Here is a 57,083-nt window from a genome sequence, read left to right as displayed (position 1 = left end):
ACACCGGCCTACGAATTCGGCTACGGACTCGGCTACACCACCTGGAAACTCAACACGGCCAACGCACCAGCGCACCCCGTCACGCCAGGCGAAGCCATCCCCGTAACCTTCACTCTGACCAACACGGGCGAACGTTTCGGCAAGCAGGTAGTGCAGGTCTACGCCGAAAAGAAGGACTCCGCCGTCGAACGCCCCGTCCGTTGGTTGGTGGCCTTCGCACCCGTCTGGGCCCGACCCGGTGAGACCGTCACCGCGACAGTGAAAGTACCCACCCGACTGCTGGCTTACTGGGACAACGGATGGACCTACGAAACAGGCGAGCACACCCTGCGCTTCGGGACATCAGTGAGCGACCTTCCCCTACAGCACAAGGTTTACCTGTCCGGAGACGGTGTACCGGCATGAGAGGGGCAATGAAAGCCAGACACCATCTGAACCAGAGCGAACCACGCGCTGACGCCGCCGGTACACACAGCGAAGGAGAGCGGCACCCCGGAATGCTCGAAGTCCATGCAGCCACGGCTGAAGAACTGGACCAGAAGCTGAAGGAAGCGATCGACATCGTTGCCCGGGCGGCGGCGCATCATCACATCGGCGTCCTCGTCACACCGACAGGTCCCGCCAGGTACATCGTTCGCGCCCACCCTGCCGTCCCGTACGGCATGGTCCGACAGCAGCCAGCGTAATCCGGCCCGTGCACGCGCCCCAAGAACTTAGGAAGGAAGAAGATGTCAAAGACGAACATCATCTTCATCATGTCCGATGACCACGCCGCACACGCGATTTCGGCCTACGGCAGCCGCGTCAACTCAACCCCCCACCTGGACCGGATCGCCGAAGGCGGCATGCGCCTGGACGCCGTCTACTGCACAAACTCCATCTGCAGCCCTTCACGGGCGTCCATACTCACCGGCACCTACAGCCACATCAACGGTGTCTCTTCGATCTGGACAGAAATGGACTATCGCGTACCCACCTTCGTGGACGTGCTCCACGGGCAGGGATACAAAACCGCGCTCTTCGGAAAGTGGCACCTCGGTGAGCACGGCAATGCTTTGCCCCGAGGATTCGACGACTGGAAGATCTTCCCGGGGCAGGGAGACTATATCGACCCGGAAATGATTGATCAGAGCGGCAGCATTACCGTGCCTGGCTACGCGACGGACATTGTCACGGACCTCTCCCTTGATTGGCTGGACGGGCTGACGGGGGAGGAGCCCTTCTGCATGCTCGTCCATCACAAAGCCCCGCACCGCCCGTGGATTCCGGACGAGAAACACAAGCACCTGTACGCAGACGGGCAAATCCCTGAGCCGGAAACCTTCTTCGACGACTACGCCACCCGCAGCCAAGCGGTCCGGAACGTCCACATGACCATCGCCGATGACATGGGCGCCGATGACCTCAAGACCGAAGTCCCCGAAGAGCTGCGCGGACCCGAAAACCGGGAAGCAAGGATGCGGTGGAAGTACCAGATTTATATGCGTGACTACCTGCAGTGCATTCAGTCCATCGACGACAATGTCGGCAGGCTTCTGGACTACCTTGACGAGCGAGGACTGGCGGAGAACACCCTTGTCGTTTACACCTCAGATCAAGGGTTCTTCCTGGGCGACCACGGCTGGTTCGACAAGCGCCTCATGTTCGACCAGTCGCTGCAAATGCCGATGCTCATGAAATGGCCGGCCGAGATCTCCGCCGGAAGCCGCTGCGAGGCCATCATCACCAACGTTGACTTTGCGGCGACATTCCTCGACATCGCAGGAATCGATGCAGGAAATGCACTTCCGACCTCCCAGGGCCGCAGTTTCCGGCCCCTCCTTCGCGGCGAACAAATTGAGGACTGGCCGGACGCCGCCTACTACCGCTATTGGGAGCACGATGACCCCATCCATGCAGCCCCAGGTCATTACGGCATACGCACGGCCGACCACAAGCTCATCCACTACTACGGTGCCGGGCTTGACGTCCCAGGCGCTTCGAACCGGGAATTCGATGCCGAATGGGAACTGTACGACCTCCGCAAGGACCCGACAGAGGTCCTAAACGTAGCCGACGACCCCGCCTACGCCACCATCCGGGACGAACTGGAACAAAAACTCGCTGAATACCAGCAGCACTACCGCGACGAACCTTACACCGGACCCGACACACCACACCCCGCATGGGGCCCCCACGACGCCGGCACGCTTGAACGCGTCGAAACCTACGTTCAAGCACTCAGAGCGTCCAGCTAGTACCCAGCTTTCGGGAGGTCGGTCCGGCCGGAACCGGCCTCCCAAATGTCGACACCCAATCAGGTAGGAGTCCCCTGCGACTCAGGCTGTTTCCATTCAACGATTGACGCGGACCCCCGGAACACTAATCACCGCGTCGTGTTTCGCCGGGGAAAACATCCGGAGGGCCGGGATGACGGGCTGTTCGTTGTAGCCGGGGGTCCCGCTGCGCATCTCTTCATCTTGTGTACGAGATTGTGCCGTTCTGGATAACGCACTCAGGCTTGTTGAGCGCATGGATGTCAGCCGTTGGATCTCCTTTAACCATTATCAGATCGGCGATCAGCCCTTCAGTTATGGATCCGATTTGGCTGTCCATTCCCACTGCTTGTGCCGACCCCTTGGTAGCTGAGGAGAGTGCCTCTGCGGGGGTCAGCCCGAGCGATACAAGTAGTGCCATTTCTTGTGCGATCGATCCGTGAGGGTTGTAAGGGGTGCCTCCGTCAGTTCCCGCCGCCAGCCGGACCCCGGCCTCATGGGCTGTGCGGAAGCTTCGTTCATGATTACCCCAGGCCCGAAGAGCCTTTTCCTTCATCCACTCCGGCAATAGGTCGGCTTTGGCTAGGAGCTGGTTGGTGGCGCTGAGCGTTGGAACCAGCATGGTGCCAGACTGCACCATTCGCTGGCACAGGGATTCGTCCAGTTCAACCCCGTGTTCGAGTGAGTCAACTCCGGCTTCAACAGCGTTTCTCGCCCCTTCGAGGCCTGTCGCGTGCGCTGTTACTTTCTTGCCGGCATGGTGTGCGGTCCGTACGATGGCGCCCAATTCTTCTGGCATGAGGGCTGTTTGCCCGGGTTGAACTCCCTTTGTCACGATCCCTCCGGTGGCCATCAGTTTAATGAAGTCCGCGCCCTTGGATAGTGCTTGACGGGTCTGGAGAATGGCGGAGTCTACGCCGTCCACGAGACGCCCGATCTGGCTTCCGTGTCCGCCGGTCATTGTCAACATTCGGCCGGCGGGAAGCACTCGAGGACCTGGGATCAATCCTTCCCTCTGCGCCTGGGACAGGCCGACAGCGAGATCATGTGGTGAACCGCAGTCCCTCACAGTAGTCACACCAGCTTCAAGATGCATTCGCAGCGAAGTCACGGCGATGGCTGTAAGGAATGAAGATGATTCCGGAGTGTTTTCGAAGCGCTCGGGAAGGCTGTCGTAAAAAAGGTGCGTGTGGCAGTCGATCAGGCCTGGCAGAACTGTAGAGCCTTTGCCATCAATGACCACGCCGTCTCGTTCGTCGGCCTTGGAGGTCATTGAGGCCTTGGTGACCTCAACTATGAGGTTGCCTCGGATGATCACCTTAGACTCAGGGCGCATTTGAAGTGTTTCCGTGTCGAAGATGTCGACGTTATTGAGCACTAGTTGTTTCAACGAGGCCTTCCTTGGGCTGTAAGTCGTAGTTGGGGTTTGTCCCTGCGGGACCAAACATCATTTCCATCTGCAGTTGGTGCCGTTCGCGTACGACTTCTGCAATCCGTTCCTCGTTACGCGCAGTCACCGCGCTGAGCAGCCGGTCGTAATGATCAAGTGTCTGGGCCCGCCGCCGGGGAGTGAACTCTTCCAAATAGCCATCGTGGGCGAAGACAAACGAGAGAAGGTTGAGAAGGTGCGAGAACTGGCGCTTTAAGAATCGGTTTTTTGTTATGGTTGCCGCGAGGATGTGCACGTGCACTGTCCGCTCTGCAAATTCCATGGTTGATTCCTCCGGATGGGCATGGAGCCTGTCCACCTTTAGCGCCAACCGGTGCAAGTCTTCCCCGCTGGCTCGCCTGCTGGCGAGGACCAGGATTTCGCGTTCCAAGGTTGTCCAAGCTTCGACAAGGTACGGCAGATCGGATTTGGGGATAGGGTCGTAGAGCGATTCGAGCGCTTCGGGCACTCGACCCAAGCTCAAAACGGTAATTCCCCCGTTGCGTCCCCTGTTAACTTGGACGACTCCAGCGGCTTCGAGGCGGTCGATGGCGGCGCGTACGTTTGTATGACCGACTCCCAGTTCTGTTGCGAGGTCCCGCAGGGCTGGAAGTTTGCTGCCCACGTCGTAAACGCCAGCTCTGAGGTCATCCACGATGAGGATGAGGGCTTCATCCGCCATCGTGGCGATGCGGCCAATTCGGTCCATCGTGGGTGCCTTAGCCGTCTCGTTGCCGTTCATCTTGTCCTTCTATGGGTTTCCGGTCATTGCTGCGCCAGTGATCCACATGACGAGGTCTTCTACGGATGAGCGCCTGGTATGAAGGTTTGCGATTAGCCTTCCTTGAAACATGACCAGGGCCCTGTCAGCTATCTCGTGGACTTGTGGAATGTTATGGCTTACAAGAAGGACGCCAATGCCCTGGCGGGCAATTTCTCTGATCAGTTCGCCAACCTGATGCTGCTCCTCCACTCCGAGCGCAGCTGTCGGTTCATCCATGATCACGACCTTACTTCCCCAGGTTGCCGCCCGTGCTACGGCGACGGCTTGGCGTTGGCCACCCGAAAGATCCTGGCACTTTGTGCGTACCGAGGGCACCCGAATGCTTAGCCCGGCCAGTTCAGCGGCGGAACGTTTGTCCATTGCTTTGTAGTCCAACATGCCCAGTATTCCGCCCAGCACTGTTTTTCGGATTTCCCTTCCGAGGAATATGTTGGCGGCAATGCTTAGATTGGGGGCCAAGGCCAGATCCTGGTATACCGTTTCGATGCCTGACTCCCGGGCATCATGGGAGGATCTCATGGAAGTCGGAGTGCCTTGGACGTAAACGGAGCCGGTTGTGGGTGCGATTGCACCGGACAACAGCTTCACCGTAGTGGATTTCCCGGCGCCGTTGTCGCCCACCAAGGCTACAATTTCGCCCGGTGCAATGTCGAAGCTGACGCCGGCTAGGGCGGTTACCGCTCCATAGCGCTTACCGAGGTTGCGGGCCGAGAGTGCGCTGCCCGCCATTGGCGGTTCGTCCCCCGATGGAATCGGTAGAAGGGCGTTCATGTCTCCTCCTTGAATAGGTTCATGAATCGTTGTGGGAGCTTTCATCAGGAACCTGCCAATCCGAGCTTCTGCAGTACACCTGTGTCGAGCAGGTATTTGCTGCTTTCGTCGGGTGCAGGGGCCTTGATGGCGATTCCATCCTTGAAGAACTCGTCAACGTTCTCTTTCGTGAGGGTGTTTTGGGGGGCAACAGTCAGTTCGGGCGGCGTGTGTCCGTCCATCATCGCTTTTGCCATGGCAAGTGAGTAGCCAGCCCAGTAGTTCAAGTAGACGGCACCTTCGGAGATCCAGATGGGGTTTTCGCGCAGATTTTTGAGGCCGTCGGGCGAAGATCCCGTTGATGCCAGCAAGGCATCATTTGTTCGGCCCGTACTTTCAAGAGCGGCAAGGACTCCGAGGGCTTCGTCGTCGTTCACGGTGGTGATAGCGAGATGCCGTCCCGGTGGGATCAGCTGCAGGGCATCCCGAAGGGCGGTGGAGGAGTCGGCCAAAGTCGCTTTTCCGTCGATCTGGACGAAGTTCTCACCTATCGTCGTGGTACTTGACGTGATGTCCTCTTTGGGCGTCCTGGTCAGGCCTGGGAACTTGGAGCTGAATGCCTCGTATGAGCTGCTTGCCAGGCCTTGGGGATTCGATCCGCCGGCAGCGTAGTTCACCGCGATGAAGGTGGTGTCGTTGGCAGTCCAGCCACGTTTGACTGCTTCGGCCGCGAGGTTGGAGCCAGCGTCAGCGCCGTACTTTTCGTTTGAGATGTTGAAAAGACTGCATCCCTCGATTGCGGTGTTCATGGCGATGCATTTCTTTCCTGCGGCAGCGAAGGTTTGCGAGATCGCGGGCTGTACTCCGTCCACAGATGTGAAGTCGATGAGCACGTCGGCCTCGCTGTCTGCCATCAGCTTCGCGTTATTCAAAGATGCACTGGCGTCAAAGGCATTGTCGTAAGTCTCGATGCCCCACTGAAGCTTCTGGGCGTACGTTTTGAAGCTGTCCGATATTGGTCGGAACTGAGATGCCTGGTCTGAAATGTTAGCGAAGGCCACGTGGACGCTGTCGTCCTCTGCGGACTGACTGCTCGATCCTGCAGAGCAAGCGGGCACCGCCACCAGCAGCAGCGCCGTGAAGAGGCCTGCGGAAGTGGTCGTTGTCATGCGCGCTGGGCTGAAAGCTGGCTTTTTTCCCATTGTTTTCTGGTCCATTTCGATTTGTCGTCAGGATTCGTTGTTCCGGGAGAATGAATCCCTGATTTTAGTAAGGCCGACGGCCAGAAGTAGAACCGCTCCGGTGATGATGGTTTGGTAAAAGGTGTTGATCTGGAGCAAGTTGAGGCCGTTCGCGATGACGCCTAGCAGGAGTGACCCCAGAACTGTTCCCAGGATCGTTCCGCGTCCTCCGTAGAGAGCTGCTCCTCCGAGGATGACCGCGGTGATTGTGGAGAGCGGGGCGTTGGAATATGAAGTGGGAGATGCTGCTTGCAGTTGGCTGGCGGCAATCACTCCGGCGAATGCGGCGAAGCAGCCAGAGGCGATGTAGATGGAGGTAGTGGCCCGGTCGGCCCTAATTCCCGCCCTGCGAACAGCTTCCCTGCTCCCTCCCAGGGCATACATGATTCGGCCCCAGATGGTGTAGTGCAGTATGAGCGTGGTCAGCAGTGCAAGACCAATGAACATAACTACGTCCCAGGTGAGACGGCCGAAGACTGGCCCGGTGAGTCCCTTAGCGGCCGGGCTGCTGACGATTGTCGTTACTCCATTGTTGAACAGAAAGGCTGCGCCACCTGCTACCGAAAGGGTTCCCAGTGTCGTGATCAGGGGATTCACCTTCAGTTTGGTGATGAAGAACCCGTTGACGAGCCCTACGGCGGCTCCGATCGCTAGGGCAGCGAAAATGGCAACAACAACGCCGACGGGCCCCGGTACTGTGTTTACAGTGGTGGCGAAGACGATCCCGGCCAGGGGAAGAACTCCCCCGATTGAGAGATCAAAGCCTCCTGTAATGATGGCTAGAGTTTGTCCAATTGAAGCTATGCACAGCACGGCCATGGCCTGGAAGATGGCTACGACGTTTCCAGTGCTTAAGAATCGATTGCTTGTCAACGCCAGGACTGCGCAGAGCAATACCAGTACTGCGACGAGAATCGTCATGTGAAGAGCGTCTTCTCCAGCCAGCTGCCGCAGGCGGTGCATGACCTTCTCACGCGTGCTCGTGTTTTCCGGGAGGCCAGGGCGGTGCAACCGTGGTTCGGCCGCTCCGGCAGAGGTTTGCGCCATGGAAATGCTACCTATCTGTTAGAGACTGTTAATCCTTGTTTGTCGCCCGGAGAAGGGTTCATATTCAAAATCGAAGTTGAACCTTGAGGGCCCGCCGAGAGCAAGTCCCTCCGGGCTGAGCCAACGTTCGTCGCAGGGGAGTGCAACAACCCGCACTTTGTATCCGTAGCGAACGTTTTCGGTTGTGAGTGCAAGACCGCTGGTGTCATCAATGATGGAAATTATGTCCGGTGCTGAGGCCAGGACCCTCTCCGGCGTCCGCGCGGACAGGTTTTCGTTGATGACGACGATCTGGAGTCTGTCGCCTTTGTATGAACCCGTTCCTTCGATGGATACCAATCCTTTTCCGAAGGCTCCCTCGATGTCCTGGCGCAGTGCTGTTATCCGTCCTTCAAATATCTGTGTCCCGCCAGTGAAGTCCAAAACCTCTGCCCAGGACGCTTCGACGTCAAGGGATGCATTTCGGAGGATCTTGCCAATTTCCTCCGCCTTGGTGAGGGTTCCCGGTACAAGTGCGTTTCTCAACTCGCCGGCGGTGTTGCACATCGCCGCTGCTCCGACTGCCGCACCAAACTGGAGTGAAACGATCCGGCCGATGTTTTCACTGATTCGTCCGTCATCGGTTGCAACGGATACCTCAGTACCGTGATCGTCAGCCACTACTAAGGGGGCCATTGGGTATCCGGCGAGGTTGGTAAGGGTCATATCCGTTTCTGGGTACGCCCTTCCCATCGTGTCGGCGTCGACGACTGACAATCCCATCTTTGCCGCCAGGCCGATCGGCAGAAGCGAGTTCACACCGCCAATTTCGCCGGCGAACAACGCGCTGATCCTCTTTCCTGTCAGCCGTTGTAAACCGGCAAGAGCGCGTTCGAGTTCCACGCCGAACGGAAACTTCTCAAGAAGGGCAAGGGGTGCACCAATAAGGAAGGGTGTACTGAGCACCGCTTCTTCAGGTAGTTCGTTGAGTTCCAGCAGGGGAACGGGACCAAATTCTGACAGATAGGCCGAGGCAGCTAAGGCGCCTCGGTAGGGGTCACCCCCACCCCCTGAGGCCAATACGGCCGACCCTCTTGCGATGTTCTCAACTGAGAAGTGGTCGAGCATCCTCATTGTCTTGCCGTTCCTTTCCTTGAGGCTGGATGTTCATTACGGAGCGACACGCAGGTCAGCGTACGCGTCCATTGGCACAGCTCCGACGGCCCTGATTCGGATGCGCGCTGCGCTTTCGGTGAGGTAGTTCAACGTGATGACGTCTTCTTCCACAATCTGGATACTTGCCGGATCAGCCCCCGCAGCGATTGCTGTGGAGATCGCGGCCTGCCGACAGGTCTCGACAGTGGCCTCTCGATCTACGCCCAGAGCGACAACGCGGTCGATTTCGCCGGACACTTGGGGGATTGCTGCGCCCACAGCATTAGCGACCTGGAAGTAGTCGGGAACGACACAGTGGGATGGCTCGCGCAACCGGTAAGGGTCGACAATCAGTGACCCTCCGCCTACGAGGATCACCGGCAAGGGCTCTGCAGATCCCCTCACCACAGCGATTAGCGAGTCGATTCTCTCGTGCCAGTCCTCGACGGAGGATTGAACGAAATCTTTATCGAGTCCGGCAACTTTGGAAGCATCACCCACGGCGGCGATGCCGGCGGCGACTGCCACGTCTGTGGCCGTGACTTCTGTTCCCCCGAAGATGAGTGCCTTGCTGCTGATTTCATATCCGACTGACCTTGGGCCTACGGTGACCCCGTCCTCTGGCCCCTTCGTGATCAGACTGCCTCCGCCAATGCCTACCGATAGGACGTCGGGCATCCTGAAGTTGGTACGAATTCCCTCCACATTCAGTTCCGCCGCCGCTTCCCGGGGAAAGCCCCGGACCAAAGTGCCGGCGTCCGCTGTTGTTCCGCCGACATCCACCACAACCGCATCGTCGAGTCCCGAAAGAAATGCTGCACCGCGCATGCTGTTCGTCGGACCGGAGGCGAGAGTCCGCACGGGGTACTTGGTTGCGTACTCGGCGCTCATGACGGTGCCATCATTCTGGCTAATAAACAATGGCGCGTGGATTTCGGCGAGGGAGAGCGCGGAACGGAAGCGTGAAAATGTGCGGCCGGCGAGGTCCGTAAGCGCAGCGTTGATGATCGTTGCGCTCTCCCGCTCCAGCAGCCCGAGCCGGCCAATCTCGTGGGAGAGGGATATCGACGCGACAGGAATGAGTTCGTGGAGCAACTTTGCCACCTGTAGTTCCGCCTCGGGTGACACCGGGGAGAAGGGGGCGCACAGGGCGATATTCGAGATCCCCTTGGCCTTTATGGACTCCGCGATGGACACCACTTCGCTTAAGTCAACGTCGCTGATCGGCTGCCCATTGAAATTTGAGCCTCCATGGATCAGGTACGGGGCGAGCTGCACGGCATCCAGCATGTCATGGGGCCATCCGCCGGCGACCGGAATGCTGGTATTGGCTGGGAGGCAGATTCTGATCGCCGCCACACGCGACAGATGAGAACGCTCAACAAGGGCATTGGTGAAGTGCGTGGTACCTATCATGACGGCCTCAATCGAGGAATGGCTGACAGCCGTATCCTCCAGCAGTTCCGTCAGTGCAGCGACGATTCCCTCATCCACGTTCCGGGACGTCCTGGTCTTCACCCAGGAGATAACCTCGCTTCCCGACATCAGGACAGCGTCAGTGTTTGTCCCACCCACGTCCAGACCTACCCTGTACCGCTTCTCCACAACCGGCTTCACTTCTCACTCCATCGCTCGAAAAGTTCTAAGTGCTATCAATTATACGTTTTGTGACTCAAAGCGCTAGCCCTCAGCGTGCACAACTCCCATCTTTTTCGCGCCGTTACAAGAAGCCTTGACGCTGCAGCGCTCTTAAAGGTCTAATCAATAGTACTTTTGAGGCGTGCCTCACAAAGGTCCGTACTTGGCGATGGGAGAAACACAGTGGCCTTACTCAACGGCAAAACACCCACAGCGTGGTGGGAGGACTTTCTAAATGAACTTGTCATGGGCAAGACCGGCAATCAGGTAGAGGAGGATCTGGAAAAGTTCACGACCCCGGATTTCTGGAGGCAGGACTTTGACCGAATCATCGACAGGGCAATGCTGGGACACCACTGCGAGTTCGTCCGCTCACTTCCGGACGTCAACGAGATCGAAGTTGAAGTCCGTCATGCCAGCTTCGATGGCGAGTACTTCGCCGCCGACCATACTGTCGCTGGACCGGGCGGAAAGACCGGGCGGTACAAGATCGAGGTCCTAACCTTCGCCAAGATCGAAAACTCCCGTGCAGCATGGATTCGGGAGCTCTATTGGTCAGTTGAGGGAGAAGACACCTCGTGGACCGACGAATTCGAGACCTATCCAAAGTCAGCACCAACCTCATGAACGGCACTCCGGAGCGGGACATCCGAAAGGGTTGGCCGGCAAGGCCGCTCTGGCCAACGGCTTGCAAGCTCTGGGCACGCCGAGCGTGCCCAGGCCTGCCCCCTCGGAATTCACCGTCTGCCCGCCTAGTGGGTATCTCCGCTTGCAGGCACTGCCGCGCTTGAGTCTTTCCTGTCCGAAGTCACCCCATATCAAAACCGAAAGCAGTTCAAACGCATGAAACGACCCACATTAACAACACTCGCGGCCCTTGGCGCCGCCGTTCTAAGCCTCAGTGCCTGCAGCTCAGGCTCAACAGGCACGTCTGCTTCTGGCGAGACTAAAACGGTCTGGTATGCCGACGTTATGGATTCAAACCCCATGGCCAGTGCCATCGCTCAGGGCTTCTACGACACCCTCACCAAGAATGGCATCAAGATGACACGGTCCCTCGCCGTGGACTCGAACACCGGAGCGATCGATCTTTCTGTTCAATCCCAGGCGTTGACCAGGGCGCTGGCGTCGAGTCCGGATGCCGTGGCCTACTTCGTGCTTGACCCTTCCGCTTCGCGGCCCCAAATCAGTCAGGCGATGGATGCAGGCATCCCTGTATTCGCATCTTTCGGTAAGCCAGAATTCGACGTGAGCGCCTATATACCCCTAAACGACGACAACAACGGCTACGTCAGCGCGAAGTATCTCGCTGAACGCCTTCCGGCAGGCGCTGAGGTAGCGATACTTGGTGGCCCGGCCACCCCCAACGTCAAAGCCTTGGAGCAGGGCGCTCTCAGTGCATTCCAGGAGGCAGGCGTAAAAATCGTAGGTGATGTGGAACAACAGCGAAACCTCGACGACAATGCCGACGGAGGCAAGAAGGTTATGCAGGGCATCCTGCAGCGCTTCCCCAAGGTACAGGGGGTTTTTGCTTACAATGACGACTCCGCCATCGGTGCCATAGCTGCTGCCAAGCAGGCCGGCGCCGACGTCAAATTCACCAGCCGGAATGGGACCGCGGACGCTGTTGCTGCCGTCAAGTCAGGCGACCTTCTGGCTACCTGCGACCTCCAGCCAATCCAGTTTGGACAGTCGCTCGGTCAAGCAGTAGTGGACCAACTGAAGGGCAGCAGGAAGTACTCAAATTCCGAGCAGATCGCTGGCCCCGACACCTCAAAGTGCCTGATCACCCCCGAGAACGCCGGTTCGTGGAAGCCATATGACCAACAGCTGAACTACCGAACCATCCCTATGGGCTGATCTCCCATGACCACTCTGATAGGCCTTCAAAACGCCACTGTGGAGTATTCCGGCTCACGTGCGCTGAACCAGGTGAATTTGAGCGTCAACGCCGGAGACGTCCTTGCCATCGTAGGCGCCAACGGTTCCGGTAAGACAACTCTCCTGAGCGTCCTTACCGGGCAGCGGAAGCCCAGCGACGGGGCCGTTGTTGATAGTGACGGCGTCGTGGAACTGGCCAGCCCCGCTGATGCTTTGGCCCGTGGCATTGTCCTCGTTCCCCAAGAACCAATGATGGCACCAACACTCACAGCCTGGGAAAACCTGTTGCTGGGGCAGTGCAGACTGACAGGAGCAGCACCTGACCGGGCGGCAAGAGCTTCCGCCAAGGACAGGGTCAGGTCCGTCCTGCCTCATGTGGACCCCTTACGCCCTGTGGATGAACTGCGAAAGGCGGACCGGGCAGTTCTTGCACTGGAACGCGGGATGCTTGCCCAGCCCCGAGTTCTCGCCCTGGACGAACCAACTGCCGTCCTCGGAGAGCAAGGTGTTGCTCTGGTGGAATCGGCCACGCGGCAGGTGCGCGAGGCAGGGGGAGCGGTTGTCCTTGTCAGTCACCGACTACGGGACATTGTTCGTCTGGCCACACGAGTCGCGGTCCTGGTGGACGGGCGACTGGTTCTGGACCGCCCAGTCGGCGAGGTGTCAGTTGAGGAAATTGTGGATACCCTGGCCGCCGGACGTAGCGTGGCAACCCCAGCTCAGCAAGAACAGCGGAAAGCAGCACCAACCGGACGCGCTCTCCTTAGCCTCAGAACGACCCGTGCGCACTCCGGACTGGACATCCCGGACCTTTCAGTGCGGTCCGGTGAAATTGTCGGACTCGTAGGAATGGCAGGCAGCGGCAGGACTCGATTGTGCAAGCTCGTAGCCGGGGTGCAAGGCGGACGGCAGGGAGTCTATTTTCAAGGGTCGCCGCTGCCTTCCACTGCCGGGCGATGCCGCCGGAGCGGAATCGCATACATCCCTGAAGACAGACTCGCCGAAGGGATCTTTCCGACCCTTTCAGTCGCAAAAAACATCGAAATTGGCGATCTGGTCCAAAACTCGATGAGCAAATTCCTTGGATCCTCGCCCAGCCGTTTGCGGACAAACGCGGTCCTCAGGGATTACGGCGTCAAGTCACCATCCTTAACAGTGGATGTAACTGCGCTCAGCGGCGGAAACGCTCAACGAGTAATCGTGGCGCGGGAGCTAATGAACGAACCGGCCTTGCTTGTCGCCGACGAGCCCACCCAAGGTGTTGACCGCGTCGGACGTGGCGCGATTCACGCTACGCTTCGAGGCTACGCCTCCCGGGGAGGAGCCGTGCTCGTCGCCAGCTCTGACTTCGAAGAACTTCAGGAGCTCTGCGACCGCCTTTACGTTATGGCAGACGGGCGGATTGTCAGCCAAGAAACCCCCCAGGCCAGCTATTCCCGGCTGGTTGCTCTGGCCTCCGGCGTCATAGAGAACGCCCCAGCATGGACGGAACCAATGACATGACCAAGCTCGATATGGATATGAAAACGGCCGGCGTATCACTCTCCCGGGCACGTTCGTTGAACTCCCAGCTGACCGATCTGGTACTACCGCTGGCCCTTCTGGCACTGATCGTCTTCGGGATGACGTCATTCCCTTCCTTCGGTACAGCGGGAAACCTGCTCAACATCCTCACATTCTCGTCAATCCTGCTTATCGTCGCAGTCGGGGAAACCTTCGTAGTCATTGGCCGGGGAGTTGACTTGTCCGTAGGCTCAATGGTTGGGCTTTCGGGCGCCGTGATGGGCATCCTAATCCTGGACGGGTGGCATCCGCTCATAGCCGCCGTTGCGGCGTTGGTGCTGGGATGCTTGATCGGCTACGTCCATGGACTGCTGGTAGCGCGGCTCAGGATCTCTTTTCTCATCGTCACGCTTGGTAGCTTTTCCATCCTCCGCAGCCAAGCCCAGGTGTTGCTGGAGGGACAAAGCAAAACCGTCTCGATGCCCGTCATGGAGGCACTGGCGACCGGACGGATCGGTCCAGTTCCCAACCTTGTATTCGTCGCGGTCATTGTCTATGCCGTTTCTGTAGTCGTACTTCGCTGCACAGGTTACGGGAGGGCGCTTTACGCAGTAGGATCCAGCCCCGAGGCTGCCCGCCTGGCAGGTATACCCTCGGCACGGGTCACCATCATCGCATTCTGCATCAGCGCCGGTACTGCGGCTTTTGCCGGGTTGCTCACGGTAGGTTCTCTGGGTTCAGCCCAAACGACCGCCGGAACCGGCATGGAGATGGCTGCATTGAGTGCCGTTTTGCTGGGTGGAACCCGCTTTTCCGGAGGTTTCGGCAGTGCCACGCGCACGCTCTTCGGCGTGCTTTTCCTTGGCGTGCTCAATTCAATTCTTTACGCCGCAGGGGTGAGTTCATTCTGGCAGGGAACAGCCTCCGGGCTGGTGTTGATTGCCGCCGTTGCATTGGACCGCACCCGCAAAGACTGAGCGGGCAACAATAACTAGACAGAAAGAAGCGCCATGCCTTTACGCATTGGAATCGACGTAGGTGGAACCAACACTGACGCAGTCGTCCTGGACGGGGACCGCGTCATTGCAGCCACCAAGTCAAGCACCACGGACGATGTCACGAGCGGCATTTTGAACGCCCTTAGAGAGGTACTCGGGGAGGCCGACCCGGCCGCCGTATCTTCGGTTTTCATCGGAACCACTCATTTTATTAATGCAATCACCCAGGCAAAAGACCTTGAACCGGTAGCAGCAATCCGACTTGCTACCCCGCCTCAGACCCTGCTTCCAATGGTTGACTGGCCAGATCGGCTGCGGGCAGCGGTGGGCGGACATGTCTATGTGTGCGCCGGGGGCTCCCAGTTCAACGGTGCCGCACTGAACGACCTGGACGAGGAAGCGCTTAAGAGCGCTGCAGACGATATCAAATCCAAAGGCATCCGCCACATCGCTCTGAGCTCAGTCTTTTCAGTCGTTAATCCCGAAATTGAGCTCCAGGCTGAAGCGCTCTTGAAAACCTGGCTCCCCGGCGCTACCGTTACCCGATCCGCACTTATTGGGCGTGTAGGTCTGCTGGAACGTGAAAACGCAACGATTCTGAACGCGGCTCTCTTGGGATTGGCAGACCGGGTGATCGACGGACTGGAACGCGTCATCGCCGGTGTGGGTATTTCGGCCCCTATACTGCTTTCACAAAATGATGGCACGGTCATGGACCTTGACCGAGCACGAATGTTCCCCATCTTTACGATTGCGTCCGGACCCACAAATTCAATGCGGGGAGCGGCCCTCCTAACAGGAATCAAAGATGGGGTGGTGGTGGACGTTGGAGGCACCACATCCGACGTTGGCCTCCTTCAACACGGATTCCCACGTGAGTCAACGGTTGCCATCAGCATGGCCGGGGTACGTAATAACTTCCGTATCCCTGACGTACTTTCCCTCGCGCTAGGAGGCGGCACCACGATTTCCGCCAACGGTGAAGAAATCGGCCCCGAAAGCGTAGGATACCGGATTCGCAACGAAGCTCTCGTTTTTGGAGGCTCTACCCTCACCTTTACCGATATCGCCGTAGCAGCAGGTGTCAGAGGCATCGGTGTTCCCCAAGCCGTCGCAAGTATTTCCCAAGAAACCATTCAAAGGGTACTGGACACCGCCAGTGAGCGTCTGGTTCAAGCCATCGAAAGGGCGAAACTCTCCGGTAAGGACACGCCGATAATCGCTGTAGGGGGCGGCGCGCCGCTGCTTGCTGCGGTGCCAGGACTGGACGCACTCATAATCCCTGAGAACGCTGGTGTAGCCAACGCCGTCGGCGCCGCCTATGCAGAAGCAGGCGGTGAGGTTGATCGAGTTTATGCCTTGGAAGGCACCAACCGATCTGCTGTCCTACAACAAGCCAAGACAGAGGCCATGACGCGAGCAGTTGCTGCAGGAGCAGATCCGCAGTCTGTGCGAATCATTGAGGCCGAGGATGTGCCGCTCACCCACCTCCCAGGCGGATCAGCCGTTCAAGTGCGAGTGAAGGCTGTCGGACCCTTCTTGAACCAAATCGCAGTATTGGAAGGACACTAAACAATGCGCCTTATTGACGAACATGCGCTGGGTGACATCACCCTCGGTTCCACAGTTCTGGGCTCCGGAGGCGGCGGTGACCCATACGTGGGGATGCTCCTTGCCCGGGACGCCATCCGGAAACACGGACCCGTGCCCCTTGTGGAACTCGAAGAAGTTCCTGACGACGCCAATTTGGTATTCGTAGCTGGAATGGGTGCTCCAGGGGTGATGATCGAGAAGCTGCCCCGCTCAGCCGAATACGCCCGTGTGGTGCCGGCACTTGAACGACTGACTGGTCTGGCCTTTGACTATGTCTGCCCTGCTGAAGCGGGAGGACTCAACGCGGTTACTCCGTTTGCTGCCGCCGCTCCAGCAGGCATCCCGGTTGTAGATGCTGATGGAATGGGCAGAGCATTTCCCGCCCTGGAAATGGTCACGCCAACCCTGTATGGGGGATCCTGTACACCCATGGTCATGGTCGATGAACATGGCAACACCATGTACCTGGAGTCAACGTCCAACAAGTGGTCTGAGGCGTACGGAAGAGCCGCCGCACTGGCCAGCGGGGCGCAAACAGCCATGGCCCTGTATCCAATGACAGGAGCAGAAGCCAAACAACGTCTCGTACGAGGAGCCGTGACCCTGGCAGCCGAGTTGGGAGCCACTATCCGCCAGGCTCGCGCTCAGCACGCCTCCCCGGTAGACGCAGTATTGGCCAAACAAGCCGGCGTACTTCTTTTCACAGGAAAAGTTGAAGAAGTCGAACGGCGGAATGAACGTGGCTGGACAGTGGGGAAGGCCCATCTCAGTGGGCTGGATTCCGATACATCCTCCCGAATGACGCTGCACTTCCAGAACGAGAACCTTGCTGCCGAATTAAACAACAAGGTCGTCGCCACCAGCCCTGATCTCATCATGGCCATGGAGCTAGACAGCGGAGAGCCGATCCCCGTCGAGGCGATCCGCTACGGATACCGCGTAGCAGTCATAGGCCTTCCCTCCGACCCGCACTGGCGCACAGCAGCAGGCATCGAATTGGCGGGACCCCGCCGGTTCGGGTACGACATGGACTACTGCGCCGTTGAGGACTTCGCACGATAGACCCGCCATCCGCTGGCACGGATCCCCGGCGGCCACGATCCGAGCACCCAAATCGCATTGAAGGAATCGGCAGACAGTGGTTCAAATACCTCACTGCACTAGTGTCTTGGCAAGTCGTCACCGTTCGCCTTCCAGAGGAACCCAGAAATATAGGCGCTGGGAGGTCTTGCGTTGCAAATTCAAGCTCCGGGGGCCACAACCGGGTGATCAAAACGAAGCCCTAAGGCGAGACCAAGGAAGGAAGCGCAGTTTGCAATGCTCGGTATCAAATTCCTCTCAGCACTCAGCCCTGGAGACCGGGTTGAAGTTTACGGAAAGAGGCATCTCCTCTGGCGTGGATATGTGGAGACCATTGCACCAGAACTAGGCATCTTCTGGATTCAAACGGACGCATTCGAACGCCGGCTCCTCGACCTTGATGAGCACAACGTGTTCCGGCTGCGTCCGGAAGATACCTGAGAATTTTCCACGGCCGGCCCGCATGACCAGCGGCACGTTGTCAGCCCGCCCCGACCATGGACGCGAATGCGTGACTGAAGTGAAAAGCCGAAAACGGCCGACAACTCGCAAAGGAGAGATTGCGCTGTGCTGGGCCCCGGCGGTCTGGCGGCGTCCAGTACAGCACGAATTCTTCGATACCCTATCTTGCCGTATCGGCAAAAAAGTTTGCTTATGGTCGACCAATTGTTTGATGCTGGTGCCGTTCGGATAACAGAAGGAGTTCAGAATTGGGACAGGCAGTTAAACCACTGAAGGCTGGATACGACGTCGTCGTGGTGGGTGGAGGCGTTGCGGGTCTCAGCGCGGCCGTAACGCTCGGGCGTGCGCTTCGCACGGTCCTCGTCGTGGATTCCGGTGAGCCTCGTAACGCGCCAGCCGATGGCGTGCATGGTTACCTGACAAGGGAAGGCATGAATCCGCTTGCGCTGCAGGCTGCGGGGCGAATCGAGGCGGAGTCTTACGGCGCTACTGTTGTTCGGGCAGAGGCGGTATCGCTCAGGCCTACAACTAATGGGTTTGAAGTCGGGCTCGGAGACGGACGGCGCGTGACCGGGCGCCGTCTGCTCCTCACAACAGGTCTGGCCGATAGATTGCCTAACATTACAGGCCTGCAGGAGCAGTGGGGCAAAGGCGTAGTGCACTGCCCCTACTGCCACGGTTACGAGATAAGGCACCAACAAATTGGCGTACTGGGAACCGGCCCCATGTCTGTTCATCAGACGTTCCTGTTCCGCCAATGGTCCGACGACATCACCCTTTTCCTCAACGACACGGTGGCCCCAACAGAGGATGAGATGGCCCGGCTAGCCGCGAGGTCCGTGCGCGTGGTTGAAGGAGTGGTGGAGTCGGTGGACAACGAAACCGGTCTCCTGACCGGCGTGACTCTGAGCGACGGAACCCGGTTCGAACTGCAGGCTCTGGCCGTCGCCACCCGGATGGAAGCGCGTGCCAACCTACTAGAGCCCCTCGGCCTGCAAGTAGCGGAACACCCACTAGGCGCAGGTCATTTCATCGAAGCTGATCCGACGGGAGCCACATCAGTGGACGGTGTCTACGTCGCCGGCAATATCTCAAACCTCGCCGCCCAGGTGATCGTAGCGGCTGCGGAGGGAACAACCGCAGCCACAGCAATCAACGCCGGACTCATCGAAGAAGAAACGGCATTGGCAGTGAGAGCCCTCCGCAAACCATCTCCCACCGGCCGGAAGCTGACCTAACGAACCGGGTCCTTGGCAACGGGCTTGAATCCGCGGGCCATCCCAGCCTTTGACGATGAACTGCTCCTTGTTCTCGGGGCCCTCCGTAAATCGGCAACGTTCAAGGAATTGGACATGATAACTCTGCCTCGATGCCACGACACTCGTTGTCACAGCGATCGACGTCCAGAATCGATGAGGGTCTCGAACGCATGGTAAAGCCCTCCCACTTCAGAAGCCTTTGACGTCAGGTTTGGGTGTACTTCTGTGGTCGGGCAAGGCCCATACGGTCTGGAATATGCAGCAACATTGCTTCTGGTAGGAGTTGTGCTGGCTGAGAGAGGCGAGAAGGTGCGCGCACAAGGACGAAAGCGCCGGCATCGTTTTCCGACTACGTTTAGACTCCGTCCTTAGCGCCCAATTCTAGTAGGGCTCGTAGATTGTGTAGCCGCAGGGAAGATCGGGGGCGCTTTCCACGAGAAAGTCGCCAGGGTTGATTCGAGTTACCCGGATGCCCTGGTTGAGTGAAAGGCATCGGGAATGAGGCCCTCGACTGCCGAACCTAGTAGATCGTCAAGGGTGGCTACGTCGCGGGCTGTTACGCGGCGGATGAGCTGTGTCGTGTTGGTCATGCCTTCCTCGGGTCTTGTAGTGCGCGAGCGATTCTCTCGTCTAAATGAGGGCCCGCACAGAACGCCGATAATGGATATTCCGTCAAGCTGGCAAGAAGGCGCGCTTTCCATCACCGGGTCTTGGCGAGTATCAAGTTCGTTGCCGTGGCCATAACCCGGGGAACGCTGTGACGGTAATCGCGGCGCTCCTTGCCATGCATGGCAACGAGGGACGGTTCCTCATAGCCCGCGATGACGGCGGAGACAACCACGCCTTTAAAGCACAAGCCACAATCTGCCGAAGAGCACAGCTTGTCCGAGGATGATCGTGTGTGCCGCGGCCTTAGCTGCAAAAGAAACACGCCGTACCTTGGAACCATGCGCATTGTTGTCATCGGCGGCAGCGGTCACGTCGGCTCATTCCTCGTCCCGCGGCTGATTCGTGCCGGTCATGAAGTCATCAACATCAGCCGGGGAACCAGCGCGCCCTATACGGATCCGCCCGAGTGGCAGCAGGTCCGGCAGGTCATTGCGGACCGGGAGCAGGAGGACCGGGAGGGCACTTTTGGTGACCGGGTCGCGGAACTGGGTGCCGACGTCGTGGTTGACCTGGTCTGCTTCACGTTTGAGTCCGCAAGCGCGCTGGTCCGTCGTCTTCGCGGTGAGGTCGGGCACCTGCTGCATTGCGGTTCGATATGGCGATATGGCGCCAGCCTGAAGCTTCCAATCTCGGAGGGCTCAGATGCGGCGGCCGCGCCGAAGGATGAGTATGGCATCCAGAAAGGCGACATCGCCCGGATGCTGAAGGAAGAAACGGCGTCGGGCGGGCTGCCCACCACGTCCCTGCACCCGGGACACATTGTTGGACCGGGGTGGCTTCCGATTGGGCCGCTGGGAAACCTTGATCCCGCCGTTTGGCAGACGCTCTCGTCCGGGCAGCCGTTGCGCGTGCCGGGGAGCGGTGCAGAGCTGATGCATCACGTGCACGCCGACGATGTCGCACAGGCGTTCGAGCGGGCCATCGAGCATCGGGAAGCGGCGGCCGGGGAGGACTTCAACATTGTTGCTCCCACTGCGTTGACGGTTCGCGGCTATGTCGGGATTGCCGCGTCCTGGTTCGGCCAGTCGCCAAACCTTGAAACGGTTAGCTGGGAAGAGTTCCGCCGGGAAACTACGGCGGATTTCGCGGAGTCCAGTTGGAACCATCTATCCCGCAACCACTGCTTCAGCATCGAGAAAGCCAAGTCACTGCTTGGCTACGCGCCTCGGTACGAGCCGGAACAAGCCATCCATGAATCCCTGCGATGGCTCATCGAGCACGACAAACTCCGCGTCGCCGGCCGGCTTGGTGCTTTTGCGGGCTGAATCGTGGGGCGATCACCGCGTCGGCGCCGAGGAACGCCAATGAACCAGCCTCGTCGCCCTCAAGATTCCTCGGAAACGTCCAGGACGACGTGCACCGTGTCTCCGGCCTGAATGCCCGCGCGCGCCCTGACGGATTTCTTGACCGGCAGCAGGTAAGATCCGGTCCCGGCGTCGGGAAAGAGCGACGTGGGCCAGCTGCATCCGGAGATTTCTGCCGAGACCTTGACCGAGCCGAAGCCACGGCGGTGCGATCTTGTTTGTTCCCGGATGCTGTCAGCCACCTCTGCCGGCAGCGTGATGAAATGCCAGCCGGCTTCCCCCGGGTACAGCCACAGTTCTGCGTTGAATGAGTAGGTCCCGGCCACGGGACGAGTATGACATGCAAACCGGCGCCGCACCCCTGCCCCGAACGCCGCCACCCCACGTACCACCCAACCCATGTACAACCCCCGCCGCAACCCCGAAGCTTAAGAAGCACAAGGGGGAGCTACATGTACAAGGCGCCGAGCAAGGAAGTGACCGACACCCGGCTGGACCACGTGTTCTTCGTCCTGGGTGGCGCGGCGGCGGTGTGGCTCGCGTTCCTGTTGGTGGGCGAAAGTTTTCAGTTGGGCTGGGGCCAGGTGTGGTTCTACGTTGTCTTCTGGGCTTTCCTTGCGTACCTCCTGCTCCCAAGGCTCCATCGGATCCTGACCACCATCTACGTTCCGGGCTACTTCATCGGCCGGGCCCGCACCAGCGACGGTCTCCTCGGCGATCCGGTGAACGTCGCGCTGTTGGGTACCGAACCCCAAATCCACGCGATCATGCGCGCCGCCGGCTGGACCAAAGCGGACGACGTCACCTTGGGCAGCAGCCGCCGCATCATCAGTTCAACGATCTTCAAGCGCAGCTACCCGGAGGCGCCGGTGAGCCCGCTCCACCTGTTCGACCGTCAACAGGACTTCGCGTACCAGCAGGAAGTGGACAGCAACCCCGGCAAACGGCACCATGTACGCTTTTGGCGCTGCCCCGAAGGCTGGATGTTGCCCGGCGGACATAAAGTGGATTGGCTGGCCGCGGGAACCTACGACCGCAGCGTCGGCCTCTCCCTCTTCACCCTCCAGATCACGCACAAAATCGAGCAGAACACTGATGTGGAACGCGATCACATCGTTCGGACAGTAACCGCGGCGGAGCCTGCCGTGTCCGTGCATGTCATTGAGGACTTTTCCACTGGTTACCACTCCCGTAACGGCGGCGGCGACTCGATTTCCACCGACGGCGACCTCCCCATCATCGACGCCCGCCAGGTTCCCGTCCCCGCCGATCAACCAACCGCCCAAACGGACAGCCGTGACCGAAGGCCCGCCCCGACCATGATGGGCGCCGCCCTGGTCGTCGTCAGGGCGGTGGCAGCGTTGTCCTTGGCGGTCACCCTGTTGACCTCCTCCGGTGAACTCGCCGACATCACCTTGGGTGACGCTCCAGCCGACCCACAAAGCACGACGGCGGCAGTCACCTTCGTGGCGATCATCGTCCTGGTCTTTGGGCTGGGCGAGGTGTTCCTTGCGTGGCGGATTTTCCTGGGCAGCAACGCGGCCCGTGTGATCGCGATGGCACTCAGCTCGGTCTCGATCATTGTCCAGGCAATCGATGCTTCCACCGGGGCTACCAGCATCACCCTCGAAGCCGGCCTGGCAGGCCTCGCCACCGACATCCTTGTTCTCTTGGCACTGTCCAGCCAAAGGGCCAGGGTCTACGCCAAGAGGCAGAGGGTTCCGGCCGTTCCACCAACCTTGACAACCCGGCGTGCCTAGCAGGCTGTTCCTCCACGACCCACTTTGAGCTCAGGCGGCCAGCAACATGCCGTGGAATACGGCGTGCCACCGCCTGCGTCGGAGCAAAGTAGGTCGTGGCGGCACACCTCCCCAAACCAACCACCCTTAAACCCCCGACGGCGGCACTCACCTGAATTGCCGCCGTCGAGCATGACACCCAAATCCGTGGGGGACGCAAAAACGGGCTGGCGACACCTGGATGTGGGCGTCGCCAGCCCGTTAGCGTGGCGCAAACGAATATGCTACGCAGTAACGGCCAGGGCGTCGATCTCCACCAGCATGACCTCGTGCGGCAGGTCCACGAACACCGTGGTGCGGCTCGGCAGCTGGCCGCTGGGGACGTTCTCGCGGATGAATTCGCCGTAGACCTCGTTCATCGCTGCGAAGTCGTCGCGCGTGGTGAGGTAGACGCGAAACATGAGCACATCCTCAACGGAGGATCCGCCGGCTTCAAGGATGGCCTTGACGTTCTCCAGCGTGCGACGGGTCTGGACGCGGACGTCGCCCTCGCCGATGTACTGGTTGGTGGCGGGGTCCATGGGGCCCTGGCCGGAAACCTGGAACATGCCGCCCTTCTTGATGCCCTGCGAGAAAACGTGCGCTGGAGCAGGGGCGTTTTCGGTCAGTACTACGGTCTTTTCACTCATGCTGAGTTCCTTTCGTGGCTGATCCAGCCGAGGTCGCGGGAGATGGCCTCGGTGCTGGCTTTGAGGTCGGGCAGCAGCTCTAGCAGTCCTTCATAGCTGAGCATCACTACCGGTACGGAACAGGAGGCTGCGGCTACGACGGCGCCGCTTGCGTCGCGGATGGGGGTCGCGATGCAGTGCACGAATGCTTCGTGTTCGGCGTTGTCGTGGGCCCAACCCTGTTTCCTGACCTGCTCCAGTTCGGCCAGTAAGGCGTCCGGGGTGGTCAGGGTATTCTCGGTAACTTTCACGTAGTCCAGTCCGGCTGCGATCTTTTCCTGCCGGCTGCGCGGCATGTCGGCAAGGAGGACTTTGGACACAGCGGCCGAGTGCAGCGACGCAGTCAGGCCGATGCGCGAGTACATGCGGACCGGGTGGTGCGACTCGAATTTGTCGATGTACACCACCTCGTTCCCTTCAAACTCGGCGAGGTGCACGGTGTGTCCGGTCTTGCCGTTGAGTTCGGCGAGGTGCGGGTGCGCGACTTTGCGGATGTCACGCTGCTCCAGCGCAAGCGACGACAGTTCGAACAGCTTGGAGCCAAGCATGAACCTCTGATCCTCGTCCCGCACCACAAAGCGCTTCTCTTCCATGGCGTGGAGGAGCCGCATCACGGTGGTCTTGTGCACGGCCGCTTTGGACGAGAGCTCGTCCAAGGTGGCTGGCTTCGCGGCGAGTTCGGCGAGCAGGTCGATTGCCCGCAGGAGGCTCTGGCTCAACGTGTCACGCTCCGGTTGGTGTTGAATTGTCCGTCTTCAACATGGATAGCAGCCCAGTCATCATCGGAGGAATCCAGAATGGCGGCAAGCTGATCGGCGGGCGGAAGCGGGCCGCGGTCGCCATGGACGGTGAGCGTGCAGGCAGCAGCGACATGCCCGCGCCGGAGGCTCGCTTTCTGCCCGAGCCCGAACAGCATACCGCTGAGGTAGCCGGCGGCGAACGAGTCGCCCGCGCCAACAGGCTCGACGACGGCGACCGAGAGTGCGGGCACCTCTTCCCGGGTGCCGCTTCGGTCGAGCGAGATGGCGCTGATGGCCTCGTTCTTGATGATCAGCACCGCGGGGTCCGGCATCAGGCGGCGCAGTTCGCTTTCGTCGGTAGTGCCGAAGGCGTGCTCAGCTTCATCTTTTCCAACAAGTACGACGTCGGCCAGGTTCGCCAAGCGCTGCAGGATGGAGCGGTCCTGGCCTTCCCAAAGGGCTGCCCGCCAGTTGACGTCGAAGCTGATGATCCGGCCGTTCCGGGGCTCGGCCAAGAGGGCTTCCAACAACTCGAGGCACTCGGTGGAGAGGGCTGCAGTGATACCACTCAGGTGAATGAGGGCGGCGTTGTCCAACAGGGAAGCAACAGCCGGATTGCCCAGGAAGGCACGTCCCATGGCCGAGGCCGCCGAACCCTGCCGGTAGTACAAAACCGAACTGCCGCCGTCGGGGTCTGAGTCCAGGGCGGGGACCTTCACGTAGAGGCCGGTAGGCAGCGCGGGATCAACTTCGACGCCGGAGACGCCCACGCCGTGGTCCCGCAGCTCGTTGAGAATGCGGGTGCCGAAGCCGTCGCGGCCTACCCGGCTGATCCAGTGCGTGTCCAGTCCCATGGCTGCCAAACCCATCGCTACGTTCGACTCCGCACCGCCGATGCCGAAGTGCAGCTCGGTGGCCTGGTGGAGGGGGACGGCCTGGACGGGCGTGAGCATGGCCATCGTCTCGCCAACACAAACAGCAGACAGCATGTAACTCCCGTACCCAATAGGCTTTTCAGCATTTTCGGCGCCTCGGGACGGAGTGTTCCGGGGCGGTTTGAGGGCCTCTGCGGGCGTGCCGCGGCCTTGACTCTCGATCCGGCACCATGTTAGACATATCACCAGCAGCTTTGCAACCAGCGTTGCAAAATACGCAACGTAGCTTCGAGAGGCTCCAGCACCCCGCAGCTCCAACAACGCAGCACCGCGAAGGGAATCGATCGCGTGAACACTTCCGAAGCCATCTCAGCGCCCGCCGTGGCCGGCTTGTCAGATCTACGACTCGACTGGCGACACAAAGCCGTCCCGGCAACCGCAAACGGAACCACGCACACTGAGTTCCTTGCCGGCAAGCCCGCGCTGGCCGATTTCCAGACGCCGCTGCTCACCCTCGACGCACCCGCCCTGCGCGCGAATGCAGACCGTTTGGCGGAGTGGTGCCGGGAACACGGCGTATTGCTCGCGCCCCACGGCAAGACCACGATGGCCCCGCAACTGTGGGCCGAGCAGCTCAACCGCGGCGCGTGGGGGATCACGCTGGCCAATTTCGCGCAGCTTCGCGTTGCCCGCGAATTCGGCGTCCGGAACGTGCAGCTTGCAAACAGCCTCACGGATCCGCACGCCATCCGGTGGGTTGCCGACGCCCCCGCGGATACCACCGTCTTGTCCTGGGTGGATTCGGCGGACACGGTCGCGTTGATCGAAAACACCCTCGAAGACACGGACGCCGTGCTGGACGTCCTGGTGGAACTCGGCGCCCCCGGTGGGCGGACCGGCGCCCGCTCCGTGGACGCCGCCATGGACGTTGCCCGCGCCATGAGCGACGCGAAACACCTGCGTCTGGTGGGTGTCAGCGGCTATGAGGGCTCGCTCGCGCACACAGCGGACGACGCCGGCCTGGCCGCCGTCCGCGGCTACCTCGCCGACATGCGGCTGCTTCACGAGGAACTGCTGGCCGGCGGGATGTACGGCTCCGGCTCCGTGTTCATCACCGCCGGTGGCAGCGCCTACTTTGACGATGTGGTCGCGGTTCTTTCGCCCTGCATCAGCACGGGCGCCGAAACCGGTGGGCCCGCCGTGGACCTCATGATCCGCAGCGGTGCCTACATCATCCACGACGACGGCTTCTACCGCGGAATCTCGCCGTTCTCCCGCGAAGGAGACCAGCCTTTCAAACCCGGAATGCACGGTTGGGCGCGGGTGGTGTCCCAGCCCGAGCCCGGCCTGGCACTGCTCGACGCCGGCAAACGGGACCTCCCGTACGACGAAGGCCTCCCCGAGCCCCAACTGATTGGGACAACGCTCGGCGGCCCCATGGAACCCTTGGCCGGAGCAGCAATCACCTCGGTCAACGACCAGCACGCCTTCATGACCTTCGACCCCGCAACCACCACAGTCCGCCCCGGCGACGTGGTCCGGCTGGGCCTATCCCACCCGTGCACCGCCTTCGACAAGTGGACCGTCATCCCCGTCCTCGCCGACACCAACGGCGACCAGACCGTCGTCGACCTCATCCACACCTTCTTCTAGGACCAACCATGAAGACCCTCATCAGCAACGCCACCTTGGTGGACGGAACCGGAGCGGACCGCCGCCCCGCGGACGTCCTGTTGGACGGTCAGGTGATTGCCGCCGTCGTCGACGCCGGTACCCTCACCCCGGCGGACACCGGCGCGGACCGCGTGATCGACGCAACGGGGTTGGTCCTCAGCCCGGGATTCATCGACATGCACGCGCACTCGGACCTGCAACTGCTGGTCAACAGGGACCATTACGCCAAGCTCAGCCAAGGCGTGACCACGGAACTGTTGGGCCAGGACGGGCTCTCCTATGCGCCCGTGGACGATGCGACGCTGGCCGGAGTGCGTGAGAAGATCGCCGGCTGGAACGACAACCCGGCCGATTTCGACTGGAACTGGCGGACGGTTGCCGAATACCTGGACCGCCTGGATACTCCCGAAGTTGGCCCGGACGGCACCACAGGCCGGATCGCCACGAACGCCGCGTACCTCGTACCGCAAGGCACAGTCCGGGCGCTCGTGATGGGCTTCGCCGAAGGAGACCCGACGCCGGAGCAACAGCAGCAGATGCAGGACGTTATCCGCTCGGCCATGGAGGAAGGCGCCGTGGGCATGTCCTCGGGCCTGACCTACACGCCCGGAATGTACGCGCAGACTGAAGAACTCGCCGGGCTATGCCGTGTGGTTGGTGAACTGGGTGGCTTCTACGCGCCGCACCACCGCTCGTACGGCAAGGGTGCGCTGGATGCCTACGCCGAAATGATCAGCCTCAGCCGTGACACGGGATGCGCACTGCATCTTTCCCACGCCACCATGAACTTCGCCGAAAACAAGGGCCGCGCGGGGGAACTCCTGGACCTTATAGACGAAGCCCTGGGGCAAGGCGTGGACATCACCTTGGACACTTATCCCTACCTCCCCGGCGCCACCACGCTCTCCGCGATCCTCCCGAGCTGGGCGTCGTCCGGCGGAACGGAGGCGACCCTCGCGCGCTTGGCAGATCCGGCAACGAAAGCCCGCATCCGGGAAGCCGTGGAGATCTACGGCTCGGACGGCTGCCACGGGGTGGTCGCGGAATGGGAAACTTTGGAAATCAGCGGTGTGCAGAACTCCTCGCTCGCAGGCTATGCGGGCAAGACCATCAAGGACATCGCCGCTGAAACCGGGGAGGAACCGTTCGACGTGTTCGCCCGGATCCTCACCGAGGACCGCCTCGGGACCGGCATCCTGCAGCACGTCGGCCATGAAGAAAACGTGCAGGCCATCATGAAGCACCCCTCGCACACCGGCGGAAGCGATGGGCTCCTGGTCGGGGCCAAACCACATCCCCGGGCGTGGGGCACGTTCCCCCGCTACCTTGGCCACTACTCGCGCGACCTCGGCCTCCTCAGCCTCGAGGAAACCGTCCACCACCTGACGGGCCGTCCCGCCGCTCGACTCAAGCTCCACAACAGGGGACTGGTCCGCGAAGGGTTCGCCGCCGACGTCGTACTTTTCGACCCCGCGACCATCCGCGACGAAGCCACTTTCGAAAATCCCCGCCAAGCCGCAACCGGCGTCCACTACGTGTTCGTCAACGGCACGGCAGCGATCGACGGCGGCCAGCCCACCGGCGCACGAGCCGGCCGGGCGCTGCGTCGCCGGCCAGACGGCCTCACCCGGGAAGACGGGTTCAACCGAGAAGGAATGCAATGACCCCCGAAGAATTTGTCCAGCAGCTCGAAGCCGACCGCACCTTGGCCGTGGTCCGCGCACCGTCCATCACGGACGCCGCAGACCTTTGCCGGGCGTTGGCCGACGGCGGCATCCGCAGCGTGGAGCTGACGTTCACCACCCCGGATGTGCTCAAGCACGTCCAGCGCGCGGCGGAGACCGCCGCGGAGCATGGTGCCGCCGTCGGAATCGGTACCGTGATGACCGCAGACCAAGCCCGGGCAGCCATCGACGCCGGAGCGCAGTTCCTGGTGACGCCGGGTCTTCGGCCCGAGGTAGCGGCGGTAGCGTCAGCTGCGGGCGTCCCGTTCAGCCTCGGCGCGATGACCCCCACGGAAGTGGCGCAGGCGCTCGACCTTGGCTCCGCCGCAGTCAAGATTTTCCCCGCCCGCCAGCTCGGACCGGCGTACCTGAAGGATTTGCAGGGCCCCTACCCGGGGATCCGGCTGCTGCCTTCGGGAGGCATCGACGCTTCCAACGCCAAGAGCTACCTCGACGCCGGTGCTGCCGCAGTCTGCTGCGGCACCAGCGTGGTCCCGCCCGCGGCAGTCGCGGCCGGCGACTGGGCAGACATCGCGGCGCGCGCCGCAGCCTTCACCGGCACCCTCAAGTAGACCTACCCAGAAAGCACGTCATGAATGAATTCCTCGATTGGCTGCGCCATGACACCGCCGGCCTGCTGCTCCTGGCAGGCGCCGGCATTGCGCTCCTGCTGTTCCTGATCATCAAGGTCAAACTCGAACCGTTCATCGCCCTGGTCGGAACCGGTGTGCTGGTGGCCTTGGCAGGCGGGATCTCGGTGGAGGCCTTGGTGGGTTCAGCCACGAAGAGCAGCGACGCCCTCATTGAAAAGGGTTTCGCCGGCATCCTCGGCCACATCACCGTGATCATCGGCCTGGGCACCGTTCTCGGCGCCATCCTGGAGCGATCCGGTGGTGCCGAAGTGCTGCTGGGCAGGCTGGTGAAGATTTTCGGCGAGAAGGGCACTCCGCTGGCAATGGGTATCACGGGCTTCGTGCTCGGTATCCCGGTGTTTTTCGATATCGGCATCTTTGTGCTGGCGCCGCTGGTGTACGTGGCGGCGATCCGTGGCGGCAAATCCCTTGCTCTCTATGCGCTTCCCCTGCTGGCCGGCCTGTCCGTGACGCACGCGTTCCTGCCTCCGCACCCCGGGCCCGTGGCTGCGGCCGGGCTGTTCCATGTGGATCTTGGCTGGATCATCCTGATGGGCCTCATCTGCGGCATCCCGGCATGGTTCGCTTCCGGTATCTTGTGGGGCACCTGGATAGGCAAGCGCGTGATGGTCTCCGTTCCCGAGGACAGGATCGTGCCGGAGTCCGAGGAAGCAAAGGGCCACGAGCCGTCCATCGGTTTGGTGCTGCTGACCATCGGCCTGCCGATGATCCTCATCCTTGGCGGTACTTTCGGCAACATCTTCGCTCCTGCAGGGCCTTTCCGCGACGTCCTCCAGTTCTTCGGCAACCCGGCGATTGCCCTGACTGTCGCCGTGCTCCTGGCCATGTGGCTGCTGGGCATCCGCCGTGGCATGACCTCCGCCGAGCTAAGCGAAATCACCGGCTCTTCGCTGCGTCCCGTGGGCATGATCCTGCTGGTTGTTGGCGCCGGCGCGTTCTTCGGTGCAGTTCTTTCCGCCACGGGTGTTGGCAAGGCTGTGGCAGACACTTTGTCCCAGGCCGGCCTTCCGATCATCCTCTCGGCTTTTGTGATCAGCGCGGGCATGCGCATCGCCCAGGGCTCGGCAACCGTGGCGATCGTGACCACGGGCGGCATCCTCGCGCCGAGCCTGGCGTCCGGCTACTCGCAGCCGCAGTTGGCCCTCATTGTGGTAGCAATTTCCTCGGGCTCCATCATCGCGAGCCACGTGAACGACGGCGGATTCTGGATCATTTCGAAATACTTCAACATGTCGGTCAAGGACACCCTCAAGACGTGGACCGTGCTGGAAACAGTGTTGTCCATCGTGGGCTTCGGAATGGCGGCGCTGCTGTACACGTTCGTCAGGTGACCTCGCGGCACCCAAACCGGGTTCCGACGTCGGGCCCGTACCGTCACGACCCACTTTGAAACCGGAACGGCCCCGACACGCCTTGCAAAAGGGCGTGTTCGGGGCCTTTCTCGCGTCAAAGAAGGTGATGGGGGTACTGGGCGGTGGCGGTGCCGCGCTGAAACAGGCGCTTAAACAAAGAGCTCCAGAGTGCGTTATTGGGGGATACGCACTCCGGAGCGGCCTTTGAGCAGGGGCTTTCGCTGTCCTGCTGTAATCACTCTACGTGGGGCAACGCGGCATTGCCACCACCTTGAATAAGTACTTTCACTTTAGTTTTTCCGGGCCGTCGCTGGCCTCTTCTGCTGGGGCACAATGAGTACCGGCCGGCGCTGGTGGTGGCTCAACCACGCCGCGACGGAACCGTTCAGAGCCTCGGAAATCCGGTGTCCCAGGCCGGGCTCCGGTGTTCCGACGATGATCATGGAAGCGTCGATATCCGCGGCGAGCCTGCCAAGGGCGCGGGCAGGATCACCGGCAAGTAGCCGCAGCGTCCAGTCCGCCGTGCCGCCGTCCATTGCTTCGGCAATCAGCTTGCCGAGATCTCCACGAACCGCCGCAACGTCCTCGTCATCCTTCTCCGGATGCAGCGACATGCGGTGTGTTTCCCGCGACGGATCCCACTCCACGAGGTAACTGGCCTCGTCCACGTACGCGCACACCAACGGCACGCCGAGTTGCTCGGCGAGGGTCCGGGCGGTCTGCAGGACCTCCACATGCTGGTCCGGCAAGACACCGACAACCAAGGGAATCCGTCCGCTGAAATTCTCCGCAGCCATACCCTTATTGTTGCGCCGGAGCCGTTGCTTGAACAGGCTGTGTGCTCACCCAACTGAGTCGCAGTTGTGCGCGTTTTGACGGCTCATAACGCGCTTAAATGCGACCTAGTTGGGCGGGGCGGGGTTAGTTGGGCGGGGCGGGGTTAGTTGGGCGGGGTGGCGTCGGAGGGCTTGTTCCACGTAAGCCGCACCTTGAAGTTGGATGCCGTGCTCGCGGACGCGATGAACGCCCCGGCCTCGGCATGCAGGTCGATGCCGAACTCCACACTGACTTCGTCCGGACGGTTCTCCAGGCTCAGCAGCTCGTCGATCACCCCCTGCACCGCCGGGCGCACGTGTTCCAGCGCCCGTTGGAACGTTTGCTGTGCTCGCGCGAACACGCCGGTATGGTCGCCCGCATGGTCGCCGCCCCTGGTCACCAAGCTCCCCGCAGTGCTCGCCACCTCCACAACTACCGTGCCGCCGTCGTCCGTGGCGAACTCAACCAGGCGGCTCATGGCGCGCTCCCCGCGGACGCCGGCCGCAACTTACGGGCGTTCAGGATGAACGCTATACCCACCCCGCACATCAGCAACACATGCAGCAGCAACGGAAGCGCCTGCGACATGTACCAACTTTCCATGAACACGCCTTTCCCTTGGATCCAGATGATGGGTTGCAACACTGTGGGCAGCAGCACCAGCCACGCCAGGGCTTGTTGCGCGGGGGACCGGAGTGCGAGGACGCCGGCCCACAGACCGAAGGCCGCCACCGCGAAACTGCCAACGACGGCGGCCACTTCCACCGTGTAGTTCAGCCCGGCCAAGCCGAAAATCGCCTGGGAAACCACCACGCCGGTCATCGCCAGGCGTCCTTGGGCAGTGCGGTCGGGCAGGCCCGCCACCATCAGTAGCACGTATCCGAGCGGGGCCAGCAGCCCGTAAAGGATCCGGCCCACGATGTCGCCGCCGTCGTCCTGCCAATAGTTCACGTCGAACCACATGAAGAACACTACGAAGCCGGCCCCGACGCCGCCCGCTGCCGCCAGTGCGGCGCCACCCCACGCGAGCGGTGTCGACTTCAGCGGCATGCTCGCCTGGGTTGCCACGGAGGTCACGTTAGCGTTCGACGGCGGCACGTCAGCGGGTGCCGGTACCTGGCTTCGCTCTGTGGCCGGGTTGGGGTCCCGCCGCCGGGGTTCGGCTGGAAGGGCCGCAGCGGTGTAGGACCCGCGGGGCTCTTCTTCCTCGGGAGCCGGTTCGTGTTCCCGAACGTCCTCCCGCGGTTTGGCCTTCTCGATCTCGGCTTTCGCTCCGCTTACGAGTCCCTCCGGATCGGCAGCTTCGGGGTCCAGGGTAGCCAGCTCGTTCGATACATCGACCACTGCTTCCCACGAGCCCAGGGACGAGTGATAGCGCAGCTCACCTTGGAGGTCCGCGATTCGCTGCCGGCGCTCGCAGTCCTGCCTGCGGGTTGCCGCGTCAGGATAGGCAGGATCGTCCTGGACTATTGCGAACCCGTCGGCTGCAGCGAGCCAGTCCCCGGCTTCTTCCGCGGCCACGGCTCCTTGGTAAGCGCGGGCCATGTTCAACCTGGCGTGAGCGGTATCCCGGAGCGCAGCCGCGTCCCGGTAGCCGGGCTCGAGTGTCAGGAGGTCCTCGAACAGTTCGACGGCTTGCTCGAACCGCCGTGCCCGCAACTCCGCGGACGCCTGGACATAAAGGGCGCGGAGCTGTGCGCGCTTCAGGGCCTGATCCGCATCGGCCTGCGCGGCACGGGCTGTGCCGGTGTCGGCCTTGTCGTGCTCCCGGGTGCCGCCCGCGGTTCCCACGGCGAAGGCGGGTTGACCGCCCGAGCTGGCTGCCGCCGTCGTTCCTTGATCCGCAGCGTCAGCCGGGGCGCTTGAGGTGCGTGCCGCCGTCGGGCCTTCCACGAAAGCGGGTGCGCGCGGGGTGCCCCTGAGCGTGAACAATTGCGTGGATCCGCCGCGAACGTAGAGCGCCGGCGTGACCCATTCGAGGGTGCCGTCAGGACTGGCCATGACCGAGATGCGGCCGACTCGGGCGGCCTCGTCCACAGTACGGCCGTTGGCGATGGCGGCGTAGAAGCCGTGGGCGAAGGCGATCGCGGCGGAGTCGCTGATGGCGAATTGCATGGCGGCAACTGCGCCGATGCCACTCCTGACAAGGGATGACGCCGTGCCCGAGAAGAGGTCGGATTGGCCCATTTCGCCGGACGAGCAGGAATTCAGGACCACCAGCCGTGGCCGCGGGGAAGCGACACTGAGCAAGGCCATGAGCCTGACCGCGCGCACCATGGCGGCGCGGCCGTCGTGCCCGACCAGCGCTATTCGGCCCTCGTCGGTGCGGGAGTCGTAGTCGCCGTGGCCCACGAAATGGACCACGTGCCAGGGGCCGGCGAGCAGCATCGACTGGACGTCGTCCCACGTGCCGCTCTTCGACCAGACGAGTTCCACGCGACCCTCCGAAACCGGGCCGGCCAGCGCTCGGCTGAGGTGGTCCTTTTCTGTGTGGACGTCCAGTGCCGGCAGGTCACGGGGCGAGGCGACGATGCCGAGGATCCGCAGGGGAGGAGCCACGTCCAGCGGGTTCTGGTTGTAGTCCGGGGCCGGGACATGGCGGAGGAGCGGCTCGGTTTGGCAAAGGTAAGTCTCTGTTTCCGGGTCGAAAAGGGTCTCCCACGGCATGGTTGCGAGCTCCGGGGCTGCGATCCTGAGGACCACCCTGAGCTGCTGGCCCGCATGCTGTGCCGCGCCGAGGCTGGCCCTGTACGTGCCATAAACCTCGCGGGTGAAGAGAGCCTGGAAGAGTTGCTGGCCCACTTCCCGGACCGCCACCTCAGCCACGGGCAGGGTGCGGCGGGCTGCCACTGCGGAGGCAAGGACGGTGGCTTCGAGCTGCGGGAGGCGGTCGATGATGCCATCCACGTCCAAGGTAAACATCCCCGACGCGTGCCCTCCCGCCGGAGCACGGACCACGTGCACCGTATATTCGCCGCGTGCTGAGCCGGTGTCGATCTCCAGCTCGATGTCACAGTCCATCGCGGATCCCTTGTGTCCGGGTTGTGCGGGTCCTACGTACAGATTGGCCCTGTGCAGGGCTCCCCACAAGTCCCGCGGTTTGCGCTCTTGTAGCTCCTTTCGGCCGGGCCTACGGTTAATCCGAAGGAAGGCGGTCCTGGTCGCGAAGGAAGGCGGTCCGTGATGGAAATCTACATGTGGTGGCTCGACCTGAATCTGGTCAGCAAGGAATGGCTGCGCGAAAACCTGCGCTCCGAGGAACTCCCGTTGCAAGTGCTGCAGCACATTGCCGAGGCCGGCGGGCCCCATCCGGACAACCTCAGCGGTGGGCTGACGGCGGCGGACTGGGACTTCATCGAGACGCAGTCGGAGTTTGTGGACTGAGGTCCTTATTCCGCCGGTGCCCAGCCCAACGCGGGTCCCAGCTTGTCTGCAATGTCCGTGAGGATCTGCACATAGTCTTCATGGTCGAAGCTGAAGGGTAGTGCGAAGGCCACCTCATCAACTTCCTGGAACCCTTTGTGGGCGTACAGCTGCTCGGCGATGTCATCGCTGGTCCCTATGAGGTCCCGGGCGAACAGCATGCCCTTCGGTCCTTGCGGGGCGCTGGTCCGCGGAGTGCGTTCATCAACGTAGCGCTGGTACTTCTCCTTTTGGGCGGGTGAGGCAGAATCTGTCGGGATGACCACCAGACCCTGCGAGACCCTTGCTTTGTTTCCCGGGGCAGCCTCGCGGAACGCCCGGATCTGCCTTTGCTGGACCTCGGCGAAGTCCGGCTCCTCATCGGGACCGGGGAAAACTACGCTGCTGGAGAGCAGGTTGAAGCCGTTCTCCCCGGCCCAGATGGCCGACTTCAGGCTCGCCGCCCCATACCAAAGGCGGTCGCGCAGCCCCGGAGAGTGCGGCTCCACCCTGTTGGAGAACTCCTCCACCACGCCCTGCTTCCCGGAAAACTCCCGCACTTTCTCCCCTGCGACCAGGCGCGCAAACCGTTCCACGCGGGCGTAGCTGAAGTCCTCCGTGTCTGCTGTATCCGGGTACAGCTGGTGCTTCACGGTGCCGTAGTTCATCGGTTCACCCACGCTGACTCCCGGATTGATGCGGCCGTCGCTGAGCAGGTCCACCGTTGCCAGGTCCTCAGCCAGGCGCAAAGGATTCTCCCAGCCCAGCGGAGTCACCGCGGTTCCCAACTCAATTCGGGAGGTCCTCTGGCTGGCGGCAGCCATCACCGCCACGGGGGAGGAGATCCCGAACTGCAGGTGACGGTGACGCAGCCAAGCGCTGTCGAAACCCAGGCGCTCGCCGAGTTCGATGATCTCCAGTGTTGACCTGTGCCCCGCAGCGGGATCTGCTGGATCGAACAGGCCGATCGTGAGGAATCCAAGCTTGCGGAGCGGGCGGTCGGGGCTGGGCATGGCGTTCCTTCTTGTCAGGCGGCGGCTACTGCCCAGAATAGGCGCCGGATCCAATGACGACGCCGGAAGGTTACCTTGTGTGATGCGGCGTGCGTTGCAAACTACGGGCAGTTGGCGGCCGGGACCACCATGTGGGTTCCGGTGTCCGTTGTTGTGTAAGCCTTCACCTCGGGAGCTGCGGTAACGTTTTCGGTCGTCCGCTGCTTGGCCCGCATCCGAAGGATCGCGATGCTGGAGATCAGGAACCAGGCAATGTTGGTGACAACAGAGGGCCACGCGCCGTGCAGCAAGCCGTTGATGATGAAGGCGCACGCACCAAACAGGTTGATGGCCTGGAAGCCGATCCCCGGCTTCAACCAACCCATGGACACTGCCAGGAAGGCACCAAGCATCGCCGCGGCACCGGTCCATCCGACAATTTCCCACAGCAGTTCCATTGCAGTCCCTTCACGAGTTGGCGCCGAGCCTGGGAAGGCGGGCGGAATTTTGGGTGGATGTGAGCCGACAGGTGGCTCTGCAATAGATATTGGTGGAGAATTTGGTTAAGTTCAATTGCATTTCTCTGAAGCCCATATTTAGGATCTCTAAACATGGAAATGGACCCCCGCCGACTGCTTGTGTTGCTTGCTGTCGCCCGAACCGGCGGCGTTCTCGCGGCCGCAGATGAGCTCCGGATTACGCCGTCAGCCGTTTCCCAGCAGCTCAGCAAACTCGAGGCAGAAGCGGGGCAGGCGTTGATCACCCGAACCCCGAAAGGTTCCGTGCTGACGCCGGCCGGTTTGGCGATGGCAGAGGCCGCCGAGGAGATAGAACGGGCCCTCAACGTCGCCCGCGCCCGCATGCAGGGTGAAGCGAAAGTCGCCGGCGTCGTGCGCGTGGGCGGATTCACCAGCTTCATGCGCACGGTGGTGATTCCGCGCCTTCCCGAGTGGCGCAACCAGTATCCCCAGCTGCAGATCCACATAGTCGAGGACAGCTTCCCGGCCCTGATGAGGTTGTTCCGTCAGCGCCAGCTCGATGCTGTTGTCGTTGAACAGGATTCGACGGCGGCCGTGCAGCACCCGCTGGCAGCGGGCATGGTGGAAGAGCCCCTGATGGATGAACCATGGAAGTTGGTTGTGCCGGCAGGATCCCTGCTCACGACCGAGAATATCGATCTGAGCCGCTTGCCGTTGCCCTGGCTGGGAGTCGAGCCTTCGGCGGCCAACGATGCTGTGCTCGGACGCCTCCGCCACTCGACCGGTGCCCGGATCGAGACAATCCACCAGTACCAGGACACGCTCACCGCGCTCTCATTAGTCGCCGCAGGCGAGGGGGTTGCGATCGTGCCCACGTTGGCAGTGACCGGAGTCGCCCAGGATCAAGTGGACTTTTTGGACGTTCCCGGTTTGGGGACGCGGCACATCGCCCTGCGACGATTCGACCGGCGAAGGGCCACGAGCCTGCCTGTGGATACGGTGGCCCGTCTCCTCCGGGAATCGGCGGCCGCGTTCGACACCAGATCCGGCTCCTGACCGGACGTTCCGGACTTGGGCTCATCAAGCAGCACGCTTGTGGCAAAGGGGCATCATCAGCAATAATGAATGCCATTCATTTATTGAACTTTGAGGTGCGCCGGGGCCCCCGTCGGAGATGATGCGGGTCTGGCCTAAAGAGCCAGAAAGAACGACCATGAGCACTTTTGATGTATTCGAGGCCGGCATCGCCGATCTCAGGGCGGCCCTTGAGGCCGGCACGGTCACGAGCGTGCAGTTGGTCGGGCAATACGCTGAACGCATCGGGCGCTTCGATCATGCCGGGCCGGAGTTGAACTCGGTTGTCATCCCCAACCCCACAGCGCTTGAAGAAGCCCGGGCATCGGATGTGCGTCGCAGCAACGGCAAAATCCTCGGTCCTTTGGACGGCATTCCGTACACAGCGAAGAACAGCTACAAGGTCAAGGGCCTGACTGTCGCTGCAGGGTCCCCGGCTTTCGCCGACCTTGTTGCCCACCAGGACGCCTTCACCATCGAGCAGTTGCGCAAGGCGGGCGCGGTGCTGATGGGACTGACGAACATGCCACCCATGGCCAACGGCGGTATGCAAAGGGGCCTGTACGGGCGGGCCGAAAGCCCCTACAACGGGGACTACCTCACCTCGGCCTTCGGCTCCGGCTCCTCCAATGGATCAGGCACGGCGACAGCGGCCAGCTTCGCAGCTTTCGGGCTCGCGGAAGAGACCTGGTCCTCGGGCCGCGCGCCGGCTTCGAACAACGCCCTCTGCGCCTACACCCCCTCCCGCGGGGTCATCTCCATGCGCGGCAACTGGCCCCTGGTACCCACCATGGACGTCGTCGTACCGCACGCCCGCAGTATGGCCGATCTGCTCGAAGTACTCGACGTGATCGTTGCCGACGACGACGACGAGCGTGGCGACTTCTGGCGCGTCCAGCATTGGATCCACATCCCCAGGGCTTCCCAGGTGCGCCCCGCTTCCTACCCCTCCCTGGCTGTGCGGAACCCCGGCGAGGCGAAGGCTGCTTTGGCCGGCAAGCGCTTCGGTGTGCCGAAAATGTACATCAACGCCGACCCGGAAGCGGGCACGGCTCCCACGCCCGGAATCGGAGGCCCAACCGGGCAGCGCATAGAAACCAGGGCTTCGGTCATCGAACTTTGGGAAGCGGCACGCAAAGACCTTGAAGCAGCCGGAGCAGAAGTCATCGAAGTCGACTTCCCCGTGGTCAGCAACTACGAAGGCGATCGGCCAGGAGCGCCCACCATCAAGACCCGCGGACTTGTCAGCGAAGAATACCTGCAACGCGAAATCGTGGACCTCTCCGCGTGGGCATGGAATGACTTCCTGGTCACCAATGGTGATCCCAAGCTGCACTGCCTGGCCGACGTTGATGGAGGCATGATTTTCCCGCATCCCGACGGGGCACTTCGCGACCGCTACGACGGTTTCGATGATGACATCGCCGAGTACCCGTCGTTCGTCCGCCGCAACGGTGTCCCCGAGCTGACGGCCATCCCGGAACTGAAAGACGGAATCGTGGGCCTTGAGCAGACCCGGGTCCTGGACCTGGAGCTGTGGATGGACGGGCTAGGACTCGATGCCGTGATCTTCCCTGCGGTCGCCGATGTTGCCCCCGCCGATGCCGACGTGAATGAAGGCAGTGCCGACGTCGCCTGGCGCAACGGAGTCTGGGTAGCCAACGGCAACCTTGTTCCACGTCACCTGGGCATTCCCACGGTTACTGTACCCATGGGAACAATGTCCGATACCGGCATGCCCGTTGGCCTGACGATCGCAGGAAAGGCCTACCAGGACAACAACCTCTTGCGCTTGGCGGCCGCCTTCGAAGCCACCGGCTCCCGCCGTACGACACCGGCCAGGACGCCCTCGCTTCACAACTAGGTCCACCCGTCAGGTGACCCACCTTGGGCAAGCGTTCACCTTGGGAAAACGGGCGGCGCGCCGTCAGCAGGCGATGACGTTGACCGCGAGGCCGCCGCGCGACGTTTCCTTGTACTTGCTCTTCATGTCCGCGCCGGTTTCCCGCATGGTCTTGATGGCGGTGTCCAAGGAGACGTGGTGGATGCCGTCCCCGCGCAGGCTGATCCGGGCGGCGTTGATGGCCTTGTTGCTGGCCATCGCGTTGCGCTCGATGCACGGGATCTGAACCAGGCCGCCCACCGGATCGCAGGTCAGGCCGAGGTTGTGCTCGATTCCGATTTCGGCGGCGTTTTCCACCTGCTGCGGGGTTCCGCCCAGGATTTCGCACAGCGCGCCGGCCGCCATGGAACAGGCTGAACCGACCTCGCCCTGGCAGCCCACCTCGGCCCCCGAGATGGAGGCGTTCGTCTTGAAGAGGACACCGATGGCCGCTGCGGTGAGCAGGAACCGGACCACGTGCTCTTCCGACGCGCCGGGGACGAACTTCATGTAGTAGTGCAGGACTGCGGGGATGATTCCCGCTGCGCCGTTGGTGGGCGCGGTGACAACGCGTCCGCCGGTGGCGTTCTCTTCATTCACTGCCAGCGCGAACAGGTTTACCCAGTCCACGGCGCGCAAAGGATCGCTCGCATCGTCTTTGGTTTGCAGGTCGGCAAACAGGCGGGGCGCACGACGGCGGACCATCAGGTTTCCGGGCAGGTGCTCTTCCGTGCGGCTACAGCCGCGCGATACACACTCCTTCATGGTTTCCCATATCCGCAGGAGCTCGGATCGGGTGTCTTCTTCACTGCGCCAGGCGCTTTCGTTGGCCAGCATGATGTCGCTGATGGCCAGGCCCTCGCGCTCGCAGTGGGCAAGCAGTTCCTCCGCGTTGCTGAAGGGGTAGCGGAGTGCCACGGTGTCTTGCTGCACTTTCCCCACGGCGTCCTCGTCCACCACGAAGCCGCCGCCGACTGAGTAGAACACCCGCTCGGAGACAACGTTTCCCTGGCCGTCGAGCGCCTGGAAACGCATGCCGTTCGGGTGCGCCGGCAAGGACTGGCGCATGTGGAGCACAACGTCCTTTGGCCTGTTGAAGGAGATCATCCGCCGCCCGGCCAGGAGGATCTTCTTCGCCTCGGTCGCTTCGGCAACCATACCGTCAGCGGCCATGGGATCCACCGTCTCCGGAAGCTCGCCCATGAACCCGAGGATCACGGCCTTGTCTGAGCCGTGCCCTTTTCCAGTAGCCCCCAACGAACCGAACAATCCGGCGTGAACGCGATCAACGGCGTCGAGCTTTCCATCCCGCTCCAGCGCATCGATGAAGGTGCGGGCCGCGCGCATGGGACCCACGGTGTGGGACGACGACGGGCCGATGCCGATTGAGAACAGATCGAGGGCGCTCAGGGCCATGGGATCCTCCAGGGAGCGGGGAGTTGGGTTCCCTTTCAACTTTGGCGGCAGTGAGGGCGGGCGTCCATCGGGAATTAGTGAACTGACCGTCAAGCTGCGCTTAACGATCAAGCCGTGGGACGTGCTTCGGTGGCGATCCTGAGTTCTTCGATGGCGGCCGTAATGGCGGGGGCGGCTTTGCTCGCGGCCCTGTACAGGATGATGATGTTTCGGCCGCAACTCGGATCGACGCGGCGTACCTGCAGGTCCTCGGTTTCGCGGCCCAGGTTCAGTTCGCTCATGAGGGCAACGCCCAAACCGCCGCGGACCAGTCCCAGCGTCGCCATGAGGTTCCGGCAGTTTGCAATGACCTTCGGGGTGAAGCCGGCCTGCCTGCACGTTTGCAGGACGAATTGTTCAAAGACACTGCCCTCCTGATCCAGGACCCAGCTTTCGTGCGCGTAGTCCGGGAGGTGGACGGCAGCGCCAGGCTCAGGCACGTGACGATCACGGGGCAGGATGAGGATGATCTCGTCGCGGGCCAGGACAGTTTTTACCAGGCCCTCGTCCTGTATCTCGTGGAGATCGTCAATCACGGCGATGTCGATGTTTCCGGCCCTGAGTTGCGCCACGCTCTGTAGTGGTTCGAGGTCGGAGATGGTGACGTCCAGCCTCGGGTACGCAGCTTGGAGGGACATGACCGCAGAGGGAAGCACCGTGCTGCAGAAACTCGGGAACGCGCTGATGGCGAGTCGTCCGCGGACGTCCGTCTGGAACTTCTTCAGGGTTGCCTCGGCGGCTTCGACCTCCGATGCGATCCGGCCAAAATGCTCAACCAGCATGGCACCGGCCTCGGTCAGCCGGACCTTCCGGCCGGTCCTGACCAGGAGCGCCAGGCCGGCCTCTTTCTCAAGCACTGCAAGCTGCTGGCTGACGGCGGACGTAGTCATGTGCAGCTTTGCGGCTGCGGCCGTCATGGTGCCCTCAAGCTCGAGTGTCTTGAGAATATGCAGGCGGCGGATATCGAGCACAGGTACTCCTTCGGTTTAGTTCAACTTAACCGCACTGCCCGCTAGTCCGTGAAGGGATGGACGAACCCGAGTGTGGCGCAGCCGACGTCACACAACGCGAGACCAGCCCCGTGCGGTGAGCCAGCGACCTACCCTTGACTCGGACTTTTTCCAAGATCCGCACCGCCGGTGCGGGCCGGCGCGGTAGAGGGGTTTTCCACATAGCTCCGCGGAACCGTTGCCACCCACCCGCCACGATGGTTCGATGGGGTTCATGGCTACCGCAGATACCGCAGAGAGTTATGTCTTGGCGATCGGGACCAAGAAGGGTTTGTGGCTGGCTACCAGCCCGGACCGCAAGGAATGGTCCCTCTCCGGCCCGCACTTCCTGATGAGCGAGATACCCAGCATCGGGATTGATACGCGGGACGGCAAAACACGCATCATGGTGGGTGTGCGTTCCGAGCACTGGGGACCCACCGTGGCGCACTCCGATGACCTTGGCGCCACGTGGACCGAACCGGAGCACGGCGCCATCAAATTCCCGGACGGCACCGACGCCGCCTTGGAACGCATCTGGCAGATCTACCCCGACGCCGGCTCCCGCCCTGGCGTCGTTTGGGCCGGTTGTGAGCCGATTTCAGTATGGAAATCCACCGACGGCGGCGAGCACTTCGAGCTGAACCGCGGGCTCTGGGACCACCCTCACAGGACCGAGTGGGGTGCCGGTTATGGTGGCGCGGCGGCACATTCGATCGTGGTGGATCCCTCCGGTGAGAAGGTCCATATCGCCATGAGCACGGGCGGCGTTTACAGATCGCTCGACGGCGGCGCCTCCTGGGAGCCCCGGAACAAGGGCATCTCGGCGTACTTCATGCCCGATCCCAACCCCGAGTTCGGCCAGTGCGTCCACAAGATCGCGGCGGACGCCAAGGTCGAGGGACGTCTCTATGCGCAGAACCACCATGGCGTGTACCGGACGGACGACGATGGTGAGAACTGGGACTCGATCGCAGAGGGGTTGCCCGCTGACTTCGGCTTCGTCATGCTGACCCACCCGCGTCGTGAGGGCACAGCCTGGGTGATTCCGCTGAAGGCCGACGGGGAACGCATCCCGCCGGACAGCAGGCTCAGTGTGCATCGCACAGATGACGCCGGCAAGTCCTGGACGGAGCTCCACACCGGCCTCCCGGACCACGAATACAACGCCGTGCTGCGTGACGCCGCAGCAGTGGACACCGCGGAACCTGTTGGCGTGTACTTCGGAACCCGTGGCGGTTCCGTCTATGCCAGCGCCGACGAGGGCGGGGCCTTTACTGAAGTGGCCTCACACTTGCCGGACGTGTTGTGCGTCAGGGCCGCCGTCGTGGTGGGTAACCCGAGCCGTTCTTCAACTGAAGCCGGCGTCAGCGCTCCGGTGGCCGGTTAGTCCTGCCGTGGGTGACATTACGGTCCTGTTGCCTGGTGTCCTGCAGCCTCTCGTCGGCGGACAGTCCTACCTGACTGCGTCCGCCGACGGGGCTGTGACCGTTGGACAGTTGCTGGACACGGTGACCGGAGAATATCCCGTGCTGGCCCGGCGTTTGCGTGACGAAACCGGTGCGCTCCGCCGTTTCGTGAATATTTACGTGAACGGGGATGAGGTCCGGCGTTTGAAAGGTCTTGATACGGAAGTGGCGGCGGGCCAGGAGGTCTTGATTATCCAGTCCGTGGCCGGCGGCTAGCGGGCGTAGGGTCAAGCCCGGATTCACTGAGGGGTGTTCAGGCGACGCGCCACACGCTGCATTCGTCGGTATTGATGGCTTTCCGCATGCCTGAGACGTGGTCCATGATCCAGACCACGCCGATTCCCGGCGCTGTTTCCTGGACGCGTCCGCGGCGGATCACCACGTCATCGTAGGCGGGCCCTACGGATAGGCGGGCTTCGATCTCGTCTCCGCGGTGGAGCTGGCTAATGGCGCGTATACGTGTGGTCCGGGTTTTGACTTCCTTCAGCATGGTGTCCTCCTGAATTGGAGCTGATGCCCGCACTTGCTGGCTATTCCAGTGTGGGGTGGCATTGTTGCCGCTGCGTTTCGGCGTGGTTAGGTGCCGGTAAGCATTCCGGGATGGTTGCGTTTCCATGGCGGGTGCGACGGCGCAGGGCAGCAGCTATGGAAGGACTCGTGCACTGCTGGCGTGTGCTTCCCGAACGCGTAAGTGCTCCGCTGTAACCTGATCACGGTTCTTGAGACTCACAGGAACCGCAGACTCCGTCCCCGGGAGATTCGATGGGTTTTTTGCGACGTGCAATCGCGGTGTCCACAGGCCTGGTGGTTTTCGCCACCGGCCTGTTTTTCGTTCAGGCCCCGGCTTCGGCTGTTCCGGAACCCAAACCCGATAATCCGAACGTCAAATTCATTGAGGGGACACCCCACTCGGAGCATACGTTTGAGACGCCGGTGGGTGAGGCCCCGCCACCCACGGACGCATCTGCCGACGTCGAATCCCTCCTCCGGGACGGTGTTGCCGCATCCGGGCCCGGTGGCAATATCCAGGTCAAGCTGGTCACGGCCAAGCTCGCGGACAACACGAATGCTGTTTCCATGAGCGGCGCAGAGCAGGCCGTGGCGGCCACCAGTAATTACTGGAAGGCCATGACGGACAACAAACTGTCCATGTCAGTCGCCAGCAAAGTGGCTGGATTCCAGTCCAAGGCACGGTCCACGGACCACTACAGCACCATCATGTCCACCATCACCAGCGAGCTCAGATGGGCGCCGAACCCCTACACAGCGTTGGTGATCTTCATCCCGACATCCACCCTCTCCGGAAACGCGCTCGGCGCCGGGTACAGCAGCGGCAGCTACAGCGGCCGGGTCCTGCTGCCGCAAATCAGCGAGTTCACCAAGAATGTCATCAGCCACGAATTCGGGCACGTGATGGGTTTGATGCACGCGGACGCGCTGCAGTGCGGCAGTGGTGCGTCGGATGTCGCGGTCAACAGCAGCGGACAATTTACCGACCCCTCCTGCTACATCCGCGAGTACGGGGACACCACGGACATCATGGGTGCAGCGCAATACGCGTCGCCGGTTGTGAGTTCCACGTTCTGGGATTACGCAAGCTTGGGGCGGGGTGACGAGATCCGCGATGTCGGGGTAGCCAGCGGCGTCAAAAGCTACACGCTCAAACCGTGGGGTGGAACGGAAGCGCAGCGTGCCATCAAGTTCACGGACCCCGTCAGCAGGGAGGTTTACTACCTCGAACTGAGGCAAGCTGTTGGTTACGACTCCTATTTGTCATCGGCAGGACAAACCGGCAACCGTGGGGTCAAGATCGTCCAGCGGGGCGGGGCAACCATTGCATCATCCCTGATCCTCATGCCCGACACCCGGCCTTTCAACGGTTGGTACAGCCCCAACCACGCGTGGCAGGCCGGCAGCACCTTCACCACTTACACGGGCACGCAAGTCACCATCAACTCCGTGTCCTCGGCATCGGCAACGGTCACCATCAACGCCGACCCCAAGCTCAAGGCCCGGATGCGTTTCTCAGCGGGTGACTTCGACGGCGACAAACTTTCCGACGTCATTTCCCGTGAAGCGGACGGAAGCCTGCTCCTCTTCGCAGGCCTGCCGGGGAACCGCCTCGATGACCCCGTGCAAATCGGATCCGGATGGGGCATCTTCAACGCAGTCCTGGGCACGTCCGACTTCAACGGTGACGGCTTCGCGGACCTCCTCGCCCGCACCAGCGACGGTTCACTCTGGCTGTACCCGGGCAACGGAAAGGGCGGTTTCCTGGCGCGGAGCCAGGTCGGATTCGGCTGGCAGGGCTTCACCCAACTTGTGGCCGTGGGCGACTTCAACGGCGACGCCCGCAACGACCTGATCGCGGCGGGCAATGACGGACGGCTTTGGCTGTACCCCGGCAACGGCGCTGGCGGCTTCCTTGAACAGCGGCAGATAGGCCAAGGCTGGGAGTCGTTCAACACCCTCGCTCCGGCTGGTTCCTTCGGCGGTGGGAAAGCAGGGCTCCTCGCCCGTGCCGCGGACGGCACCCTCTTTGTCTACCCCGGCGATGGTAAGGGTGGCTTCCTGCCGCGTGCCGCCGTCGGAAGTGGTTGGAACGGGGCCGGCGACATTGTTGGTGGCCGGGACCTCACGGGCGACCAGCGCGTCGACGTTCTTGCCGCCGCAGCAGGCGGAGGGATGACGCTCTACCCGGGCGACGGCAGCGGCTTTGCCGATCGACTGACCATCGGAACAGGTTGGAATACGTTCCGGCAGGTGTGGGAGGCAGGCGATTTCGACGGCGATGCCGCGGCGGACGTCCTGGCGCGTGGCACGGATGGCGCGTTGTGGCTTTACCCCGGCAATGGTTCCGGCAGCTTCCTGCCGCGGGTGCAGGTCGGTTCGGGGTGGGGTGCCTTCAGTACGGTGCTGTCGGCGGGTGATTTCGACGGCGACAGGCACCTTGACCTGGTTGCGCGGGCATCCGATGGGACGCTGTGGCTCTACCCGACGGATGGTACCGGGCAGTTTCTGGCGCGCAAACAGATCGGCACGGGCTGGCAAGGCTTCACGCAGTTGCTGGCTCCGGGCGACTTCACAGGTGACGCCAAAGCTGACATCGTGGCGCAGTCTCCCGACGGTGTGCTGTGGGTGTACCCGGGCAATGGCTCAGGCGGTTTCCTGGCCCGCAAGCAAATCGGTACTGGCTGGAACATGTTCAACCTCGTCCTACAGGCTGGCGACTTCAACGGTGACGGCCGCGAGGACCTGGTGGGTCGTACCGGTGACGGTGGGCTGTGGCTGTACCCGGGCAACGGGAGCGGTGGGTTCCTTTCGAGCGTGAGCCTTGGAACCGGCTGGAACATGTTCTCCAGCATTGCCGCTCTGGGCAACGGCTTCACGGGCACCGGCGATCCTGCTGTGGTGGGCGTGGCCGGCGACGGGACGCTGCTGATGTACTCGGGGACGGGCCGCGGGGCGTTCAAGCCTGTGGCGTTGAATCCGCGGTAGGTTGGGGCCGCCGTCGTTCCTTCCCGGTTGCCTAGGGCGATGCTCTTACTCGGCCACGGAAAAGCCCGGCATGCCAACGGACATGCCGGGCTTTTCGCTTGCCGTTTGCGGTAGGCGCTCCCGGGAATCGGGAAGGAGCGTTCGCGTTGGTGGAGCGTGGCCTACTTGTGGAGGCCGAGCTGCGCGGTCGGAATCTTGGCGGATTCGCGGGCAGTCAGGGCCGAAACCGCCGCGATGACGCAGATGACTGCTGTGAAGATGGAAACCTGCACCCATCCTCCCGGCTTGGTGCCACCGATGGCCGTCACGATCGTCGGAGCGAAGCCGGCGGCAAGGAAACCGAGCTGCGTACCGATGGCGAGGCCGGAAAAGCGGACCTTGGTGCTGAACATTTCGCCGTAGAAGGACGGCCATACTGCATTGGCTGCTGCGTAGCCGAGGGAGAAGTAAACGATGGCGGCCAGGAACATGAGCGGCGTTGAGCCGGACTCGAAGCTTAGGAAGAAGAACGGAGTCATGATGGCGCTTGCTACTGCGCCGTAGATGAACACCGGCTTCCGGCCGATTTTGTCCGCCAGCATACCGAACAGGGGCTGGGAGCCGAGGGCCACGACGTTGGCCACAACCACGAGCCAGAGCGTGATGGTGCTGCTGACCTGGGCGACGTCCGTGGCGTATTTGATGGCCAGCGTGCTGAAGACGGTGCTGACGGCGGCAATGAACGCGCAGCAGATGACGCGGAGTACATCGCGCCAGTGCAGCTTCAACAGGTCGGCGATGGGCAGCTTGGCGATTTGGTTGCTCTTCTTGGCCTCGGCAAAGGCCGGCGGCTCGTGCAGGGTGCGCCGGATGAAATAGGCCACCATGACTACGACTGCGCTGAGCCAGAACGGGATGCGCCAGCCTATGCTGTACCGCACGTCCTCGGGCAGGGCCATCACGGGAATGAAGACGAGTGATGCCAGGATCAGGCCGCCCTGAGTGCCCGTCAGGGTCCAGGAGGTAAAGAACGCGCGTCGGTTGTCGGGAGCATGCTCCAAGGTCATGGAGGAGGCACCGGCCTGCTCGCCTGCAGCGGACAGGCCCTGGGCAAGGCGGGCCAGAACCAGGAGGATGGGAGCCCACCAGCCGATGGTCTTGAAGTCGGGGAGGCAGCCGATGACGAAGGTGGCCGCACCCATGAGGATCAGCGTGAACATCAGGACCTTTTGCCGGCCGATGCGGTCACCGAAGTGGCCGAGGAAGGCTGCACCAACGGGGCGGGCCACATAGGCGAAGCCGAACGTCGCGAAGGACATGACCGCGGCGTTCGTGTCGGCATCCGGGAAGAATACGTGCGGAAAGATCAAGGCTGCGGCCGAGCCAAAGATAAAGAAGTCGTAGTACTCGACGGCGCTGCCCAGGAAGCTCGCGAGTGCGGCTTTCTTGGGTGTGCCCGTGGTTTCGGCTGTGCCTGGCGTCGCTGACGGCATGGTTTGGCTCATTTGGGGAGTTCCTTCTGTGACAACGATGTCGCGGATAAAGCTGTAGGGGAAGACCCAAGCGAGGTGCGGCCGGTCCATCCCGAAAGTAACCACATGGTGAGAGCTACTTGTGCAATACAGCAATAGTGGCTGTGAGTGGGGTCACTTGTCAAGAGAAGTCCCCACTATCTAGAAATAGCTCTCACAATGTGAGAGCATTTCACTTATGAGTGTGAAAGAGGACACAAAGACCGACATGGTTGGCAAGGCTTTAAGCCTGCTGGTGCTGCTTGGGAACGAGCCAAAGGGAGCCAGTGCAGCGGACTTGGCGCGGAGCGCGGGCCTACCGTTCAGCACCACGTATCGCCTACTGGGTTCACTAACCCGCGACGGGTTTGTGGATTATGAGGCGGATGGCCGTCGCTACCACCTGGGTTTGCGCGTTTTCCAGCTGGGGCAGCGGGTCTCCAACCATCACGGTTTCGCAGCCACGGCGCTTCCGGTCCTTCAGCGGGTCACCGAGCGCACGCATGAAGCCACCATCCTCTCGGTCCGCGACGGCGACCACCACCTCACCGTGAACAAGGTGGACGGCCCCAAAACCTTCCGCGTTACCAGCGATCCCGGCCATCTGGGCGCGCTGCACACCACCTCCGTGGGCAAGGCGATCGTTGCCTTCGAGACGGAAATCGAGCGCAAGCGGCTCCTGGAAGAGCTCCCGCTGGAGGCGCTGACGGAGCACTCCATCACCGATCGCGACCAGTTCCGCGAGGAAATCGAGCAGGTCCGCCGGCAGGGCTACGCCGTGATGGATGAAGAGAACGAGATCGGCATGCGCGCTGTTGCGGTCCCGATCCTCAATTCGCAAGGCCACGCGTTCGCTTCGATCGCCACGGCGGTCCCGGTGTTCCGCATGAGCATGGAGGAACTCATTGCACACGTGCCCACCCTGCAGGAAGCCGCGGCGGAACTCGCGGCCCGCCTGCCCCAGCGCTGACCCAACTAGGTCGCATTAGTGCGCGTTTTGACCTCTCTAAACGCGCTTAACTGCGACTCAGTTGGGTCAGGGTGCGCGTCAAATGTTCGCGATAAGAACATGCGTGCGGAATATGAACAACTGTAGTAACCTGAATCATGCACCCGGACGAGTGGGCCTCAGAACCACAGCCTGCGGTGCCGAAGTAAAAGGAGCTTGAGGATGAGCAACCGAGCCGAATCCGTTCTGGTGGGCCTGATTGGTGAAGGCGTCATGCCCTCGCTCACTCCGCCCATGCATGAACGGGAAGCCGATGTGCAGGGCCTTCGCTTGCTGTACCGCCCCATCGACCTGCTGGAACTCGCGCTGCCGGCCACCGCCGTCGGGGATTTGCTCAAAGCAGCCCAGCGGATGGGCTTCAACGGCCTCAACATCACGCACCCCTGCAAGCAGCTCGTGCTGGAGCACCTTGACGAAATTTCCGACGACGCCGATCGCCTGGGTGCCGTCAACACCGTCCTGATCCAGGGCGGACGGTTCATTGGCCACAACACAGATTTCTCGGGCTTCGGTTCGGCCATGGCGGACGGGCTTCCAGGGGCAAAGCTCAACCGGGTGGTCCAGTTGGGTGCCGGAGGTGCCGGTTCCGCCGTCGCCTATGCGCTCCTTAAGGCAGGCGTCAAAAACCTGGACCTCGTGGATATGGACGCCAACCGCGCAACCGAACGTGCTGCCGAACTTAACGCACTCTTCCCCGCCGCTACCGTCACCCCTCGGAGCACCGCCGAGCTGAGCCGGATTATGCCGCTCGCCGACGGCCTGGTGCACTGCACCCCGATCGGCATGGCCGCTCACCCGGGCCTGCCGCTGGACATCGACCTCGTGGAACCGCGCCACTGGGTGGCGGACATCGTCTACCGCCCCATCGAGACTCAACTGGTCCGCGAGGCGCGCGCCAAGGGCTGCGACGTGCTCGACGGCGGCCGCATGGCAGTTGGTCAGGCGGCGGACGCTTTCAAACTCTTTACCGGAAAGGACGCCGACAGCAACCGCATGCGTGAACACTTCCTCGCATTGATCGCAGCAGAAGAGCAAGCCCCGGCGTTGGTAAAGGCGGCCCACTGATGCGCACCGGAATCGCCACAGTTTGCCTCTCCGGCACGCTGAAGGAAAAAATGCAGGCCTGCGCGATTGCGGGCTTCGACGGCATCGAGATCTTCGAGCAGGACCTCGTCACGTCCCCGCTCAGCCCCGAGGACGTCCGGAAGATGGCCGCAGACTTGGGCTTGGGCCTGGATCTTTACCAGCCGTTCCGCGATTTCGACGGCGTCACCCCGGACCTGCTGAAGGCCAACCTCAAGCGGGCGGAGGCAAAGTTCAAGCTCATGGCACGCCTGGGCATGGACACCATCTTGGTGTGTTCCAACGTGGCCACGGCAACCATTGACGACGATGACCTGCGCGCCGAACAGCTCCGCGAACTCGCCGGGTTGGCGGGAGACCACGGCGTCAAGGTTGCCTACGAAGCCCTCGCTTGGGGTAAGTACGTCAACGACTACGAGCACGCCTACCGACTCGTGGAACTGGCCGACCACCCCAACCTTGGAACCTGCCTGGACTCCTTCCACATCCTTTCCCGCGACTGGGACACCGCTCCGATCGAGGACATCAACGCGGAGAAGATCTTCTTCGTTCAGGTGGCCGACGCCCCCAAGCTGTCCATGGACGTGCTCTCGTGGAGCCGCCACTACCGGGTTTTCCCCGGGGAGGGACAGTTTGAGCTCGCCAAGTTCATGGGCCACGTGGTCCGCGCGGGCTACACCGGCCCCGTCTCGCTTGAAGTCTTCAACGACGTCTTCCGCCAGTCGGACGTGGAGCGCACAGCCGTGGATGCCATGCGTTCCCTCATCTGGCTCGAGGAACAGAGTGCCAAGTGGCTCGCAAGCACCCCCACGGTCGCGGCGCCGGATGAAAAAGCCGCCACCCGGCGTCGTTATCCCATGGAACTCGCCACGCTGCCCAAGGTGAACGAGCCCGCGGGGTTCAACTTCGCTGAGGTCAAAGCCGACGACACCGCCCAACTGGAGAAGCTCCTGGGCCAGCTCGGCTTCGAGTTCGAGGGCCGCCACCGCACCAAGGACGTCCAGTTGTGGACCATGGGCCAGGCCCGCGTGATCATCAGCGAGCAAGCGGCCTTGCACGCGGAACCGGCTATCGCCGCTCTGGGGTTCGACGTCGACTCTCCAGTGATTGCCTCCGCCCGCGCCCAGCAACTCAAGGCGCCAGTGGTGTCCCGCAAGGTCCAGGCCGACGAAGAAGTGTTCCAGGGAATCTCCGCGCCGGACTCCACCGAGATCTTCCTCTGCCAAGGCAACCCCGACGGCACCGCAGCGTGGACGCAGGAATTCGGCGAAGGGCTGGAGCATCCCCGAGCATCCCGAACGGCGGTCATTGACCACGTCAACCTTGCCCAGCCCTGGCAGCATTTCGACGAAGCGGTCCTCTTCTACACGAGCGCCCTCGCCCTGGAACCGCAGCCGTTCGCGGAGGTCCCCAGTCCGAGCGGCCTGGTGCGCTCGCAGGTCATGCAGACCGGCAACGGAGCCGTACGGTTGGTACTCAACCTCGCCCCGGTCCAGCAGGCGCACGGGCCGAAGACGTACCAGGAGCACATCGCCTTCGCCGTGGACGACCTTGTGGCAACAGCCCGGGCAGCACGGGACCGCGGCCTGGCGTTCCTTGAGATTCCGGCCAATTACTACGAGGACCTGGATGCCCGCTTCGATCTCGAACCCGGTTTCCTGGCCACACTCCAGGAGCTCAATCTCCTGTATGACCGGGACGCCAACGGCGAATTCCTCCACTTCTACACGGCCACTGTGGGCAGCGTGTTCTTCGAAATGGTGGAACGCCGGGGCAAATACGACGGCTACGGGGCACCCAACGCCCCGGTCCGGCACGCCGTCCAATACGACTCACTCCACCGGGCCTGACCGCCTGAACCACACCAAGAATCCATAGAAAGGAGCCGGCTGTGCCGCAAGACCACACTGCACAAGTCAACTCTGCACAAGCGCTCGAATCCGAGGAACTCGTGCCACCAGCTGAGCCACACGCCGCGCATGATTCCAAGAAAGTGGAAACCCAAGCGGATCTCAGTGCCGAGATCAAGGCCATCGGAGACCGTTACGCCCAGGCACTGAAGAACGGCAAGGCTCCCGAGATCATGCCGCGTCTGGACTATGCGCCGTACCGTAGCTCCATCCTGCGGCACCCCACCAAGAGCCTGCACCACGCCGACCCGGAGACCATCGAGCTGTTCTCCCCGGCGTTCGGGCACCAGGACGTGCACGCACTGGAGTCGGACCTGACCATCCAGCACAACGGCGAGCCACAGGGTGAGCGCATCATCGTGTCCGGCCGGGTGTTGGACGGCGACGGCCGCCCGGTTGCAGGTCAGCTCGTGGAGATCTGGCAGGCCAACGCCGCCGGCCGCTACATCCACAAGCGCGACCAGCACCCCGCCCCGCTCGACCCGAACTTCACCGGCGTCGGACGCTGCATCACCGGCCCTGATGGCTCCTACAGCTTCACCACCATCAAGCCAGGCGCTTACCCGTGGAAGAACCACCTGAACGCCTGGCGCCCGGCGCACATCCATTTCTCCATGTTCGGCTCGGAATTCACGCAGCGCATCGTCACGCAGATGTACTTCCCCGGCGACCAGCTCTTCCCGCTGGACCCCATCTACCAGTCGATCGTGGACCAGGACGCCCGCGACCGCCTGGTGGCTGCCTATGATCACGAGCTCACCAGCCCTGAATGGGCACTGGGCTACAAGTGGGACATCATCCTGACCGGTTCCAAGCGGACCTGGACCGAAAACGAAGCATACGGCGACGCCGGGGACGAGGAGTAAGCACATGAGCAAGCTGACACCCACACCGGGCCAGACGGTCGGGCCCTTCTACGGCTACGCCCTTCCTTTCACCAAGGACAACGAACTCCTGGCACCCGGCAGCCCCGGCAGCATCCGCCTCCAAGGCACGGTGTACGACGGCGCAGGCGAGACCATCCCGGACGCCATCCTCGAAATCTGGCAGCCTGATTCCGAGGGCAACATCGTCCAGCGCACCGGCTCACTGGTCCGCGATGGATATACCTTCACCGGTTGGGGACGTGGATCCGTTGGCAACTCCGGCGTCTACACCTTCACCACGGTCAACCCCGGGCCGCTCAAGCCCGGCGCTGCGCCGTTCATCTCCGTGGCAGTCTTCGCCCGCGGCTTGATGAACCGCCTGTTCACCCGTGTCTACCTGCCCGAAAACGAGGAAGCACTCGCCAACGATCCACTGCTGAGCTCCCTCGACCCCGAACGCCGCAAGACCCTCATCGCGCGCCGCGACCCCGACGGCGGACTGACGTGGGACATCCGTTTGCAGGGCGGCGACGAGACCGTGTTCCTGGATTTCCAGCAGGACGGGTCTTTGGACTTGGCCTCTGGGGATTCGGTTTCGGAACAGTCATGACCGACGGCGACTTCGGCCTTCTCAGCCCCGTCACTGCTTCGCCTGCGGTGACAGCACTGACCGGCGACCGTGCCGTGATGGCGGCCATTCTCGACGTCGAGGCCTCCTGGGCGGCCGTCCTTGAGGAAGCCGGGCTCGTACCGGAAGGGTCCGCCGCTGTTGTGGCCGAAGCCGCCGACGCCGGTTACTACGACCCCGCTGCGATCGCCGAACGCGCCCAAGGCGGCGGCAACCCGGTGATTCCGCTGCTCGGCGAACTCCGCGCACGCGTGCGCAGCTTGGATGCTGACGGGGTCGGCGCGGCCAAAGCCGTCCACACCTCACTCACCAGCCAGGACGTGCTCGACTCCGCGCTCATGCTGCTGGCCAGCCGCGCCGTTTCTGCCGTGCTGCTTGAGGTAAAAGGCACGACGACGGCGCTCGCCACCTTGGCGGAACAGCATGCGGACACGCTGTGCGTGGGCAGGAGCCTGACCCAGCATGCGCTCCCGTACACGTTTGGGCTGCGGGCTGCGCAGTGGTTCCAGGGTGTGGCTGCGGCTTCCCGGCGCTTGGCCGCCTCGAAGCTGCCAGTCCAGTTCGGCGGCGCAGGGGGAACGTTGGCATCCGGATCGAAGCTCACTGCCGGGACTTCGGAAACGCCGTTCACGCTGGCGGATTCCTTGGCTGCGAAGCTCGGCCTGGCTCCCGCGGCTGCTCCCTGGCACACCAACCGGCTGTCCGTCACTTCCCTTGGGGACTCGCTGGCTGCTTTGCTGGATTCCTTCGGTAAGATCGCCGCCGACCTCCTGTTCCTGAGCCGCCCGGAGGTAGGGGAGCTTGGCGAACCACTGGCCGCCGGACGCGGAGTTTCCTCTGCGATGCCGCAGAAACAGAACCCTGTGCTCTCCGTGCTGATCCGCAGTGCGGCTCTCCAGGCTCCGGGCCTCGCATCCCAGCTGCACCTCGCGGCTGCGACCTTCAACGACGAACGCCCGGACGGCGCCTGGCACACCGAATGGCCGGCCCTGCGTCAATTGCTCGCACTTGCGCTGGGCTCGGCCCTGCAACTCCGTGAGCTCATCGAAGGCCTTCGGGTGTTCCCCGACGCCATGCGCAGGAATCTTGAGATCTCGGGTCCGCTGCTGCTCAGCGAAGGGGTGACGGCCGCCGTCGGGCCTCTCCTGGGCGAGGACGGAAAGCTGAAGCTGCAGGCCGTCGTCGACGAAACCCTCACCGCTCCAGCCGCCGAGCAGGCGGACACCTACCGCAAGCTCCTTCGTGAAGCAGCCCCCGCGGACAAGCTGCCCGATGAAAAGCTCGACGCCCTGCTGGACCCCGCAAGCTACCTCGGCGAGGCCGCGGAAATCAGCCGTCGGATTCTTGCCGCCTATCCCGAATTCATCGCACCAACGAAGGGAGCCCCTCGTGGCTAAGCCAACCGTCAAGGCTGTGCTGCTGTCCCCGCAACGCGAACTCGGAGTCAAGCCGCTACTGGTGGTGGGCCCGTCGCTGGGCACATCCACCGTGCTCTGGACCGAAACCGCCGCCCTCCTCGGCGACGAGTACGACGTCATCGGCTGGGACCTGCCTGGCCACGGCATCTCGCCAGCCGCCACGGACGGCTTCGACGTAGCGGAACTGGCCGACGCCGTCGTCGATCTTGTCGACTCCGTGGCGCCGGGAGGCAGGTTCCATTACGCGGGCGTCTCGCTCGGCGGGGCTACAGGTTTGCAGCTGGGGATCAAGCACGGGGATCGGCTTCGCAGCCTGTCAGTCCAGTGCACCGGTGCCAAGCTCGGCACGCCCGAAGGGTGGCATGAGCGTGCGGAGACCGTGCGGTCACAGGGGACGCCGGTCATGATCCAAGGCTCGGCGGAACGCTGGTTCGCACCTGGTTTCATGGACCGCCAGCCGGACGTCAGCAGCCGGCTCCTGCACGCCCTCCGCGACGCCGACCGCTTCAGCTACTCGTTCTGCTGCGAGGCCCTCGCCGCGTTCGACGTCCGCGAGCAGCTCGGCAGCATCACTGTCCCCACCCAGGCGATTGCCGGCGTCGAGGATTCCGTGGCGCCGCCGTCGTTCGCGGAGGAGGTGGCTGCGGGTATCGCTGCCGGCGGAGGTTTCGCCGCGGTGGAAGCGCTCGACGGCGTAGCGCACCTTGCGCCGGCGGAGGCGCCTGCCGTCGTGGCTGGTTTGATGCGGAACTTCATGAAGGAGAAGGGACTGTGAGCTCTGTGAACCCCGAACGGAATGGTGCCGTGCAGCCCGAAGCGACTGCGCAAGAGATTTACGACGCCGGCATGGTGGTTCGTCGCGAAGTGCTCGGCAACGCCCATGTTGACCGGGCGAATGCCAACAAGGATTCCTTCACCGAGGACTACCAGGACATGATCACCAGGATCGCCTGGGGCGGGATCTGGACGCGGCCGGGGCTCAGCCGGCAAATGCGTTCCGCCGTCACCCTCACGGCACTGGTGGCACACGGTCACTGGGAGGAGCTCGCCATGCACGTCCGGGCGGCCCTCAACAACGGCCTCAGCAGGGAAGAAATCAAGGAAATCCTGCTGCAAACGGCCATCTATTGCAGTGTTCCGTCGGCCAACTCGGCGTTCAAGACGGCCCAGAAAGTTTTCGAAGAACTCGACGCCAACTCACCCAACTAGCGCCCACTCACCCAACTAGGTCGCATTAGTGCGCGTTTAGACCCCTCAAAACGCGCACAACTGCGACCCAGTTGGGCAGATAGATAAGGAAAACCTATGAACCAGGCTTTTGTGTACGATGCCGTGCGCACGCCGTTTGGCAAGTTCGGCTCCGGGCTTGCTGCTGTCCGTCCCGATGATTTGGCTGCGCATGTGGTCCGTGAGTCTGTGCGCAGGGCGCCGGGGCTGGATCCGGAGCGGATCGACGAGGTGGTGTTCGGCAACGCGAACGGCGCGGGCGAGGAAAACCGCAACGTAGCCCGGATGGCTACGCTGCTTGCCGGCTTGCCGGTCTCGATTCCGGGCACGACCGTGAACCGTTTGTGTGGCTCGTCGTTGGATGCGGCGATCATCGCTTCGCGGCAGATCAACGCCGGTGACGCTGACGTGGTGCTCGTGGGCGGTGCGGAGTCGATGTCCCGTGCGCCGTGGGTATTGCCGAAGACGTCCAAGCCCTACCCGGCCGGTGACATGACCCTGGCTTCGACCACGTTGGGTTGGCGATTGGTGAACCCTGCGATGAACAAGGACTGGACCATTTCGCTGGGCGAGGCCACGGAGCGCTTGCGCGAGAGCTACGGGATCACGCGCGAGCGGCAGGATCAGTTTGCTGCGGATTCGCACAACCTGGCCGATGCGGCGTGGAACGAAGGGTTCTACGACAACCTTGTCACCGCGGTTCCGGGGACGGACTTGGTCCGTGACGAGGGAATCCGTGCCGGCTCTTCCGCGGAGAAGCTGGCGGGGTTGAAGACGGTGTTCCGGCCCGAGGGTTCAGGGCACGACGGCGGTACGGTCACCGCCGGGAATGCCTCGCCTTTGTCGGATGGTGCTTCGGCGGCGTGGATCGGTTCGGAGGCTGC

Annotated in this window: 53 protein-coding genes (1 of these 53 running past the window's edge); 32 read left to right on the top strand and 21 right to left on the bottom strand. The window is 62.3% G+C overall.

Going from position 1 to position 57,083, the window contains the following annotated elements:
• The 3 genes in view from AB0N65_RS11245 to AB0N65_RS11235 are tightly spaced (at most 42 nt apart) and all read left to right on the top strand, a layout consistent with a single transcriptional unit that may run on beyond the window.
• A protein-coding gene (locus AB0N65_RS11245) for a glycoside hydrolase family 3 C-terminal domain-containing protein (protein ID WP_364161139.1) crosses the window boundary here: on the top strand, positions 1 to 405 show its 3' portion. 2,070 nt of this gene lie to the left of the window's left edge; the window shows 405 of its 2,475 coding nt (coding positions 2,071–2,475); the start codon falls outside the window, past its left edge; the stop codon is at positions 403 to 405.
• An 8-nt stretch (positions 406 to 413) separates the two neighbouring features.
• Entirely contained in the window at positions 414 to 686 is a 273-nt protein-coding gene (locus tag AB0N65_RS11240) for a hypothetical protein (RefSeq protein ID WP_364161137.1), read from the top strand.
• A gap of 42 nt (positions 687 to 728) precedes the next feature.
• Positions 729 to 2,237, top strand: a complete 1,509-nt coding sequence (locus AB0N65_RS11235) for a sulfatase (RefSeq protein WP_364161135.1) — start codon at positions 729 to 731, stop codon at positions 2,235 to 2,237.
• 217 nt (positions 2,238 to 2,454) lie between these two features.
• Here AB0N65_RS11235 and AB0N65_RS11230 read toward each other — a convergent pair whose 3' ends face one another.
• From AB0N65_RS11230 to AB0N65_RS11200, 7 genes are all read right to left on the bottom strand, one after another.
• Positions 2,455 to 3,645 (bottom strand): amidohydrolase family protein, encoded by a 1,191-nt coding sequence (locus AB0N65_RS11230; protein ID WP_364161133.1) that lies wholly within the window; start codon positions 3,643 to 3,645, stop codon positions 2,455 to 2,457.
• Positions 3,623 to 4,426, bottom strand: a complete 804-nt coding sequence (locus AB0N65_RS11225) for a GntR family transcriptional regulator (protein WP_364161131.1) — start codon at positions 4,424 to 4,426, stop codon at positions 3,623 to 3,625. Before AB0N65_RS11225 ends, AB0N65_RS11230 begins: the two co-directional genes overlap by 23 nt.
• 9 nt (positions 4,427 to 4,435) lie before the next feature.
• Positions 4,436 to 5,239, bottom strand: coding sequence for an ATP-binding cassette domain-containing protein (locus AB0N65_RS11220; protein WP_364161129.1), 804 nt, complete (start codon positions 5,237 to 5,239; stop codon positions 4,436 to 4,438).
• Between the two features lie 44 nt (positions 5,240 to 5,283).
• Positions 5,284 to 6,387, bottom strand: a complete 1,104-nt coding sequence (locus AB0N65_RS11215; RefSeq protein WP_364161127.1) for a substrate-binding domain-containing protein — start codon at positions 6,385 to 6,387, stop codon at positions 5,284 to 5,286.
• A gap of 60 nt (positions 6,388 to 6,447) precedes the next feature.
• Entirely contained in the window at positions 6,448 to 7,380 is a 933-nt protein-coding gene (locus AB0N65_RS11210; protein ID WP_364161125.1) for an ABC transporter permease, read from the bottom strand.
• Between the two features lie 144 nt (positions 7,381 to 7,524).
• Positions 7,525 to 8,619: a DUF917 domain-containing protein gene (locus tag AB0N65_RS11205; RefSeq protein ID WP_364161123.1), complete on the bottom strand. Its 1,095-nt coding sequence runs from the start codon at positions 8,617 to 8,619 to the stop codon at positions 7,525 to 7,527.
• 36 nt (positions 8,620 to 8,655) lie between these two features.
• Positions 8,656 to 10,257, bottom strand: coding sequence for a hydantoinase/oxoprolinase family protein (locus tag AB0N65_RS11200; RefSeq protein ID WP_364161121.1), 1,602 nt, complete (start codon positions 10,255 to 10,257; stop codon positions 8,656 to 8,658).
• Between the two features lie 204 nt (positions 10,258 to 10,461).
• On the opposite strand from AB0N65_RS11200, the gene AB0N65_RS11195 reads away from it, so the two are divergent.
• The 8 genes from AB0N65_RS11195 (at position 10,462) to AB0N65_RS11160 (ending at position 19,033) form a co-directional block, all read left to right on the top strand.
• Positions 10,462 to 10,905 carry a hypothetical protein gene (locus tag AB0N65_RS11195; RefSeq protein ID WP_364161119.1) on the top strand — a complete coding sequence of 148 codons (444 nt, stop codon included), beginning with the start codon at positions 10,462 to 10,464 and terminating at the stop codon, positions 10,903 to 10,905.
• A 360-nt stretch (positions 10,906 to 11,265) separates the two neighbouring features.
• The gene (locus AB0N65_RS11190) at positions 11,266 to 12,138 is read left to right on the top strand and encodes a sugar ABC transporter substrate-binding protein (protein ID WP_364161117.1); all 873 of its coding nucleotides are present in this window, start codon (positions 11,266 to 11,268) and stop codon (positions 12,136 to 12,138) included.
• 6 nt (positions 12,139 to 12,144) lie between these two features.
• Positions 12,145 to 13,662 (top strand): sugar ABC transporter ATP-binding protein, encoded by a 1,518-nt coding sequence (locus AB0N65_RS11185; RefSeq protein ID WP_364161115.1) that lies wholly within the window; start codon positions 12,145 to 12,147, stop codon positions 13,660 to 13,662.
• On the top strand, positions 13,659 to 14,639 hold the full coding sequence (locus AB0N65_RS11180) for an ABC transporter permease (protein ID WP_364161113.1): 981 nt from the start codon (positions 13,659 to 13,661) through the stop codon (positions 14,637 to 14,639). Before AB0N65_RS11185 ends, AB0N65_RS11180 begins: the two co-directional genes overlap by 4 nt.
• 33 nt (positions 14,640 to 14,672) lie before the next feature.
• The gene (locus tag AB0N65_RS11175) at positions 14,673 to 16,232 is read left to right on the top strand and encodes a hydantoinase/oxoprolinase family protein (RefSeq protein WP_364161111.1); all 1,560 of its coding nucleotides are present in this window, start codon (positions 14,673 to 14,675) and stop codon (positions 16,230 to 16,232) included.
• 3 nt (positions 16,233 to 16,235) lie between these two features.
• On the top strand, positions 16,236 to 17,315 hold the full coding sequence (locus AB0N65_RS11170) for a DUF917 domain-containing protein (protein ID WP_364161109.1): 1,080 nt from the start codon (positions 16,236 to 16,238) through the stop codon (positions 17,313 to 17,315).
• A gap of 255 nt (positions 17,316 to 17,570) precedes the next feature.
• On the top strand, positions 17,571 to 17,774 hold the full coding sequence (locus AB0N65_RS11165; protein WP_364161107.1) for a hypothetical protein: 204 nt from the start codon (positions 17,571 to 17,573) through the stop codon (positions 17,772 to 17,774).
• A gap of 314 nt (positions 17,775 to 18,088) precedes the next feature.
• Positions 18,089 to 19,033, top strand: a complete 945-nt coding sequence (locus AB0N65_RS11160; protein ID WP_364161306.1) for an NAD(P)/FAD-dependent oxidoreductase — start codon at positions 18,089 to 18,091, stop codon at positions 19,031 to 19,033.
• A 482-nt stretch (positions 19,034 to 19,515) separates the two neighbouring features.
• Here the strand turns inward: AB0N65_RS11160 and AB0N65_RS11155 are convergent, their stop codons facing one another.
• On the bottom strand, positions 19,516 to 19,644 hold the full coding sequence (locus AB0N65_RS11155) for a hypothetical protein (RefSeq protein WP_364161105.1): 129 nt from the start codon (positions 19,642 to 19,644) through the stop codon (positions 19,516 to 19,518).
• A 357-nt stretch (positions 19,645 to 20,001) separates the two neighbouring features.
• On the opposite strand from AB0N65_RS11155, the gene AB0N65_RS11150 reads away from it, so the two are divergent.
• A complete protein-coding gene (locus AB0N65_RS11150) occupies positions 20,002 to 20,988 on the top strand; it encodes an NAD(P)-dependent oxidoreductase (protein ID WP_364161103.1) in 987 nt (328 codons plus the stop codon).
• Positions 20,989 to 21,047: 59 nt separating this feature from the next.
• Here AB0N65_RS11150 and AB0N65_RS11145 read toward each other — a convergent pair whose 3' ends face one another.
• Entirely contained in the window at positions 21,048 to 21,353 is a 306-nt protein-coding gene (locus AB0N65_RS11145) for a DUF1905 domain-containing protein (RefSeq protein ID WP_364161101.1), read from the bottom strand.
• Positions 21,354 to 21,479: 126 nt separating this feature from the next.
• On the opposite strand from AB0N65_RS11145, the gene AB0N65_RS11140 reads away from it, so the two are divergent.
• The gene (locus AB0N65_RS11140; protein WP_364161099.1) at positions 21,480 to 22,787 is read left to right on the top strand and encodes an LssY C-terminal domain-containing protein; all 1,308 of its coding nucleotides are present in this window, start codon (positions 21,480 to 21,482) and stop codon (positions 22,785 to 22,787) included.
• 263 nt (positions 22,788 to 23,050) lie between these two features.
• On the opposite strand, the gene AB0N65_RS11135 is transcribed toward AB0N65_RS11140, so the two are convergent.
• Genes AB0N65_RS11135 through AB0N65_RS11125 form a run of 3 tightly spaced genes read right to left on the bottom strand, consistent with a single transcriptional unit; the run spans position 23,051 to position 25,223 of the window.
• Positions 23,051 to 23,455: a Rid family hydrolase gene (locus tag AB0N65_RS11135; RefSeq protein ID WP_017197328.1), complete on the bottom strand. Its 405-nt coding sequence runs from the start codon at positions 23,453 to 23,455 to the stop codon at positions 23,051 to 23,053.
• The gene (locus AB0N65_RS11130) at positions 23,452 to 24,213 is read right to left on the bottom strand and encodes an IclR family transcriptional regulator (RefSeq protein ID WP_364161096.1); all 762 of its coding nucleotides are present in this window, start codon (positions 24,211 to 24,213) and stop codon (positions 23,452 to 23,454) included. Before AB0N65_RS11130 ends, AB0N65_RS11135 begins: the two co-directional genes overlap by 4 nt.
• Positions 24,210 to 25,223: a sugar kinase gene (locus AB0N65_RS11125; protein ID WP_364161094.1), complete on the bottom strand. Its 1,014-nt coding sequence runs from the start codon at positions 25,221 to 25,223 to the stop codon at positions 24,210 to 24,212. The genes AB0N65_RS11130 and AB0N65_RS11125 overlap by 4 nt, the downstream gene beginning before the upstream one ends.
• Before the next feature lie 234 nt (positions 25,224 to 25,457).
• Between AB0N65_RS11125 and AB0N65_RS11120 the strand changes: the two genes are divergently transcribed.
• The 4 genes from AB0N65_RS11120 to AB0N65_RS11105 are packed head-to-tail and all read left to right on the top strand — an operon-like array spanning position 25,458 to position 30,491.
• The gene (locus AB0N65_RS11120; RefSeq protein WP_364161092.1) at positions 25,458 to 26,762 is read left to right on the top strand and encodes an alanine racemase; all 1,305 of its coding nucleotides are present in this window, start codon (positions 25,458 to 25,460) and stop codon (positions 26,760 to 26,762) included.
• 8 nt (positions 26,763 to 26,770) lie between these two features.
• Positions 26,771 to 28,447, top strand: coding sequence for a D-aminoacylase (locus tag AB0N65_RS11115; RefSeq protein WP_364161090.1), 1,677 nt, complete (start codon positions 26,771 to 26,773; stop codon positions 28,445 to 28,447).
• Complete coding sequence (locus tag AB0N65_RS11110) at positions 28,444 to 29,079, top strand: bifunctional 4-hydroxy-2-oxoglutarate aldolase/2-dehydro-3-deoxy-phosphogluconate aldolase (protein WP_364161088.1); 636 nt, start codon at positions 28,444 to 28,446, stop codon at positions 29,077 to 29,079. The genes AB0N65_RS11115 and AB0N65_RS11110 overlap by 4 nt, the downstream gene beginning before the upstream one ends.
• A 20-nt stretch (positions 29,080 to 29,099) precedes the next feature.
• The gene (locus AB0N65_RS11105; protein ID WP_364161086.1) at positions 29,100 to 30,491 is read left to right on the top strand and encodes a gluconate:H+ symporter; all 1,392 of its coding nucleotides are present in this window, start codon (positions 29,100 to 29,102) and stop codon (positions 30,489 to 30,491) included.
• Positions 30,492 to 30,802: 311 nt separating this feature from the next.
• Here AB0N65_RS11105 and AB0N65_RS11100 read toward each other — a convergent pair whose 3' ends face one another.
• From AB0N65_RS11100 to AB0N65_RS11090, 3 genes are all read right to left on the bottom strand, one after another.
• The gene (locus tag AB0N65_RS11100) at positions 30,803 to 31,309 is read right to left on the bottom strand and encodes a universal stress protein (RefSeq protein ID WP_364161084.1); all 507 of its coding nucleotides are present in this window, start codon (positions 31,307 to 31,309) and stop codon (positions 30,803 to 30,805) included.
• Between the two features lie 143 nt (positions 31,310 to 31,452).
• Complete coding sequence (locus AB0N65_RS11095) at positions 31,453 to 31,806, bottom strand: CU044_2847 family protein (RefSeq protein WP_364161082.1); 354 nt, start codon at positions 31,804 to 31,806, stop codon at positions 31,453 to 31,455.
• Positions 31,803 to 34,349 carry a CHAT domain-containing protein gene (locus AB0N65_RS11090; RefSeq protein ID WP_364161080.1) on the bottom strand — a complete coding sequence of 849 codons (2,547 nt, stop codon included), beginning with the start codon at positions 34,347 to 34,349 and terminating at the stop codon, positions 31,803 to 31,805. The genes AB0N65_RS11095 and AB0N65_RS11090 overlap by 4 nt, the downstream gene beginning before the upstream one ends.
• 162 nt (positions 34,350 to 34,511) lie before the next feature.
• On the opposite strand from AB0N65_RS11090, the gene AB0N65_RS11085 reads away from it, so the two are divergent.
• Complete coding sequence (locus AB0N65_RS11085; protein ID WP_364161304.1) at positions 34,512 to 34,712, top strand: hypothetical protein; 201 nt, start codon at positions 34,512 to 34,514, stop codon at positions 34,710 to 34,712.
• Between the two features lie 5 nt (positions 34,713 to 34,717).
• On the opposite strand, the gene AB0N65_RS11080 is transcribed toward AB0N65_RS11085, so the two are convergent.
• Together AB0N65_RS11080 and AB0N65_RS11075 are read right to left on the bottom strand one after the other, a co-directional pair.
• The gene (locus AB0N65_RS11080; protein ID WP_364161078.1) at positions 34,718 to 35,743 is read right to left on the bottom strand and encodes an LLM class flavin-dependent oxidoreductase; all 1,026 of its coding nucleotides are present in this window, start codon (positions 35,741 to 35,743) and stop codon (positions 34,718 to 34,720) included.
• Between the two features lie 101 nt (positions 35,744 to 35,844).
• Positions 35,845 to 36,180: a hypothetical protein gene (locus AB0N65_RS11075; protein WP_364161076.1), complete on the bottom strand. Its 336-nt coding sequence runs from the start codon at positions 36,178 to 36,180 to the stop codon at positions 35,845 to 35,847.
• Between the two features lie 153 nt (positions 36,181 to 36,333).
• Here AB0N65_RS11075 and AB0N65_RS11070 point away from each other — a divergent pair, with 153 nt between their 5' ends.
• Both AB0N65_RS11070 and AB0N65_RS11065 read left to right on the top strand, forming a co-directional pair.
• The gene (locus tag AB0N65_RS11070; protein ID WP_364161074.1) at positions 36,334 to 37,257 is read left to right on the top strand and encodes a LysR family transcriptional regulator; all 924 of its coding nucleotides are present in this window, start codon (positions 36,334 to 36,336) and stop codon (positions 37,255 to 37,257) included.
• Between the two features lie 157 nt (positions 37,258 to 37,414).
• On the top strand, positions 37,415 to 39,139 hold the full coding sequence (locus AB0N65_RS11065) for an amidase (protein WP_364161072.1): 1,725 nt from the start codon (positions 37,415 to 37,417) through the stop codon (positions 39,137 to 39,139).
• Between the two features lie 63 nt (positions 39,140 to 39,202).
• Here the strand turns inward: AB0N65_RS11065 and AB0N65_RS11060 are convergent, their stop codons facing one another.
• A complete protein-coding gene (locus AB0N65_RS11060) occupies positions 39,203 to 40,573 on the bottom strand; it encodes an L-serine ammonia-lyase (protein ID WP_364161070.1) in 1,371 nt (456 codons plus the stop codon).
• 107 nt (positions 40,574 to 40,680) lie between these two features.
• Complete coding sequence (locus AB0N65_RS11055) at positions 40,681 to 41,583, bottom strand: LysR substrate-binding domain-containing protein (protein ID WP_364161068.1); 903 nt, start codon at positions 41,581 to 41,583, stop codon at positions 40,681 to 40,683.
• Positions 41,584 to 41,827: 244 nt separating this feature from the next.
• On the opposite strand from AB0N65_RS11055, the gene AB0N65_RS11050 reads away from it, so the two are divergent.
• Positions 41,828 to 42,991, top strand: a complete 1,164-nt coding sequence (locus AB0N65_RS11050; protein WP_364161066.1) for an exo-alpha-sialidase — start codon at positions 41,828 to 41,830, stop codon at positions 42,989 to 42,991.
• A 7-nt stretch (positions 42,992 to 42,998) separates the two neighbouring features.
• Complete coding sequence (locus AB0N65_RS11045; protein WP_364161065.1) at positions 42,999 to 43,286, top strand: MoaD/ThiS family protein; 288 nt, start codon at positions 42,999 to 43,001, stop codon at positions 43,284 to 43,286.
• A gap of 37 nt (positions 43,287 to 43,323) precedes the next feature.
• On the opposite strand, the gene AB0N65_RS11040 is transcribed toward AB0N65_RS11045, so the two are convergent.
• A complete protein-coding gene (locus tag AB0N65_RS11040; RefSeq protein ID WP_364161064.1) occupies positions 43,324 to 43,560 on the bottom strand; it encodes a hypothetical protein in 237 nt (78 codons plus the stop codon).
• 272 nt (positions 43,561 to 43,832) lie between these two features.
• On the opposite strand from AB0N65_RS11040, the gene AB0N65_RS11035 reads away from it, so the two are divergent.
• Entirely contained in the window at positions 43,833 to 46,568 is a 2,736-nt protein-coding gene (locus tag AB0N65_RS11035) for a VCBS repeat-containing protein (RefSeq protein ID WP_364161063.1), read from the top strand.
• Between the two features lie 161 nt (positions 46,569 to 46,729).
• On the opposite strand, the gene AB0N65_RS11030 is transcribed toward AB0N65_RS11035, so the two are convergent.
• Positions 46,730 to 48,052 carry an MFS transporter gene (locus AB0N65_RS11030; protein WP_364161061.1) on the bottom strand — a complete coding sequence of 441 codons (1,323 nt, stop codon included), beginning with the start codon at positions 48,050 to 48,052 and terminating at the stop codon, positions 46,730 to 46,732.
• A gap of 205 nt (positions 48,053 to 48,257) precedes the next feature.
• Here AB0N65_RS11030 and AB0N65_RS11025 point away from each other — a divergent pair, with 205 nt between their 5' ends.
• The 9 genes from AB0N65_RS11025 to AB0N65_RS10985 all read left to right on the top strand — a co-directional run.
• Positions 48,258 to 49,028, top strand: coding sequence for an IclR family transcriptional regulator (locus tag AB0N65_RS11025; RefSeq protein WP_364161059.1), 771 nt, complete (start codon positions 48,258 to 48,260; stop codon positions 49,026 to 49,028).
• 201 nt (positions 49,029 to 49,229) lie between these two features.
• Positions 49,230 to 50,132, top strand: coding sequence for a shikimate dehydrogenase (locus tag AB0N65_RS11020; protein ID WP_364161057.1), 903 nt, complete (start codon positions 49,230 to 49,232; stop codon positions 50,130 to 50,132).
• Entirely contained in the window at positions 50,132 to 52,000 is a 1,869-nt protein-coding gene (locus tag AB0N65_RS11015; RefSeq protein ID WP_364161055.1) for a TIM barrel protein, read from the top strand. The genes AB0N65_RS11020 and AB0N65_RS11015 overlap by 1 nt, the downstream gene beginning before the upstream one ends.
• 41 nt (positions 52,001 to 52,041) lie before the next feature.
• Complete coding sequence (pcaH, locus tag AB0N65_RS11010) at positions 52,042 to 52,926, top strand: protocatechuate 3,4-dioxygenase subunit beta (RefSeq protein ID WP_364161053.1); 885 nt, start codon at positions 52,042 to 52,044, stop codon at positions 52,924 to 52,926.
• Positions 52,927 to 52,930: 4 nt separating this feature from the next.
• Complete coding sequence (pcaG, locus tag AB0N65_RS11005; protein ID WP_364161051.1) at positions 52,931 to 53,536, top strand: protocatechuate 3,4-dioxygenase subunit alpha; 606 nt, start codon at positions 52,931 to 52,933, stop codon at positions 53,534 to 53,536.
• Positions 53,533 to 54,951 carry a lyase family protein gene (locus tag AB0N65_RS11000; protein WP_364161049.1) on the top strand — a complete coding sequence of 473 codons (1,419 nt, stop codon included), beginning with the start codon at positions 53,533 to 53,535 and terminating at the stop codon, positions 54,949 to 54,951. The genes pcaG and AB0N65_RS11000 overlap by 4 nt, the downstream gene beginning before the upstream one ends.
• On the top strand, positions 54,944 to 55,747 hold the full coding sequence (locus tag AB0N65_RS10995) for an alpha/beta fold hydrolase (protein ID WP_364161047.1): 804 nt from the start codon (positions 54,944 to 54,946) through the stop codon (positions 55,745 to 55,747). The genes AB0N65_RS11000 and AB0N65_RS10995 overlap by 8 nt, the downstream gene beginning before the upstream one ends.
• Complete coding sequence (pcaC, locus tag AB0N65_RS10990) at positions 55,744 to 56,181, top strand: 4-carboxymuconolactone decarboxylase (RefSeq protein ID WP_364161045.1); 438 nt, start codon at positions 55,744 to 55,746, stop codon at positions 56,179 to 56,181. Before AB0N65_RS10995 ends, pcaC begins: the two co-directional genes overlap by 4 nt.
• A gap of 96 nt (positions 56,182 to 56,277) precedes the next feature.
• A partial coding sequence (locus tag AB0N65_RS10985) for a thiolase family protein (protein ID WP_364161043.1) occupies positions 56,278 to 57,083 on the top strand: 806 nt, incomplete at its 3' end.

Source organism: Paenarthrobacter sp. NPDC089322, from assembly GCF_040684895.1.
Lineage (GTDB): Bacteria > Actinomycetota > Actinomycetes > Actinomycetales > Micrococcaceae > Arthrobacter.
Note: the sequence above shows the minus strand (reverse complement) of the source record. Positions and strands in the feature narration are given on the sequence as shown.

Coding starts and splice junctions, on each gene's coding strand:
- AB0N65_RS11240 (WP_364161137.1), top strand. CDS start 414: ATGAAAGCCAGACACCATCTGAACCAGAGCGAACCACGCGCTGACGCC.
- AB0N65_RS11235 (WP_364161135.1), top strand. CDS start 729: ATGTCAAAGACGAACATCATCTTCATCATGTCCGATGACCACGCCGCA.
- AB0N65_RS11225 (WP_364161131.1), bottom strand. CDS start 4,426: ATGAACGGCAACGAGACGGCTAAGGCACCCACGATGGACCGAATTGGC.
- AB0N65_RS11220 (WP_364161129.1), bottom strand. CDS start 5,239: ATGAACGCCCTTCTACCGATTCCATCGGGGGACGAACCGCCAATGGCG.
- AB0N65_RS11215 (WP_364161127.1), bottom strand. CDS start 6,387: ATGACAACGACCACTTCCGCAGGCCTCTTCACGGCGCTGCTGCTGGTG.
- AB0N65_RS11210 (WP_364161125.1), bottom strand. CDS start 7,380: ATGACGATTCTCGTCGCAGTACTGGTATTGCTCTGCGCAGTCCTGGCG.
- AB0N65_RS11205 (WP_364161123.1), bottom strand. CDS start 8,619: ATGAGGATGCTCGACCACTTCTCAGTTGAGAACATCGCAAGAGGGTCG.
- AB0N65_RS11190 (WP_364161117.1), top strand. CDS start 11,266: ATGGCCAGTGCCATCGCTCAGGGCTTCTACGACACCCTCACCAAGAAT.
- AB0N65_RS11185 (WP_364161115.1), top strand. CDS start 12,145: ATGACCACTCTGATAGGCCTTCAAAACGCCACTGTGGAGTATTCCGGC.
- AB0N65_RS11180 (WP_364161113.1), top strand. CDS start 13,659: ATGACCAAGCTCGATATGGATATGAAAACGGCCGGCGTATCACTCTCC.
- AB0N65_RS11175 (WP_364161111.1), top strand. CDS start 14,673: ATGCCTTTACGCATTGGAATCGACGTAGGTGGAACCAACACTGACGCA.
- AB0N65_RS11170 (WP_364161109.1), top strand. CDS start 16,236: ATGCGCCTTATTGACGAACATGCGCTGGGTGACATCACCCTCGGTTCC.
- AB0N65_RS11165 (WP_364161107.1), top strand. CDS start 17,571: ATGCTCGGTATCAAATTCCTCTCAGCACTCAGCCCTGGAGACCGGGTT.
- AB0N65_RS11155 (WP_364161105.1), bottom strand. CDS start 19,644: ATGACCAACACGACACAGCTCATCCGCCGCGTAACAGCCCGCGACGTA.
- AB0N65_RS11150 (WP_364161103.1), top strand. CDS start 20,002: ATGCGCATTGTTGTCATCGGCGGCAGCGGTCACGTCGGCTCATTCCTC.
- AB0N65_RS11140 (WP_364161099.1), top strand. CDS start 21,480: ATGTACAAGGCGCCGAGCAAGGAAGTGACCGACACCCGGCTGGACCAC.
- AB0N65_RS11135 (WP_017197328.1), bottom strand. CDS start 23,455: ATGAGTGAAAAGACCGTAGTACTGACCGAAAACGCCCCTGCTCCAGCG.
- AB0N65_RS11125 (WP_364161094.1), bottom strand. CDS start 25,223: ATGCTGTCTGCTGTTTGTGTTGGCGAGACGATGGCCATGCTCACGCCC.
- AB0N65_RS11115 (WP_364161090.1), top strand. CDS start 26,771: ATGAAGACCCTCATCAGCAACGCCACCTTGGTGGACGGAACCGGAGCG.
- AB0N65_RS11110 (WP_364161088.1), top strand. CDS start 28,444: ATGACCCCCGAAGAATTTGTCCAGCAGCTCGAAGCCGACCGCACCTTG.
- AB0N65_RS11105 (WP_364161086.1), top strand. CDS start 29,100: ATGAATGAATTCCTCGATTGGCTGCGCCATGACACCGCCGGCCTGCTG.
- AB0N65_RS11100 (WP_364161084.1), bottom strand. CDS start 31,309: ATGGCTGCGGAGAATTTCAGCGGACGGATTCCCTTGGTTGTCGGTGTC.
- AB0N65_RS11095 (WP_364161082.1), bottom strand. CDS start 31,806: ATGAGCCGCCTGGTTGAGTTCGCCACGGACGACGGCGGCACGGTAGTT.
- AB0N65_RS11090 (WP_364161080.1), bottom strand. CDS start 34,349: ATGGACTGTGACATCGAGCTGGAGATCGACACCGGCTCAGCACGCGGC.
- AB0N65_RS11085 (WP_364161304.1), top strand. CDS start 34,512: ATGGAAATCTACATGTGGTGGCTCGACCTGAATCTGGTCAGCAAGGAA.
- AB0N65_RS11080 (WP_364161078.1), bottom strand. CDS start 35,743: ATGCCCAGCCCCGACCGCCCGCTCCGCAAGCTTGGATTCCTCACGATC.
- AB0N65_RS11075 (WP_364161076.1), bottom strand. CDS start 36,180: ATGGAACTGCTGTGGGAAATTGTCGGATGGACCGGTGCCGCGGCGATG.
- AB0N65_RS11070 (WP_364161074.1), top strand. CDS start 36,334: ATGGAAATGGACCCCCGCCGACTGCTTGTGTTGCTTGCTGTCGCCCGA.
- AB0N65_RS11065 (WP_364161072.1), top strand. CDS start 37,415: ATGAGCACTTTTGATGTATTCGAGGCCGGCATCGCCGATCTCAGGGCG.
- AB0N65_RS11060 (WP_364161070.1), bottom strand. CDS start 40,573: ATGGCCCTGAGCGCCCTCGATCTGTTCTCAATCGGCATCGGCCCGTCG.
- AB0N65_RS11050 (WP_364161066.1), top strand. CDS start 41,828: ATGGGGTTCATGGCTACCGCAGATACCGCAGAGAGTTATGTCTTGGCG.
- AB0N65_RS11040 (WP_364161064.1), bottom strand. CDS start 43,560: ATGCTGAAGGAAGTCAAAACCCGGACCACACGTATACGCGCCATTAGC.
- AB0N65_RS11035 (WP_364161063.1), top strand. CDS start 43,833: ATGGGTTTTTTGCGACGTGCAATCGCGGTGTCCACAGGCCTGGTGGTT.
- AB0N65_RS11030 (WP_364161061.1), bottom strand. CDS start 48,052: ATGAGCCAAACCATGCCGTCAGCGACGCCAGGCACAGCCGAAACCACG.
- AB0N65_RS11025 (WP_364161059.1), top strand. CDS start 48,258: ATGAGTGTGAAAGAGGACACAAAGACCGACATGGTTGGCAAGGCTTTA.
- AB0N65_RS11020 (WP_364161057.1), top strand. CDS start 49,230: ATGAGCAACCGAGCCGAATCCGTTCTGGTGGGCCTGATTGGTGAAGGC.
- AB0N65_RS11015 (WP_364161055.1), top strand. CDS start 50,132: ATGCGCACCGGAATCGCCACAGTTTGCCTCTCCGGCACGCTGAAGGAA.
- pcaG (WP_364161051.1), top strand. CDS start 52,931: ATGAGCAAGCTGACACCCACACCGGGCCAGACGGTCGGGCCCTTCTAC.
- AB0N65_RS11000 (WP_364161049.1), top strand. CDS start 53,533: ATGACCGACGGCGACTTCGGCCTTCTCAGCCCCGTCACTGCTTCGCCT.